The organism is Pelomonas sp. V22 (assembly GCF_030014915.1).
Lineage (GTDB): Bacteria > Pseudomonadota > Gammaproteobacteria > Burkholderiales > Burkholderiaceae_C > JAUASW01.
Genome location: NZ_JAGIXS010000004.1, coordinates 1 through 55489 on the forward strand (window position 1 = coordinate 1; position 55489 = coordinate 55489).

The following is a 55489-nucleotide window of genomic DNA, read 5'->3' on the forward strand; positions in this document are numbered from 1 at the left end:
CTCCACCGCCCGAACTTGCGCTTCGTCTTGAAGCGCCGCTCTCAGCAGCGAAGCCCACGACTGTAGCACAAGATTTTGGGGTGCCGAAGAAGTTCTCAGTGAAAAGTTCTTCCAGCTCCAGCCGAGCCAACACCGAGCGCCAGCCGCGCGGTCTCTTGCGGGTCCTCGCTAGCGAGGATGGCGGGCAGGACACCGGCCAGCTTGGCACTGTCCGCTCGCAGGACGCGCTGCTTCACGGATGGGATCTGCGCGGGGTGCATGGAGAAGCTGCGCAAGCCCATGGCCAACAGCAGATCGGTAAACGCCGGGTCGCCGGCCATCTCGCCGCAGACGCTGACCGACTTGCCAGCAGCGCGCGCCTGCGCAATCGAAGAGGCAATCAGCTGCAACACCGCAGGATGCCAGGGGTCATACAGATGAGCCACCGCCTCGTCAGCTCGGTCAATGGCCAAGGTGTATTGGATCAGGTCGTTCGTGCCTATGGAGACGAAGTCCACATGCTTCAGCAGTAGCGGCAGCATCACGGCCGCCGCCGGGATCTCGATCATCACGCCCAGGTCCACCTTGGTATACGCATGGCCTGATTCATTGAGCTGCTGCTGGACCCGCTTGATCGCTTCCAGGATCTGCCGGACCTCGCCGAGGTGGGCCACCATGGGTATCAGCAGCCGGATCTTGCCGAAGGCACTGGCGCGGTAGATGGCGCGCAGCTGCTGACGGAACATGCTGGGCTCGGCCAGGCTCCAGCGGATGGCGCGCAGGCCCATGGCCGGGTTGAGCACATGCTCATGGCGCAGCTCATTGGCGCTCATGCGGTCCAGCGGCTTGTCGGCGCCTATATCTACGGTGCGAATGGTCACCGGCATGCCGCGCATCGCCTCGACGGCGGCCTTGTAGGCCTCGAATTGTTCGTCTTCGCTGGGCAGTTCGCCGTCCCGGTTCATGAACAGGAACTCGCTGCGGAACAGGCCGACGCCAGTGGCGCCAGCCGTCACAGCAGCCTCAGCATCGGCAGGCAGCTCGATATTGGCATGCAGCTCGATGCGCTCGCCATCCATGGTCACAGCCGGCGTGTGCCGCAGCCGCGCCAGCCTGGCCCGTTCGAGTTCGCTCTGGCGCTGACGGAAGCGATATTCCTCCAGCACGATAGGCGAGGGATCCACGATGACCAGGCCCGAATCACCATCGATGATGACCCAGTCGTCCTGGCGTATCAGCCGGCTGGCTTCGCGGGTGCCGACGACCGCCGGGATGTCCAGGCTGCGGGCCACGATGGCCGTGTGCGAAGTCTTGCCGCCGATATCGGTGATGAAGCCGTGGAAGACGCTACGCTTGAACTGCAGCATGTCGGCCGGCGCGATGTCGGCAGCCACCAGCAGCAGCGGATCTTCACCGGCGAAGTCGCGCTGGGTCACGCTGGCGGCGCCGCGCGGCGCATCGCCCTGCTCCGCCGCCAGCGCATCGAGGATGCGTTCGACCACCTGTTCCAGGTCGGCCTTGCGCTCACGCAGGTAGTCGTCCTCCATCTCGTCGAACTGGCGGGCCAGCACCTCGAGTTGGGCCGAAAGCGCCCATTCGGCGTTGTAGTGGCGCTCGACGATCCACTGCTTGGTGGCGCCGGTCAGCGCTTCGTCGTGCAGCAGCATCAGATGGACGTCCAGCAGGGCCGCCAACTCATGGGGTGCGTCCTCGGGCAGGTCCGTCTTCAGTGCAGACAGTTCGCGTGCCACCTCGTCGCGGGCGCGCAGGCAGCGGGCGATCTCGGCTTCTACGCCGGCTTCATCGATGAAGTAATGCGCCACATCGAGGCGGCTGGACGCCACGAGCACGGCCCGGCCGATGGCCACGCCGCGAGAAACCGGAATGCCGAAGACCTGAAAGCTCATGCGGCGAATGTAGCAGCGCGGGGCGTCACCGCCGCGTCACTGGCTGGTCACAAGCTCGTCACTGCGCACACCGAGCATGACGCCATCTCAGCCACCAACAGGCCTGCCATGCGAGATCTGCCCCTGCCCACCCTGCCCTTTGCCGAGCTGAACAGCGCGGACCGGAGGTCACTTCCAGCAGCGATGCCGCAAACTGCTGCAGCGCCTCGGCTTGATGTGGCCTGGGCCCGTACCCAGGAAGACCTGAGCCAGGCGCAGGCGCTGCGCTACCAGGTCTTCGTCGGCGAGATGGGGGCCCAGCTGTCGCCGCCGCCTGGCACGCCGGCCGGCTTCGACGTGGACCGCTTCGACGCCTTCTGCGAGCACCTGCTGGTCCGCACGGTAGAGGCCAACGGCCGCCCGGGCATGGTGATTGGCACCTACCGCGTGCTGACACCCGATGCGGCCCGCCGGGCTGGCGGGCTCTACAGCGAGACCGAATTCGATTTGTCGCCGCTGGCGCCGCTGCGCTCGCGCATGGTCGAGCTGGGCCGCTCCTGCGTGCATCCGGATCACCGGGCGGGCGGCGTCATCATGACCTTGTGGGCCGCGCTGGGTGAATTCATGCAGCGCAATGACCTGGACACCATGATCGGCTGCGCCAGCGTCAGCATGCGCGATGGCGGCCACTACGCGGCGAGCCTGTGGAAGCGCTTGTCGCAAAGCCACCTGGCCGCGCCCGAATGGCAGGTCCTGCCTCGCCTGGCCCTGCCGGTGAACGAGCTGGACCAGAGCCTGGATGCCGATCCGCCGCCGCTGATCAAGGGCTATCTGCGCTGCGGCGCGCGGGTGCTGGGCGCACCGGCCTGGGATCCGGACTTCAACACGGCCGACCTGCCGCTGATGATGCGCATCTCCGAGCTGCCGGCCCGCTATCGCCGGCACTTCCTCGGCGAGTGATTCGAGGAGGAGGGCTTGCTACCCTTCGCCAAGGGTCAGATCACTGACTTTCACAAAGGGCGGTTTACTGACCTTCGCCGAACTTGTCGTTCACCAAGGCCGTGATCTGGTCCTGCGCGGCCTGCTCGTCCGGGCCTTCGGTTTCCAGCTCGACCTGGGAGCCGAGGCCGGCGGCCAGCATCATCACGCCCATGATGCTCTTGGCATTGACGCGGCGCGTGCCGCGGCTCATGAAAACTTCGCACTGAAAACTGCTGGCCAGCTTGGTCAGCTTGGCCGAGGCGCGGGCATGCAGGCCCAGCTTGTTGCTGATGGTGAGCGTGGTTTTGATCATCGGCAGTCAGGCTTCCTCAGTGACTTCAGGGGGTTTCCGGAACGATGGGCGCCACCGGGGCGATGCCGCGGCCGCCGCCCTCGATGGCGCGCTGGGCCAGCGCCTCCAGCGGCTCGGCCGCATAGCAAAGCGTGCGCCACAGCATGGGCACGTTGACGCCGCTGACCATGCGTACATGCTCGCCGAGCAGGCGCTGGGCGGCATTGCTGGGTGTGGCGCCGAAGACGTCGGTCAGCACCAGCACGTCCTCGGCCCCAGCAACGGCCAGCAGGGCCCGGGCGCTGCGCTCCACGTCGTCGGCCGACATCTGCGGCTCGACGTCCAGCACGGTCAGCTGCGGCGCGCAGCTCGGGAAGGTGTGCTGGGCCACATCCCGCAGGGCCGAGGCCAGCGGTGCATGGGCGATCAGGAGCAGGTGGGTCATGCGCCGGATTATCGAGCCTGGCGTTCGACCAACTGCAGCGAGCCCAGAAAACCCTCCCAGGCCGGGCGGTCCTCGCGCGGCCCCAGCATCATCAGCTGGTAGACCCGCAAGCCCCGCGCGAACACCGCGACGCGGCCGTGCGAACCCTTGGCTCCGGGCTGACCGAGGGCCAGAACCAGCGCCTCGGGGCTGGGCGTCATGCCTGCCAGTTGCAGGGCTTCAGACTCGGCCACCGGCAGCTTCAACCCGGCCACCACGGCTTCGCGCATCTGCTTGAGCGAGGGCGTCAGCTGGGCCGGGGCCGGCACGTCGGACCATGACAGGCTGAAGCCCAGTTCCGCCGCCTCGCAGCGGGCCAGGCCCATGCGAGCCGTGGTGGGCGCACCGGGCGCCTCCAGGGCGCGGGTCTGCTGCTCGGGCTTGCAGGGAAACATCAGCACCAGGTCCGTGCCCTCGGGCCGCACCTCCCGCCAGTTGAGGCTGGGCGAGCAGGCGGCCAGAGAAAGGAACGCGAGGGCCGCGAGGGCCACAAGGGGCGGGGGCAGGCGCAGGGCAATCGGCATCGCCCGATTATCGAGGGCCGCTGCCGCACAATCGCCGCCATGACGATCTCTCCCCTCCCGCCCCAAGCCTTGGCCGGCGTGCGCATCCTCGATCTCTCCCGCGTGTTGGCCGGCCCCTGGTGCACCCAGACCCTGGCCGACCTGGGCGCCGACGTGATCAAGGTCGAGCGCCCCGGCGGCGGCGACGACACCCGCAGCTGGGGCCCGCCTTATCTGAAGGATGCCGACGGCCAGGACACCAGCGAGGCCGCCTACTACCTGGGCGCCAACCGCAACAAGCGCTCCATCGCCATCGACATCGCCAGCACCGAGGGTCAGGTCTTGATCAAGCGACTGGCGGCGCAATGCGACGTGCTGGTCGAGAACTTCAAAGTCGGCGACCTGGCCCGCTACGGCCTCGATGCCGAAACGCTGCGGGCCCAGAATCCGGGCCTGGTCGTGTGCTCCATCACCGGCTTCGGCCAGACCGGCCCCTACCGCGAGCGCGCCGGCTACGACTATGCGATCCAGGGCATGGGCGGCCTGATGAGCGTAACCGGCGAGCGCGACGATCTGCCCGGCGGCGGCCCTCAGAAAGTGGGGGTGGCCGTGGCCGACCTGTTCACCGGCCTCTATGCCACCGTGGCCATCCTGGCCGCGCTGCGCCACCGCGACGCCACCGGCCAGGGCCAGGTGATCGACATGGCCCTCTTGGACACCCAGCTGGCCATGCTGGCCAACCTGGGCAGCAACTACCTCTGCACCGGCAAGGCGCCGGGCCGCATAGGCAATGCCCACCAGAACATCGTGCCCTACCAGGTGTTCGAGTGCAGCGACGGCCACCTGATCCTGGCCGTGGGCAACGACGGCCAGTTCGCCAAGTTCGGCGAGATCGCCGGCCGGCCCGACTGGGCGCAAGACCCGCGCTTCGCCCGCAATGCCGACCGCGTGCGCAACCGCGAGCTGCTGGTGCCCGAGATCGCCGCCGCCATCAAGACCCGGCCGCGCGCCGACTGGCTGGCCGCGCTGGAGGCTGCCAAGGTGCCCTGCGGCGCGATCAACAACCTGGCCGAAGCCTTTGCCGATCCGCAGGTCCAGGCCCGCGAGATGACGGTGGCGATGGACCACCCCTTGAGCGACCGACTGCGTCTGGTCGCCAGCCCCATCAAGCTCTCGGCCACGCCGGTGCAGTACCGGCATGCGCCGCCGCTGCTGGGCCAGCACACGGCCGAGTTGCTGGCGGAATTCGGCTTGTCGGACGACGAGGTCCAGGCCCTGCGGGCGCGGAAGGTCGTGTCATGAGCGATTTCGTCCTGGTTCATGGTGCCTGGCATGGCGCCTGGTGCTGGAAGCGCGTGCTGCCCGCGCTGTGGGCGGCCGGCCATCGCGCCTTTGCGGTGAGCCTCAGTGGCGTCGGCGAGCGGGCCCATCAGCTGAGCCCGGACATCCGGCTCGCCACCCACATTGCCGACGTGCGCGCCGTGATCGTGGCCGAGGAGCTGCACGAGGCCATCCTGGTCGGCCACAGCTATGCCGGCATGGTGATCACCGGCGTGGCCGACCAGGTGCACGAGCGCCTCGCGGCCCTGGTCTATCTGGACGCAGTCGTGCCGCTGAGCGGCGAGTCCTGGTCCAGCCGCCATGCGCCCGAGACCCAGGCGCAGCGCCGGGCCGCCATCGCCGAGCAGGGCTGCATCCCGGCCGCGCCGCCCAGCCTCTTCGGGCTGGAGGCCGAGGACGCGGACTGGGTGGAGCGCCGCCAGACGCCGCACCCGGGTGGCGTCTACGACGACCCGCTGCATTTCGACGAAGCACGTTGGGCCCGCCTGCCGCGCCACTTCATAGACTGCAACCAACCCGCCCTCGCCACCATCGCCGTGGCCCGCCAGCGGGTGCGTGAGCAGCCCGGCTGGCAGGTCCGCGAGATCGCCACGGGCCACGACGCCATGGTCAGCGCCCCCCTTCATTTGAGTGCCGCCCTGCTGGAGATCGCCGCAAAAGCGTGACCGATTGCGCAGGCTGAAGACCACTTCGGTGCGCTCTGTGAATCGCCCCCGGGGACGGGGGATGGACGCTCCCGGGGGCAACCGGGACCATGCGGCCCAAAACCGATCCTTGTTACAAATTCAGCCCTTCGAGGGTCGCTGACCCAATTCATGCCCAGCCAACCGCCGACACCGCCGCTCGCTCCGCCGGCTGCAGCCAATGATGTGCTGCAGGGGCCGAGCCATGCCCAGTGGGCGGACATCGTGCAGCAGCTCGGGGCAGAGATCGCCGGCCCGCTGAGCAGCGCGCTGGAGCGCATCCACAACCTGATCAGTACCGGCCAGATCGACCGCCAGAGCCTGCGGGCGCTGCGCGAAAGCGTGGCCCAGGCGCGCGAATCCGGCATGGTGGGCCAGCAGCTGGCCCGCCTGGCCTCGGGGCGGCTGCGCCTGTCACGCGAGCGCCTGCATCTCACGCAAGTGCTGCGCAGCGTGCTGGCCCATCGCAGCCGTGAGACCCAGGCGCGCGGCATCCAGGTGCGCCAGGCGCTGAAGCCCATCGAGATCATGGGCGATGGCGCCCTCTTGTTCTCCCTGCTCAATGCGCTGATGGACTGGGCCCTATCCAGCACGCATTCCTCCATCGACCTGCGCCTGGAGCTGAGCTCCTGGCCGGCCAAGGCGCGGCTGAGCTGCCGCTTTGCCCACCGCTCGCTGGAGCTCATCAATGACGCCCGCGCCGCCGCCGAGCAGCCGAGCCGGCTCGACTCGCTGGCCTGGCGCCTGGTCGAGCAGACCGCGCTGACCATGGGCATCCTGCCGCTGCGCGAGGACGAGGCCGGCATCACGGTCTTGACGCTGGAATTCCCGCACACCGTGGGCGACGAGCCAGGCCTCGCTTCCGCTGAAGCGCCGCTGGCGCCAGCCGAGCCCAGCTCGCGCGACTTCCATCCTTCGGCCAATTCCAAGCCGCTGGCCGGCAGCCACTTGCTCGTGATCACGCCGCGCCGCGAGCTGCGCAACCAGCTGCAGGACGCCGTGCGCCACATGGGCCTGATCATCGACATGGTCGGCACCGTCGACGAGGCCGCCCAGTTCTGCCAGGAAGGCCTGCCTCACGGCATCGTCTACGAGGCGGCCACGCGCGGTGAGGCGCTGGACGAGCTGCGCAGCGAGATCCTGCGCGAGGTGCCGCCGTTCAGCTTCATCGAGGTGCTGGACGAAGAGCACATCACCCAGCTCTCCACCGCCACCGCCGACGGCATCGCTCGGGTGTCGCGCAAGCACCTGGTCGATGCCCTGCCGTCCATCCTGCTGTTCGAGTTCTCCAAATCCCTCTGAACACGCTTTGCGCGCGCAGCGCATAGACTTGGCGCCCATGAAGCTGCCCCGATTCCTCGCTCCCCTGCTGCTGATCGCCGTGCTGGCCGTGGGCAGCCTGCTCGCCTACCGCAGCCTGCTCGTGAAGGAGCGCGCACCGCAGGTCGACTATGTGCTGCTGGACGGCAGCAAGGTCAACACCGCGCAATGGGCGGGCAAGGTGATGCTGGTGAACTTCTGGGCCACCAGCTGCACGACCTGCGTGCATGAGATGCCGCAAGTCATCGCCACGCACGAGAAGTTCAAGGCCCGTGGCTTCGACACCGTGGCCGTGGCCATGAGCTACGACCCGCCGGCCTTCGTGGCCAGCTTTGCCGAGAGCCGCAAGCTGCCCTTCGGCGTGGCCATCGACAACACCGGAGCCGTGGCGCAAGCCTTCGGCAAGGTGCAGCTGACGCCCACCACCTTCCTGATCAACAAGCGCGGCGAGATCGTCAAGAAGTACGTGGGCGAGCCCGACTTCGCGGCGCTGCACGGCCTGGTCGAGCAGTTGCTGGCCGAGAGCTGATCCTCGGCCTGACCTCCCGGTTATGGCCGGGCCATGAGTTCTCATGGCCGGCACTCGCGGCTTGCATGACACTGCCGCGATGAAAACCACCGCCCTCGCCGCAGCCCTCGGCCTGCTGATACTTGCAGGCTGCGCCCACCAGACGCCGCCCGCAACACCCGCCGCGCCCCGCGTGGAGCCCACGGCGGCGCAGCTCGAGGCCGCCCGCCGCGTGGCCCTGCCGCCCGCGCAGCTGGGTGAGATGCTGAACAAGCCCTGGCACCGCATGCAGCCGGCCGAGCTGGGCCGCTTCCTGGCCTGGCAGCAGCTGGACCAGCCCCTGCTTCGCCAGCGCGTGGCGGCCCTGGCGCGCAAGAACATCGGCCAGCCCTACGAGCTCTACCTGCTGGGTGAGTTCCCCTACGAGACCTACGACGCCCAGCCGCTGTTCGACCTGACCAAGAGCGATTGCGTGGTCTTCGTCGAGCATGTCTATGCGATGGCGCTCTCCGCCTCCTGGGAAGAATTCTTCTGGGTGCTGCAGCGCATCCGCTACCGCGACGGCGTGATCGGCGCGGCCACGCGCAACCACTACACCGAAGCCGACTGGAATCCGGCCAACAGCTGGCTGGTGACCGACATCACCAAGGAGCTGGCCGGCGAGCACGCCCAGGCCTACCGCCAGCGCATCGACCGCAAGGCCTTCCTGAAGAAGCAGTTCAAGATCGAGCGCGAGATCCCGGTCCAGCAGTTCGACGATGTCTTCGTGCCCAAGGAGGCCGTGGCCCAGGTCGAGGCCGGCCTGCAGGAGGGCGACTTCGTCAACGTGATCTCGGGCAAGGACGGCGGCTACTGGGCCTCGCACGTGGGCCTGATCGTGCTGGGCAGCGATGGCAGCCGCCACATCCTGCACTCGGCCGAGCCTCAGGTGCGCGAGGAGTCGCTGCAGGGCTTCATCGCCCGCATGGCCGAACGCGATGCCCGCAATGCCGGGCAGAACAAGGCCAGCCTCGCCGGCTTCAAGTTCCTGCGCCTGAACGAAGCACCGCAAGCGCCGCCGATGGCGCCCCAGCCCCGGCCGACCCGCGCTGCGCTGATCGACTGACGCCCGGCGCGCGCAGATCGCCCGGCACGCCCGGGAAACGCCCCTGAGCGCCTCCCGGCGGCCCATGGGGCACCCAGCTTTGCGCTACTTTTCATAGCAGCCAAGCTCCGGCGGCTCTGCCCCAGGTAGAGTCGCCCACATCCGCTTACAGCTTTGCCGCCCGCCTCCTAGCGAGAGCGGGCCCATATGGCATTGCCCAGAACAATTCATCCAACGCCCATGCCATACGTCATGCCCACTCCGATTGCCCGCCCCCGCTCCGCCGCCCGCAGCCAGTCCGGCGCTATCCGCGGCTGGACCCTCGTTGCCGTATTGGCCGCAGCCGCAGCCGGCGCCGCCGGCGGCTGGTGGGGCGCGAAGTCACAGGCGGGCGGCAGCGGCGCCGCAGCGCCCGGTGCGCCGGCCTCCGGCGCCAGCGCGGCAAGCGGCCCTGGCGGCCCGGGTGGTCCCGGCGGCGCAGGCGCACGCCGCTTCGGTGGCGCCAACCGCGTGCAGCCGGTTTCGGTGCAGACCGTGCGCAAGCAGGACATCCGCGTGATGGTCAGCGCCGTGGGCACGATGACCGCCGCCAACACCACCATCGTGCGTCCGCAGGTCAGCGGCGTGCTGCAGTCTTTGCAATTCACCGAAGGCCAGCAGGTCAAGGCCGGCCAGCAGCTGGCGCAGATCGACCCGCGTGCGCTGCAGGCCACGCTGGCCCAGGTCGAGGGCACGCTGGCCCGCGACAAGGCCAACCTCGACAACGCCCGCATCGACCTCGCCCGCTACAAGGACCTGCTAGCCAAGGACGCCATCGCCAAGCAGCAGCTCGACACGCAGGAAGCCCTGGTGCGCCAGCTCGAAGGCACGGTCAAGGCCGATCAGGCCAATGTGGACAGTGCGCGGCTGCAGCTCTCCTACACCAAGGTCAGCGCGCCCATCCCAGGCCGCGTGGGCCTGAAGCAAGCCGACCTCGGCAACATCGTGAGCCCGGGCGACGCGGCCGGCATCGTCACCATCACGCAGACGCGGCCGATTGCCCTGGTGTTCTCGGTGCCCTCGTCGCAGCTGCCACAGATCAATGCCAAGCTGCGCGCCAAGCAGCCGATGTTCGTCGAGGCGCTGGACCGCAATGGCAACAAGTTCCTGGCCAAGGGCCAGGTGGCCACGGCCGACAACGCGATCGATGTGTCGACCGACACCATCAAGCTCAAGGCCCTGTTCCCGAACAACGACGACAGCCTCTACCCGAACCAGGCCGTCAGCGTGCGCCTGCAGCTGGACACGCAGTCCGAGGCCATCGCCGTGCCGCAGGCCGCCGTGCTGCGCGGCGCGCAGGGCTTCTATGTCTACGTGGTCAGTGCCGAGAACGTGGTCAGCACCCGCGTGGTGAAGCCGGGCGCCACCGATGGCGACTGGATCGCCGTCGAGGGCCAGCTGGAAGCCGGTGAGAAGGTGGTGATCGACGGCGTGGACCGCCTGCGCGACGGCGCCAAGGTCGAGGTGATCGCGGCCGATCCGCGCCAGCGCCAGGGTGCCAGCGGCGGTGGCCGCCGCCGTGGTGGCGGCGCCCCAGGCGCGGCCAGCGGTGCGGCCTCTGGTGCCATGCCCGGCATGCCCGGCGCCTCGGCCCCGCGTGGTGAGCGTTCGGGCAAGCCGACAGCTGGCGGTGCCAGCGCGCCCAAGACCGCCGCCGCCGGTGGCGAGGAGCGTCCGGCCTGGCTGGACCGCCTGCCGCCCGATGTGCAGGAAAAGTTCATGAAGATGAGCCCGGCCGAGCGCGAGGCCTGGATTGCCCAGCGACGCGCCGAGCGCGCCAAGCGCGAAGCCGCAGGCAACTGACGCGGTAGCCTGACGATGAACCCCTCACGTCCCTTCATCGAGCGCCCGGTCGCGACGTCGCTCTTGATGCTGGCCATCCTGCTGGCCGGCATGCTCGCCTACCGCCTGCTGCCGCTCTCCGCCCTGCCCGAGGTGGACTACCCGACCATCCAGGTCGTGACCCTCTACCCCGGCGCCAGCCCCGATGTGATCTCGACCACGGTGACGGCACCACTCGAGCGCCAGTTCGGCCAGATGCCCGGCTTGAACCAGATGACGTCCAGCAGCTCGGGCGGCGCCTCGGTGATCACGCTGCGCTTCTCACTGGGCCTGTCGCTCGACGTGGCCGAACAGGAAGTGCAAGCGGCGATCAATGCCGGCAGCAACCTGCTGCCGAACGACCTGCCGATGCCGCCGGTCTACAGCAAGGTCAATCCGGCCGACGCGCCGGTGCTGACGATTGCCGTCACCTCGCCCTCGCTGCAGGTCGTGAAGGTGCACGACCTGGCCGAGAACCGCCTCGCGCCCAAGCTCTCGCAGGTCGAGGGCGTGGGCCTCGTCAGCATTGCCGGCGGCCGCCGCCCGGCCGTGCGCATCCAGGCCAATCCGCAGGCCCTGGCCACGCTCGGCCTGTCGATGGACGACCTGCGCTCGGCCATTGCCGCTGCCAACGTCAACCAGGCCAAGGGCAGCTTCGACGGCTCGCAGCGCGCGTCCACCATCGACGCCAACGACCAGCTGAAGTCCGCCGCCGAATACCAGAACCTGGTGATCGCCTGGAAGAACGGCAACCCGCTGCGCCTGAAGGACGTGGCCGAGATCGTCGACGACGCCGAGAACCTGCGCCTCGCCGCCTGGGCCGACAACACGCCCGGCGTCATCCTGAACGTGCAGCGCCAGCCCGGTGCCAACGTGATCCAGACGGTGGACCGCGTGAAGGCCCTGCTGCCCAAGCTGCAGTCCACGCTCCCCGCCTCGATCGATGTGCAGGTGATCTCCGACCGCACGACCACGATCCGCGCCTCGGTGGACGACACGCAGTTCGAGCTGCTGCTGGCCATCGCCCTCGTGGTGATGGTGATCTTCGTCTTCCTGCGCAGCGGCGCCGCGACGCTGATTCCGAGCGTGGCCGTGCCGCTGTCCCTGGTGGGCACCTTCGGCGTGATGTACATGGCCGGTTTCTCGATCAACAACCTGACGCTGATGGCCCTGACCATCTCGACCGGTTTCGTGGTCGACGACGCCATCGTGATGATCGAGAACATCGCCCGCTTCGTCGAAGAAGGCGACTCGCCGATGGAAGCGGCGCTGAAGGGCTCCAAGCAGATCGGCTTCACCATCATCTCGCTGACCGTCTCGCTGATCGCCGTGCTGATCCCGCTGCTCTTCATGGGCGACGTGGTGGGCCGGCTGTTCCACGAATTCGCGATCACGATGGCGGTGGCCATCCTGATCTCGGCCTTCGTCTCGCTGACCCTGACGCCGATGATGAGCGCGCGGCTGCTGCGCCCCGAGAGTCAGCACAAGCACACCAAGCTCGGCGACTGGTTCGGCCGCTGGTTCGAGAACCTGATCGCCTCCTACGGCCGTGCACTGGACTGGGTGCTGGACCGCCCGCGCGCCACCTTGCTGGTGTTCGCGGCGACCATGGGTCTCACGGCCCTGCTCTACATGGTCGTTCCCAAGGGCTTCTTCCCGCTGCAGGACACCGGCCTGATCCAGGTCATCACCGAGGCCACGCAGAGCAGTTCCTTCGAGGCCATGTCGACGCGCCAGCAAAAGCTCGCTGAGATCATCCTGAAGGACGCCGACGTCGACCACGTGGCCTCCTTCATCGGCGTGGACGGCGCCAACGCGACGCTCAGCACCGGCCGCATGCAGATCACGCTGAAGCCCTTCGAAGAGCGCAAGGCTTCGGCCACCGAGATCATCCGGCGCCTCGGCGAAGCCACCGCCAAGCTGCCCGGCATCACCGCCTACATGCAGCCGGTGCAGGACCTGACGATCGAGGACCGCGTGTCCAAGACGCAGTACCAGTTCCTGCTCAGCTCGCCCGACACCAAGGACCTGAGCGACTCGACCGAGGCCCTGCTGGCGCGCCTGAAGGCCCTGCCGCAGTTGGCTGATGTGGCCAGCGACCTACAGGACCAGGGCCTGCAGGCCTACCTGCAGATCGACCGCGAGGCTGCCGGCCGCATGGGCGTGAGCGTGGCGGCCATCGACACGGCGCTCTACAACGCCTTCGGTCAGCGCCTGATCTCGACCATCTACACGCAGAGCAGCCAGTACCGCGTGGTGCTGGAGGCGGCGCCCGAGTTCCGCCAGGGCCCGCGCTCCATCGAAGGGCTCTATGTGCCGGGCAGCCGTGCCACCGCCAGTGGCGGCACGCAGACGGTGCAGGTGCCGCTGAACTCGGTGGCCCGCATCGTCGAGCGGCCTGCCGCACTGGCCATCAACCATGTGGCCCAGTTCCCGGCCGCGACCATCTCCTTCAACCTGGCGCCGGGCGCCTCGCTGGGCGACGCGGTCACGGCGATCAAGGCCGCACAGGCCGAGCTCGACTTCCCGCCGAGCGTGGAGACCAGCTTCCAGGGCGCGGCCGAGGCCTTCCAGTCCTCGCTGACCAGCACCTTGCTGCTGATCCTGGCGGCCGTGGTGACCATGTACATCGTGCTGGGCGTGCTCTATGAGAGCTACGTGCACCCGATCACCATCCTCTCCACCCTGCCCTCGGCCGGCGTGGGGGCGCTGCTCGCGCTGCTGGCGGCGCGGCTGGACCTGGGCATCGTGGCCATCATCGGCATCGTGCTCTTGATCGGCATCGTCAAGAAGAACGCGATCATGATGATCGACTTCGCGCTCGAGGCCGAACGCGACATGGGCATGGAGCCACGTGCGGCCATCCACCAGGCCTGCCTCCTGCGCTTCCGCCCCATCCTGATGACGACGATGGCGGCCTTGCTCGGCGCCCTGCCGCTGATGCTGGGCACCGGCGTGGGCCATGAGCTGCGCCATCCGCTCGGCGTGACCATGGTCGGTGGCCTGATCGTCAGTCAATTGCTGACGCTGTTCACCACGCCAGTGATCTATCTCGGCTTTGCCAACCAGTTGAACCGCTGGAAGGCCTGGCGCGCCAGCCGTGCGGAGCCAGTGGCCCCATGAACATTTCCGCCCCGTTCATCGCCAGGCCGGTCGCGACCTCGCTGATCACGGCCGGCATCGCCATGGCCGGCATCCTCGCGTTTCAGCTGCTGCCGATCGCGCCGCTGCCGCAGGTGGACTTCCCGACCATCTCGGTCAGCGCCGGCCTGCCCGGCGCCAGCCCCGACACCATGGCCGCCACGGTGGCCACGCCGCTTGAGCGGGCGCTCGGCAGCATTGCCGGCGTCACCGAAATCACCTCGCGCTCCTCGCTGGGCTCGGCCAACGTCACTTTGCAGTTCGACCTCAGCCGCGACATCAATGGCGCGGCCCGCGACGTGCAGGCCGCCATCAATGCGGCCCGCACCCTGCTGCCCACCGGCATGCCGGGCAATCCGACCTACCGCAAGGTGAACCCGTCGGACGCGCCCATCATGATTCTGTCGTTGACGTCTGCCACGTTGACGCGCGGCCAGATGTACGACGCCGCCTCCACCGTGCTCGCGCAGCGGCTCTCCCAGGTCAAGGGCGTGGGCCAGGTGAACGTGGGCGGCGGCGCGCTGCCGGCCGTGCGCGTGGAGCTCAACCCCGACAAGCTGGCCTCGGCCGGCATCTCGCTGGATGCCGTTCGCCAGGCCATCACCAACACCAATGCCAACCGGCCCAAGGGCTCGGTCGAGGAAGACGGCCGCTACTGGCAGGTCGGCGCCAACGACCAGGCGCGCACGGCGGCTGACTACGCTCCCGTGGTGCTGAGCTACCGCAATGGCGCCTCGATCCGCCTGCGCGACGTGGCCGACGTGAGCGACTCGGTGCAGGACATCCGCAACTACGGCGCCGCCAACGGCAAGCCCTCGGTCCTGCTGTTCGTGCAGAAGGAACCGGGCGCCAACATCATCGAGACCGTTGAGCGCGTGCGCGAGATCCTGCCGCGCCTGCAGGCCTCCATCCCGCCGGCGATCGATATGAAGATCGTCAGCGACCGCACGCCCACCATCCGCGCCTCGCTGCAGGAGGTGGAGCGCGCGATGGCCATCTCGGTGGGCCTCGTGATCCTGGTCGTGCTGCTGTTCCTGCGCAACTGGCGCGCCACGCTCCTGCCGGCCGTGGCCGTGCCGGTGTCGCTGTGCGGCACCTTCGGCGTGATGTACCTGTGCGGCTACAGCCTCGACAACCTCTCGGCGATGGCGCTGACGGTGGCCACGGGCTTCGTTGTCGACGACGCCATCGTGGTGCTGGAGAACATCAGCCGCTACATCGAGCAGGGCATGAAGCCGCGGGAGGCGGCGCTCAAGGGCGCGCGCGAGATCGGCTTCACCGTGGTTTCGATCAGCCTCTCGCTGATTGCCGTCTTCATCCCCATCCTGATGATGGGTGGCGTGGTGGGCCGGCTGTTCCGCGAGTTCGCCGTCGTGCTGTCCTCGGCCATCCTCGTGTCGATGCTGGTCTCGCTGACCGCGACGCCGATGATGGCCGCCACGCTGCTGAAAGCCCGCGACGAAACCCGCAAGGCCCCGGGTCGCCTGGCCCGCATCGCCAACCGTTTCAACAAGGCCGTGCTGCGCGGCTACCACCGCTCGCTCGTCTGGACGCTGCGCCACCAGCCGGTGGCCCTGCTCTCGCTCGCCGGCGTGATCGGCCTGAACATCTACCTGTACGGCGCCATCCCCAAGACCTTCTTCCCGCAGCAGGACACCGGCGTGGTGATGGGCTTCGTCCAGGCCGACCAGGGCAGCTCGTTCCAGATGATGCGCCAGCGGGTCGACAAGTTCATGGCCATCATCATGGCCGACCCGGCCGTGGCCAACGTGAACGGCTTCACCGGCGGCGGCCAGCGCAACTCGGCCAACTTCTACATCGCGCTCAAGCCCCTGTCCGAGCGTGACGTCTCGGCCGACAAGGTGGTGGACCGGCTGCGCAACCAGCTTTCGCACGAGCCCGGCGCCAACCTCTTCATGGTGCCGGTGCAGGACATCCGCATCGGTGGCCGCCAGGCCAATGCGCAGTACCAGTTCACGCTGCAGGCCGATGACCTGAACGACCTGCGCACCTGGGAGCCGCGCGTGCGCAACGCGCTGTCGCGCCTGAACGAGCTCACCGACGTCAACACCGACCAGCAGGACAAGGGCCTGCAGACCTCGATCATCATCGACCGTGAAGCCGCCGCCCGCCTGGGCGTGACGGTCAGCAACCTGGACATCACGCTGAACAACGCCTTCGGCCAGCGCCAGGTCGGCGTGATCTACAACCCGCTGAACCAGTACCGCGTGGTGATGGAGCTGGCGCCCGAGTACCTGCAAGGGCCCGAGACCCTGAAGCAGCTCTATGTGCTGAGCCGCACCGGTGCCCAGGTGCCGCTGGCCGCCTTCACCAAGGTGGAGACGACCAACACGCCACTGTCGGTCAATCACCAGGGCGGCGCGCCGGCCTCGACGATCAGCTTCAACCTGCCGCCCAATGTCTCGCTGTCGGATGCCACGGCGGCCGTCAACAACGCGATGGCCGAGCTGGGCGTGCCGGTTTCTGTGCGCGGCACCTTCGCGGGCACGGCCAATGCGTTCCAGCAGTCCATGTCCTCGCAGCCCATCCTGATACTGGCGGCCGTGATCAGCATCTACCTGGTGCTGGGCATGCTGTACGAGAGCCTGGTGCATCCGGTGACCATCCTCTCGACCCTGCCCTCGGCCGGCGTCGGCGCGTTGCTGGCGCTGCAGCTGTTCAACACCGAGTTCAGCATCATTGCCTTCATCGGCGTGATCCTCCTGATCGGCATCGTCAAGAAGAACGCGATCATGATGATCGACTTCGCCATCGAGCGGCAAAAGCGCGGCAGCGTGGGCGCCGGTGCGGCCATCTTCCGTGCCGCCTCGCTGCGTGTGCGGCCCATCCTGATGACCACCTTCGCCGCCATCTTCGGCGCCCTGCCACTGGCCCTGGGCACGGGCGACGGCGCCGAGTTGCGCCAGCCGCTGGGCATCGCCATCGTCGGCGGCCTGATCCTCAGCCAGGTCCTGACGCTCTACACCACGCCGGTCGTCTATGTGGTGATGGACAAGCTGCGCTGGCGCCAGCGCCGCAAGGCCAAGTCCGCTGCTGCTGCTTCTGCTGCTTCTGCTGCTACGGAAGCCACCGCACCCCAAGTTTCAACCGCCTGAGGTTAGAGAAAAATCATGTTGCTTCGTTTGACTCTGCTGGCCTCCGCTCTCGCCTTGGGTGGCTGCGCCATTACCAAGGTCGATCCACCGGCTGCGGCGCCGGCCCCGACCCAGTTCAAGGAAACCGGCCTCTGGCAGCGTGGCACGGCCTCGCCCGAGGCCGTACCCGATGCCTGGTGGACGCTCTTCAAGGACCCCGTGCTGGAAGACCTGCAGCAGCGCCTGGTGCTCGGCAACGAGAACCTGAAGGCCTCCGCGGCCCAGGTGGCCAGTGCCCGCGCCGTGCTGGAAGCGAGCCGCAGCGCCATGCTGCCCACGTTGTCGGCCGGCCTCTCCGGCACGCGCAGCGAGGCGGCCGGCAACAACTCGAGCCCGTCCAACAGCATCTCGCTGTCGACCACGGCCAGCTGGGAGATCGACCTGTGGGGCCGGCTTGCCCAGGGTACGAACGTCGCGCAATCGAACTACCAGGCCAGCAGCAATGATCTGGCGGCGGCACGGCTGTCTGCGCAGGCACTGCTCACGCAAAGCTACTTCTCCATGCGCGCTGCCGAGATGCAGCAGGCCCTGCTGGAGCGCAGCGTGGCGGCCTACCAGCGCTCGCTGGAGCTGACCGAGACCCGCTACAAGGGCGGCGTGGCCTCGCGCAGCGACGTGCTGCAGGCCCAGACCCAGTTGCGCAGCGCCCAGGCCCAGACCCTCGATGCCACCACGCAGCGCGGCCAGTTCGAACATGCCATCGCCGTGCTGCTGGGCCTGCCGCCCTCGGGCTTCACACTGGCCCGCAGCGCTGCCCTTCCCACGCCGCCGGCCGTGCCCGAGCTGCTGCCGGCCACGCTCTTGCAGCGCCGCCCCGACATCGCCGCCTCGCAGCGCCGCGTGGCCTCGGCCTATGCGCAGATCGGCATTGCCGATGCGGCCTTCTTCCCCTCGCTGAGCCTGTCGGCCAATGCCGGCTACCGCAACAGCTCGCTGTCCGACCTGGTCAGCGCGCCCAACCTGTTCTGGTCGCTGGGCTCCTCGGTCGCCGCATCGATCTTCGACGGCGGCCAGCGCAAGCTGGCGAGCGCCCAGGCGCGCGCCAGTGCGGACGTCGTGTCGGCCAACTACCGCCAGCTCGTGCTGACGGCCTTGCAGGAGGTGGAGGACAACCTGCTGCTGGCCGACCAGTTGCAGCAGCAGACCAAGCTGCAGGAAGAGGCGCTGACGGCGGCCAAGCGCAACCTCGAGATCGTCAACGACCAATACCGCGCCGGCACCGTCAGCTACCTGAACGTGGTGACGGCGCAGAACGCGGCCTTGACGAGCGAGATCAGCCTGCTGAGCTCGCGCAACCGCCAGCTGGCGGCCGTCAATCAGCTCTTGAAGAACATCGCCGGCCGCTGGACGCCGGCGAGCTGAGCCGGCTCAGGCAGCTTCCTTCGGCGGCATCGCCGACGCGTCCATCCAAAACACGGCCCAAAGGTTGCCATCCGGGTCGGCGATGTCACGGGTGAACATGAAGCCGTAGTCCTCGGGCGGGTTGGCGTCGGCCTGCCCGCCATGAGCCGCTGCGGCGGCGTTGATCGCATCGACGGCCGCACGGCTCTCCATGGAGAGCGAAAGCATGTGGCCGGCCGAGCCCGCAGCCGGGAAGGGGCGCTGCGTGAAGGTCCGCCACTTGGCATGGCTGAGCAGCATCACGTAAATGGCCTCGCTCCACACCATGCAGGCGGAGTTCTCGTCGCTGAACTGCGGGTTCTGCGTGAAGCCTATGCCCTGGTAGAAGGCCGTGGCGGCCTTGAGGTCGGCGACGGGCAGGCTGACGAAGATCATCTTGCTCATGGGATTCATCCTTGGCTTGTGTTGGCGTTGACGAAGCCTCATTGCCAGGCTCCACCCTCACGACGGACCGGCCTCACCAGAATCGACAAGGCCCCGCAGAATTTCTTCGGCGGGGCCTTGCTTGCTGTTGCTGGCTTTGCTTCTCAGCCTGCTTCTCTCAGCCGGCCGCCAGCACGTCGTGGGCCTGCTGGTCCGCGTGGTAGCTGGAGCGCACCATGGCGCCCACGGCGGCATGCGAGAAGCCCATCTTGTAGGCCTCTTCCTCGAACATCTTGAAGGTGTCGGGGTGCACGTAGCGGCGCACCGGCAGGTGGTGGCCCGACGGCGCCAGGTACTGGCCGATGGTCAGCATGTCGATGTTGTGCTCGCGCATATCGCGCATCACCTGCAGGATTTCCTCGTCGGTCTCGCCGAGGCCCACCATGATGCCGCTCTTGGTCGGCACGCCGGGCACTTCTTCCTTGAAGCGCTTCAGCAGGTTGAGGCTGAACTCGTAATCCGAACCCGGGCGCGCTTCCTTGTACAGGCGCGGCGCGGTCTCGAGGTTGTGGTTCATCACGTCGGGCGGCGCGGCCTTGAGGATGTCCAGCGCGCGGTCCATGCGGCCTCGGAAGTCGGGCACCAGGACCTCGATCTGAGTCGTCGGGCTCAGCTCGCGCACCTTGGTGATGCACTCGGCGAAGTGGCCGGCACCGCCGTCGCGCAGGTCGTCGCGGTCCACGCTGGTGATCACCACGTACTTGAGCTTCAGCGCGGCTATGGTCTTGGCGAGGTTGACCGGCTCGTCCACGTCCAGCGGATCGGGGCGGCCATGGCCCACGTCGCAGAAGGGGCAGCGGCGGGTGCACTTGTCACCCATGATCATGAAGGTGGCCGTGCCCTTGCCGAAGCATTCGCCGATGTTGGGGCAGGAGGCTTCCTCGCAGACCGTGTGCAGCTTGTGCTCGCGCAGGATCTGCTTGATCTCGTAGAAGCGGGTGCTGGGCGAGCCGGCCTTGACGCGGATCCAGTCGGGCTTCTTCAGCATCTCGCCGGCCGGCACGATCTTGATCGGGATGCGGGCGGTCTTGGCTTGCGCCTTCTGCTTGGCGCTGGCGTCGTAGTCGGCTGCGCTCTTGGCTTCGTGGGTGATGTTTTCTGTGGCCATGGTCAGGGTGTCAGTTGCGCGCTGAGGCGCTCGCCGAAGATCTCGGCCACCGTGGCCCAGTCCGTCCGTTGGCCCAATTTTACGAGGTCCACCGTTTCCAGCCCTGCGTAGCCGCAAGGGTTGATGCCGAGGTAGGGTTGCAGGTCCATGGCCACGTTCAGCGCCACGCCGTGGTAGGTGCAATGCCGGCTGACCTTGATGCCGAGCGCCGCCACCTTGCCGAGGCCCTTGAACGGGTCCAGAGGGTCGGTCGGCCCGGTCAATGCACCATGGGCGCCAGGATCATTGAGCCGCACATAGATGCCGGGCGCGCCCGCCACGCGGTGGCCGGTGACGCCGAAGCGGTCCAGCGTCTGGATCACGGCCGTTTCCAGCCGGAACACGTATTCCTTGACGTAGATGCCCAGGCGCTTGAGGTCTACGAGCGGGTAGGCCACGACCTGCCCTGGGCCGTGATACGTGACCTGGCCCCCCCGATTGGTCTGCACCACGGGAATGCCATGCGGGTTCAAGACATGGTCGGCTTGGCCTGCCAGGCCCTGCGTGTAGGTAGGCGGGTGTTCGCAGAGCCAGAGCTCGTCCGGTGTGTCGGCTGTGCGCGCCTCGGTGAAGGCGCGCATGGCTGCTTCGGTGGGCACGTAGTCGACGCGGCCCAGGACCTTGACCCGCATGGCGCTCAGAGCACCACTTTGACCATCGGGTGCGTGGTCAAGGTACGGTACAGCTCGTCCAGCTGCTCGCGGCTGGTGGCCGTGACCGTGATGGTCAGGCCCAGGTAGTTGCCGCCCTTGCTGGGGCGCTGCTCGATGGTGGCGGCGTCGAACTCGGGGTCGAACTGCACGGCCACCATGGCGATGGCCTCGACGAAGCCCTCGACTTGGGCGCCCATCACCTTGATGGGGAAGCGCGAGGGGTATTCGATCAGCGACTGCTCGGGGGGGATGTAGTGGTTCATGGCTAGATACTTTGGGTCGCTTTGGCGGTTTGGTAGGCCTCGTAGAGGCGCCCGTACACCGGCCCCGGTTTGCCCCGCAGCGCGCCATGGCCGACCGGCTCGTGGTCCAGCGTGGTGACCGCCAGGACTTCCTTGGTGGCCGAGCTGAGGATGATCTCGTCGGCCGCAAACACCTCGGCCTCCGAGATGGGGCGCAGGTTGTAGCCAATGCCGCAGTCCTCGCAAAGCTCCTTCAAGAGCTCCACGCGGATGCCCTCCAGCACCTGCTCGCTCTTCGGAACACCGAGCAGCGCACCTTCCTTGACGATCCAGACATTGGAAGCCGAGGCCTCGGTCAGATGGCCGTCGCGGAACATGATGGTTTCGACCGCGCCTTCGTCGGCCGAGATCTGCCGGGCCAGCACATTGCCCAAGAGCGAAGTGCTCTTGATGTCGCCACGCTCCCAGCGGAAGTCGCGTGCGCTGACGCAGGCCACGCCATGGTGGCGAATCTCGGCCGAGACCGGGCGCGAAGGCGCGCTGTAGGAGAACACCGTGGGCGTGATGCCCGCGGGCATCACATGGTCGCGCGGCGCGACGCCGCGTGTGACTTGGAGGTACCACCACTGGTCACCGGCACCGACTTCCTGGACCAGGCGCCGGCCCACGTCCAGCCATTCAGCCCGACTCAAGGGGTTGTCGATGCGCAGCTTGGCAAGGCTGCGGTCCAGCCGCTCCATGTGCTCCTCGAAGCGGAACAGCCGGCCCGCATAGACCGGCACCATCTCGTAGGCGCCGTCGCCGAAGATGAAGCCCCGGTCCATCGGCGAGATGCGCGCGGCCGCCAGCGGCTGGTATTCGCCATTCAGGTAGCAGGGCACGGCGGGCAGCGCGGTCATGGGCGGACTCCTTGTCTACAGACGCTTGAGCTTACGGGGTCGTGGTCACTTGATCCAGAGGCGGATGGCGTCCCAGGCACGGCCGAAGATGCCGGCCAGCGGCACGGCTTCCTGCACGACCAGGGGCACCTCGGCCACGGGCACGCCGGTGGCCGTGGTCACCTTCAGCACGCCGACCTTCTGGCCCTTGGCCAGCGGTGCGATCAGCGGATCGGTGCGTTCGACCTGGGTCTTCAGATTGGCGCCTTCGCCACGCGGCACGGCCACGTAGACGGCCGCCGCAGCGCCGAGCTTGGCCTCGGGCGCCGTGCCCTTCCAGACTTGCGCCTTGGCAATGGCGGCGTCCTTGTCGAAGAGGCGCAGCGCGTCGAAGGCCGAGTAGCCCCAGTTCAGCAGCTTCTGGCTCTCGGCGGCGCGGGCTTCCTTGGAGGCCGTGCCCATCACCACGCTAAGCAAACGGCGCTTGCCGTTCGGGAACTCGCGCTGGCTGCTGGCGATCAGGCAGTAGCCGGCGTCCTTGGTGTAGCCGGTCTTCATGCCGTCCACGCTCGGGTCGCGGCCCAGCAGCAGGTTGCGGTTGCCCTGCTTGATCTTGTTGTAGGTGTACTCGCGGATCGAGTAGTACGGGTAGTACTCGGGGAAGTCGCGGATCAGGTTGGCCGCGATGGTGGCCATGTCGCGGGCGCTGCTCTTGTGGCCGGGCTCGGTCATGCCGGTCACATTGGTGAACTTGGTGTTCTTCAGGCCCCAGGCCTGGGCTTGCTTGTTCATCATCGCGACGAACTGCTCCACCGAGCCGCCCACGCCCTCAGCCAGCGCCACTGAGGCGTCGTTGCCGCTTTGCACGATCATGCCGCGCAGCAGCTCGTCGACCTTGGGCGTCATCGTGGTGTCGATGAACATCAGCGAGGCGTCTTCCTTGCGCTCGTCCCAGGCCCGCTTGGAGACGGTCAGCGTCTGCTCCAGCATCAGGCGCTTTTCCTTCAGCGCGTTGAACACCAGGTAGGCGGTCATCAGCTTGGTCAGCGAGGCGGGGTCGTTGGACACATCGGCTTCGCGCTCAGCCAGCACCTGATTGGCGGTCAGGTCGATCAGGAAATAGCCCTTGGCCGCGATCTCCGGCGGTTGCGGCACCTGCGCCTGGGCAGAGAACGCGCTGGCGGCTGCCAGTACAAATGCGATCAGTCGTTTCATCGAGAAAGGCTCAGGGCGAGGTGGCGCTACCGGCTTCATGCCAGCCCCGCAGGATGATGCTCTTGAGCAGCGGCAGCTGCCCATGGAAGAAATGGCCCACACCCGGCACCACGGTGACCGGCAGCGACTGCGGGCGCGCCCAGTCCAGCACGCTGGCGAGCGGCACCACGTCGTCGGACTCGCCATGGATCACCAGGGTGTCGGCCGGCACGCCGGTCATGTCGAAACGGCTGGCGGCCGGGCCCACGAGGCACAGGCGCTCGGCCTTGTCCTCGAGGCGCTGGGCCGCATGCGAGGCCACATAGCCACCGAACGAGAAGCCGCCCAAGGCCAGCGGCAGGCCCGCCTCGCGGGCATGAGCTATCACGGCCAGCGCGTCGTCAACCTCGCCCCGGCCCTCGTCCCAGCCACCTTCGGACTTGCCGATGCCGCGGAAGTTGAAGCGCACCGCGCGGTAGCCCATCTGCACGAAGGCACGGGCCAGGGTCTGCACGACCTTGTTGTCCAGCGTGCCGCCCTGCGTGGGGTTGGGGTGGCAGAGCACGGCGATGCCGCGCAGCGGCGCCGTCGGCTGGTCGATGGCGATTTCCAGCGCGCCCGCCGGCCCGGCGATCACGAGTCTCTCGGTTTGGGAATTCATGCCGCGCTCAACGCCCGACGTTGTCCGGCAGCACCAGGCGCTCGACCACCTTGCCGTGCTTCAGATGCTGCTCGACGATCTCGTCGATGTCGGTGTTGTCCACGAAGCTGTACCAGACCGCTTCCGGATAAACCACCGCCACCGGCCCGCCCGCACAGCGGTCCAGGCAACCGGCCTTGTTGACCCGCACGCCGCCCTTGCCGGCCAGGCCCAGGGCCTTGACCTTGGACTTGCAGTGATCAAACGCTGCTTGAGCGCCATGCTGGGCACAGGCGTTCTCGCCATCCCGTTGGTTCAGACAGAAGAAGACGTGATGCTGGTAGTAGGAGGGCTCGCTCATGGGCTGCCATTGTAGGCAGGCCGGGTTTTCACTGACTCATTGCCGAGACTCGTCCCGCTGGGCAATGCGCCACAGCAGCCAGGCCAGCGCCGCGAAGGGCCAGCCCCAGCCTATCCATTGCGCCAGGCCGTAGAGGTTGATGAAGCGGCCCTGCTCCCAGGTCTGCAGGCTCTGGGCCAGGTAGGGGTCGCTGGGGGCTTCGCTGACCAGGGCGATCAGGGCGGTCAGCACCACCAGGCCCCAGGCGGCGCAGGCCCGGCGCGACATCAGGCAGGCCAGCAAGGCCATGCCCGCACCCACCGCGAGGCCGGGCCCGGTGGCCGGCGTCAGCCAGGTCCAGGCATGCTGGGGACCGAAGTTCAGGGCCGTGGACCAGGTCGTGCCGACGACGCCGAGGCCAGCCGCGCCCAGCACCAGAAAGACGCGCCGTTTGCCCGGCCGCGCAATGGACAAGGCGAGCAGGGCCGGCCCCAGCAGGCCCAGCGCGATCGCTATCGCTTCGAGGCCAGGCGGCAGCGGCCGGCCCGGCAGTTCAACGGCCGCGGCCAGTTCCCAGGGCGTGCCAGCCAGGGCGCTCTCGCTCAGCTCACGCAGGCGCGGCAGCAACTGCCCGAGGCCCAGCGGCAGCGGGGCGGGGAACAGCAGGCCCACCGGCCACAGCGCCAGCAGGGCCAGCGCCGCCGCGCTGTGCGGCAGGAACCAGCGCTCGCGCCAGCCGTGCCAGCGCTCCAGGCCACCGAGGCGATGCAAGGCCCAGCCCAGCAGGCCGCCGAGCAGGCCGCCGGCGCTGTTCAAGAGCCAGTCGGCCAGCGAAGGCACGCGGCTGGGCAGGAAGTACTGCAGGCTCTCCATCGCGTAGGACAGGGCCGACAGCCCCACCGTGGCCAGCAGCAGGCCCGCCCGCTCGCGGCCACCGCTGCGCACCACGGCGGCAAAGGCCAGCAGGCCCATCGGCAGATAGCCCAGCACATTCACCCATTGGTCGAACGGCCCCCAATAGCGCGGCCAGGGCAGGCCGCTCAACCAACCGGGGGTCAGGCCCGTGGGCTCACGCCAGGGCCAGAACGGGTAGAGGCTGGCATGCACCACCAGCAGCGCGTAGATCAGGGCCAGCCAGGTGGCGGAGCTGCGCCGGGAGGCCATGTCAGTGCCCGCCCGGCCGCCCGTAGGGCACTGAAGCCCCCTTGGGGGGCAGAGAGCGAAGCGAGCGTGGGGGCAACATCCTAAAAGGGCTTGACCACCGCCAAGACCACGATGGCCATCAAGACCAGCACCGGCGCTTCGTTGAAGACCCGGTACCAGCGATGGCTGCGTCGGTTGGCCATCAGCTCGAAGTCACGCAGCAACTTGCGGCAGTAGTGCTGGTAGCCGATCACGGCGACCACGAGGGCCAGCTTGGCGTGCAGCCAATGGCTGGGCGCGAACCGCCCGGCGCCGAAGCCCAGCCAGAGCACCAGGCCCAGCAGGATGGCAACACCGGACAGCATGTTCGTGAAGCGGTAGAGCTTCAGCGCCATCAGCAGCAGCCTTTCGCGTTCGGCGTGGCTGTCGGCCGGCACCATGGCCAGGTTCACGAAGATGCGCGGCAGGTAGAACAGGCCGGCGAACCAGGACGCCACGAAGACGATGTGGAAGGCTTTGATCCAGAGGTACATCGGGCCATTATCAATGGCCGGTTTTGCCGCAGGTCTGCCGGAATGCGGGCAAAAAAAAGCCCCGGCCAAAAGCCGGGGCGGGAAAGCCTTTTCGCTGTCATCACGTCAAGGCTCCTGCTCAGGGAGGAAAAGCAGGGGACGACGCCTTGCAGCTATCATCCGGGGCCAATATTAACAGAGCCCCCCGGCCGCTTTCTACGGGTAGTTGCGTAGAAGTTTTGATTGAAATCACGACCGGCCGGCACGCCCCCCGCAAACCCGGGGGCCCTCCTGGAGCAGCAAATCTTGGCCCGTTATTCCCACCACCTGGCGCCCTTCCCGGCCAGCCGCCCCCGCCGCCTGCGGCGCGATGCCTTCAGCCGCGACCTGGTGCGCGAGCACAACCTGGCGGCCCGCGACCTGATACTGCCGGTCTTCGTCCACGAGGGCAGCGAAGCCCACCCCATCGCCTCCATGCCGGGCGTGTCGCGCCAGAGCCTGGACCAGCTGCTGCGCACCGCCGAGGAGGCGCTGCAGCTCGGCATCTCGGTGCTGGCCCTGTTCCCCTCGATCGAGCCCCACCTGAAGACGGTGGATGGCGCCGAGGCCTTCAATCCCGAAGGCCTGATTCCACGCGCCGTGCGGGCGCTGAAGTCGCGCTTCCCCGAGCTCGGCCTCTTGACCGATGTCGCGCTGGACCCCTACACCAGCCACGGCCAGGACGGCCTGCCCGACGAAACCGGCTACCTGATCAATGACGCGACCGTCGAGCTGCTGGTCCGCCAGGCCCTCACGCAGGCCGAGGCCGGCGCCGACATGGTGGGCCCCAGCGACATGATGGACGGCCGCATCGGTGCCATCCGCTCGGCCTTCGAGAGCCGGGGCCTGATCCACACCCGCATCATGGCCTACAGCGTCAAGTACGCGAGCGCCTTCTACGGCCCGTTCCGCGATGCGGTCGGTTCCAAGAGCGCCCTGGGCAAGGCCAACAAGAAGACCTACTACGTGGACCCCGGCAATACCGACGAGGCGCTGCGCGAAGTGGCGGCCGACCTGGCCGAGGGCGCCGACATGGTGATGGTCAAGCCCGGCATGCCCTACCTGGACGTGGTGCGCCGCGTGAAGGACGAGTTCGGAGTGCCGACCTTCGCCTACCAGGTGAGCGGCGAGTACGCGATGCTCAAGGCCGCCGCCGCCAATGGTTGGCTGGACCACGACGCCGTGATGATGGAATCGCTGCTCGGCTTCAAGCGCGCTGGCGCCGACGGCGTGCTCAGCTATTTCGCACTGGACGCGGCGCGCCTGCTCAAGGCCGGCTGAGCGCGGTGCGGCTCTTCCACATCCACGGCGACCAGTTCGAGGAGCTGGCCGCCCTGCCCCCGGTGATGCCCGAGCAGGGCTTCCTGTGGCTGGGCCTCGGCCGGCGCGAGTTCGAGGTGGAGCTCAGCAATGTCCAGGCCCATCTGCAGGCCTGGACCGGCGGCCAACTCGTCGACCTGCATGTGTCGGACCTGGTCAACAACCAGCTGCCCTCGCACTTCGATTACACGAGCTGGTACGACCTGATGGTGTTCCGCCGCCTGGCCGCCGCGCCGGGCAGCGAGGCCCTGTTCTTTGACGAGGAGCATGGCACGCTGGCCTCGGCCGAGAAGGCGCTCAAGGCGATCGATACCAGCCCGGTCGGCTTCGCGCTGTTCGACCGGGTGCTCTTGACCGTCCACCCGACCGACTGCCTGGTGCGCGACTTCTTCGCCGACAAGCTCGGCAAGATGAACCCCACCGGCACGCGCGACCTGCGCGGCAGCGGCCGCATGCCGGCCAGCACGGCCGACCTGATGCTGCGCATGCTGAACCACATGGTGGACAGCTACCTGGACCTGCGCCGCCTGCTGAGCCGCCAGCTGGCCACGCTGCAGAAGATGCTGCTGGACCCGCACAGCCAGTTCGACGACTGGGCCATGCTGCTCGCCTCGCGCGATGCCCTTCACCGCCTGGAAGACACCTGCGAGGACCAGCGCAGCGCCATCCAGGAATGGATAGACGCGCTGGACGAATGGCCCAGCACCGACGACCCGCAGGTGCAGCGCGAGCGCGAGCTCCTGCGCGTGCGCTCACGCGACGTGCTGGAGCATGTGGAGCGGGTGCTCAGCCACGTGCGGCGGCTGGAGTCCTCGGCCGAGAGCGCGGTGCAGATGCACTTCTCGGCCCTCGGCCACCGCACCAACAGCATCATGCGCACGCTGACGGTGCTGACCGCCATCTTCCTGCCACTGAACCTGATCACCGGCATCTTCGGCATGAACTTCGACGGCCTGCCGCTGATTCACAGCGGCACCGGCGTCTGGATCGCCTTCGGCCTGATGTCGGCCGTGGGCCTCGGCCTCGGCGCCTTCTTCTGGCGCAAGCGCTACCTGGGGACCCAGTCGCGCTGAGCCTTGCGGGGAATCAGCGGCGCTGATAGGGATCGGCAAAGCCCAGCGCGGCCATGATCTCGGTCTCGCGGGCTTCCATGCAGGCGGCCTCGTCGTCCTCTTCATGGTCGTAGCCCTGCGCATGCAAGGTGCCGTGCACCAGCATGTGGGCGTAGTGGGCCAGCAGGTCCAGGCCCATCTCCTTGGCTTCTTGCTCGACCACCTCAGCGCAGATGACGAGGTCGGCGCCCACCACCGGCTCGTGGCTGTAGTCGAAGGTCAGCACATTGGTGGCGTAGTCCTTGGCGCGGAACTCCTTGTTCAGCGCGCGCCCCTCCTCGGCGCCGACGATGCGCACCGCCATCTCGCCGGGCAGCTCCAGAGCCGCGCGGATGTAGCGGATCACCTTGTGGCGCGGCAGCAGCGCGCGGTGGCGCGGGTCGGCGAATTGCAGGGACAGGTTCAGTTCCGGTCGGCTCATTTCGATGCTCCTGCCAGCTTGGCTTCGGCCTTCAGGCGGGCCTTGGTCTGCGCCTCATAGGCCTCGACGATGCGGGCCACCAGCGGGTGGCGCACCACGTCGGCGGAGGTGAAGTGCGTCATCGCAATGCCCTTGACCTTGGCCAGCACGCGCTCGGCGTCGACGAGGCCGCTGTGCGTGCCCTTGGGCAGGTCGATCTGGCTGGTGTCGCCGGTCACCACGCAGCGGCTGCCGAAGCCGATGCGGGTCAGGAACATCTTCATCTGCTCGGGCGTGGTGTTCTGCGCCTCGTCGAGGATGACGAAGGCATGGTTCAGCGTGCGGCCGCGCATGAAGGCCAGTGGCGCGATCTCCAGCTGGCCCTTCTCGAAGGCCTTGGTCACACGATCAAAGCCCATCAGGTCGTAGAGCGCGTCGTACAGCGGGCGCAAATAGGGGTCGACCTTCTGCGTCAGGTCGCCGGGCAGGAAGCCCAGGCGCTCGCCGGCCTCGACCGCCGGGCGGGTCAGGATGATGCGCTGCACGCTGCTGCGCTCCAGCGCATCGACCGCGCAGGCCACGGCCAGGAAGGTCTTGCCGGTGCCGGCCGGGCCGATGCCGAACGTGATGTCGTGCGCCAGGATCTTGGCCAGGTAGTCGTGCTGGTTGGGCGTGCGGCCCGCCAGGTCGGCGCGGCGCGTGCGCAGCACCAGCTCGCCACCGGCCGGCGCGGCAGAAACCGGCTGGGCGGACACCGGCTTCAGGCCCAGGTCGCTCGCCGCCTCCACCAGGGCCAGTTGCAAGGCCTCGGCGGTGATCGTGCGACGGCCTTTCTCGTACAGCGTCTGCAAGAGCTGCAAGGCCCGCTCGGCCGGCTTCTTGGCACCGTCGATGCGGAAGGCCTCGTTGCGGCGGGTGATGGCCACGCCCAGCGTTGCCTCCACCTCGCGCAAGTTGGCGTCCAGGCTGCCGCAGAGCTGGGCCAGGCGCTGGTTGTCGGCGGGGCTGAATTCGTGGCGAAGAATCATTGTGTGAATTGCTTGGGGCGGAAGCGGCAAACGAGCAGGGCGTGATTGTCGCCCGGCCGCCAAGCCAGGGGGCCGCTCCTGCACAATCGGCGCCCATGCAAACCGCCCTCCCCTGGTCCAGCGCGCTGGCTCCGGAAGCCAGCCAGTTCTGGCTGCACAGCCTGCCGGCCCTGTTCAACGCCATGTTGCTCGGCATGGCGGCCTGGCTCGTCATGCTGGCCTGGCTGCAGCGCAGCGAGCGGCGTCTGGGCTATCTGGCCGGCCTCATGCTGGCCTGGGTCGTGCTCAACACCGGGCTGTGGCCCACACCGCTGGCCCTGGCGCCAGCGCTGGACGCGCTGCTGCGCATCGCCCTGCTGCCGGTGCTCTCGCTTTGCTCGGTGCAATTGCTGCTGAGCCAGGTGGGCGTGCGGGACAGCCGTGTCGACTGGGGTCTGCGCCTGCAATGCCTGCTGGTACCGCTGAGCGCCGTGCTGGCAGGCAGCGCCCAGCATGGCAATGTCTGCCGTTTCTGGGCCATGCTGCTCGGCCTGCAGGTGCTGGCAGCCATGGTCTGGTTTCTGCGCCTGAGCCGGGGCAGCAGCAAGGGTGTTGATGTGGTCGTCGACCCGCCGGCCGGCCTCTTGCCGCGCTGGCTGGTCGGCCTCGGCGGCCTGATGCTGGTGGCCGAGCTGGTGTTCCAGCACCTGCGCCAGAGCGAGCAGTTGCTGATCAGCCCGCTGCTGCTGCCGCCGCTCTTGATGACACTGGCGCTCTATGCCGGCGCACAAATGGTGCGGGCCCGCCTCGCGGCCGAGCACCAGCATCTGGCGCTGCAGGCCGAGGTGCAGGAGAAGATCGCCAACATCGAGCGCAGCTTTGGCCAGATGGCCGAACAAAAGCTGGAGCAGGTGACCGAGCGCGAGCGCAAGCGCATTGCCGCCGACCTGCACGACGACCTGGGCGCCAAGCTCTTGACCATCGTCCACACCAGCGAGTCGGACCGCATCTCCACGCTGGCGCGCGAGGCGCTGGAAGAAATGCGCCTCTCGGTGCGCGGCCTGACCGGCAAGCCGGTGCAACTGCTGGATGCGCTCGGCGACTGGCGGGCCGAAGTGGTCTCGCGCCTCGGGCAGGCCAACATCCTCGCGGAATGGAAGTCGCCGGCCGAGGACATCGTGCACACGCTGCCGGCCCGCGCCTATGTGCAGACCACGCGCATCCTGCGCGAATCGGTCAGCAACATCATCAAGCACAGCGGCGCCACGCATTGCACCGTCACCTGCAATGTGCAGGACGGCGACTTCCAGTTCATCATCCAGGACAACGGCCAGGGCATCTCGACCGAGCCCGATGGCCGTCTGGACAAGGGCCATGGCATGGCCAGCATGAAGTCCCGCGCCAAGCAGATGCATGGCCAGTGCCTGGTCGAGTCGGGCCCCGGCTGGGGAACCGTGATACGCCTCACGATCCCCCTTTGAAAAGTGTTGTTGCTCGTGTTGAGTCCTTCGGCGTATCCAACATACTAGGTCGCCATGAACCATATCCTGCTGCTCGAAGACATCCCCGAGATCCGTGCCTGGCTGAAGGCGCTGATCAAACAGGTGTTTGCCAATGCCCAGATCACCGAATGCTCGCGCGTGCAAGACGCCTTGCAGCAGGTGCAGATGCAGAAGTTCACCCTGGCCCTGCTGGACCTGGGCCTGCCCGATGGCTCGGGCGTGGAGGTCATCGCCGCGCTGCGCGAGAAGCAGCCCGAGGTGCAGTCGGTGATCGTCACCATCCATGACGACGACGAGCACCTTTTCCCCGCCTTGCAGGCCGGCGCCTTCGGCTACCTCTTGAAAGAACAATCGCGCGAGCTGCTGGTCGAGCAGCTGCAGCGCATGAGTGGCGGTGAGCCGCCGCTCTCGCCTTCCATCGCCCGCAAGGTGATCGCCTATTTCGCCGCCCAGCGCCGGCCGCAGGCTACAGCCCTGTTGCACGAGGTCTCGCTGACCGACCGCGAAACCGAGGTGCTGCTGCGCGTGGCCAAGGGCTTCACCCTGCCCGAGATCGGCGTACAGCTCGGCCTGTCGCGCCACACCATCGCGGACTATGTGAAGCAGATCTATCGCAAGCTGAATGTTTCTTCCCGAGCCGAGGCAGCGCTCGAAGCGCAACGCTTGGGTTTGTTCGGTCGGAACTGAGCTGAGCCGGCCCTGATAATCGGGGCATGATCGGTCGACTCACAGGCGTCATCGCGGAGAAATCGCCCCCGCTCGTGCTCATCGATGTGCAAGGCGTCGGCTACGAGGTCGACGTGCCGATGAGCACCTTCTACAACCTCGGCAATCTGGGCGACAAGGTCAGCCTGCTGACCCATTTCGTCGTGCGCGAGGATGCGCAGATCCTGTTCGGCTTTCTCACGGCCGAGGAGCGCGCCACCTTCCGCCAGCTGATCAAGATCAGTGGCGTGGGGCCCAAGATGGCTTTGTCGCTGCTGTCCGGCTTGTCCGTGGCGGAACTCTCGCAAGCCGTGTCCACGCAGGACAGCGGTCGCCTCGTCAAAGTACCGGGCATCGGCAAGAAGACGGCCGAACGCCTGCTGCTGGAACTCAAGGGCAAGCTGGGCCCCGACCTGGCCCTGCCCGCCAGCGTGGCCAACGACAAACAGGCCGACATCCTGCAGGCGCTGATCGCGCTGGGCTATAGCGACAAGGAAGCCGGTGCTGCGCTGAAGGCCTTGCCGCCTGACGTGGGCGTCAGCGAAGGCATCAAGCTTGCGATGAAGAAGCTGACTTGAGCAGGTCGAGATGAGCATTCAAACCGACGACTTCGCCCCGCAGCCTCAGCAGCGCGTCATCAGCGCCGTGGCCACCTCGCCCAATGAGGAGGCGATTGAGCGCGCCCTGCGCCCCAAGCTGCTCGATGAATACGTGGGCCAGGCCAAGGCGCGCGAGCAGCTGGAGATCTTCATAGGCGCGGCGCGCAAGCGCAGCGAGGCGCTGGACCATGTGCTGCTGTTCGGCCCGCCGGGCCTTGGCAAGACCACGCTGTCCCACATCATCGCGGCCGAGCTCGGCGTGAACCTGCGCCAGACCTCGGGCCCGGTGCTCGAGAAGCCCAAGGACCTGGCCGCCATCCTCACCAATCTCGAGAAGAACGACGTGCTCTTCATCGACGAGATCCACCGCCTCTCGCCCGTGGTCGAGGAAATCCTCTACCCGGCGCTGGAGGACTACCAGATCGACATCATGATCGGCGAAGGCCCGGCGGCCCGCTCGATCAAGCTGGACCTGCAGCCCTTCACCCTGGTCGGCGCCACCACCCGCGCCGGCATGCTGACCAACCCGCTGCGCGACCGCTTCGGCATCGTGGCGCGGCTGGAGTTCTACACGGCCGAGGAGCTGCAGCGCATCGTCACCCGTTCGGCCGGCTTGCTCGGCGCGCCCATCGACCCCGAAGGCGCACTCGAAGTGGCCCGCCGCTCTCGCGGAACGCCGCGCATCGCCAATCGGCTTTTGCGCCGGGTGCGCGACTATGCCGAGGTCAAGGCCGATGGCCGCATCAGCAAGAAGATCGCCGACCTGGCGCTGAAGATGCTGGACGTGGACCCACAGGGCTTCGATCTGATGGACCGCAAGCTCTTGGAGGCCGTGGTGCACCGCTTCGATGGGGGGCCGGTAGGCCTCGACAACGTGGCCGCCGCCATCGGCGAGGAGCCCGGCACCATCGAGGACGTGATCGAGCCCTACCTGATACAGCAGGGTTTTCTGCAGCGCACGCCGCGCGGCCGCATTGCCACGCTGGCGGCCTTCCGCCACCTGGGTGTGGCGCCGCCCAAGGCAGCCGGTCAGTTGCTGTTCGACGAGTAGCTGGACACGGCGATCAAGAGACCCAGGATGGCGAGGCCGGCCAGCAGCAGTTGCGGCCAGGCCAGCAGATGGGCGAACCACAGGTAGGCCGTGGTCGCGTTCAACGCCAGCAGGAACAAAGCCACCGCGACCCACAGCCGCCTTGAAGCGGCCGGCGGGTCGTACTTGCGCTGGGCGCGCGGGTCGTAGTCCTTGAGATTCGCCACCTGGCCCGGCATCCAGTGCGCCGGCTCCCACCAGACGCGCAGCTTGTTCACCAAGCCCTCCACGCGGCCCATCTTGCGCCACAGCGCGCGGTAGACGATGGTGTTGGCCGTCCAGGGATTCCAGCTGTGCAGCGCGTCGCGCACGCCGTAGACGCAGGGCTCTTCGTCGAGCTCGGGCTGGAAGCTGCCGAACATGCGGTCCCAGACGATCAGGATGCCGCCGTAGTTGCGGTCCAGGTAGATCTCGTTGACGGCGTGATGCACGCGGTGGTTCGAGGGCGCGCAGAACCAGCGGTCGAACCAGCCGAGGCGGCCGATCTGCTGCGTGTGGACCCAGTACTGGTAGAGCAGGTCGATCAGCGCGACCACGACGAAGACCAGCGGCGGGAAGCCGATCACGGCCATCGGCAAATAGAAGATCCAGCCGGCCATCCAGCCGCTGCTGGTCTGGCGCAGCGCGGTCGAGAGGTTGTAGTCCTCGCTCTGGTGGTGCACCGAATGCGCGGCCCAGAACAGCGCTGTCGTGTGGCCGAGGCGGTGGTGCCAGTAGTAGAGGAAGTCATAGAGCAGCAGGCCGAGGCCCCAGACCCACAGCGACTTCTCGCTCAGGCTGAACAGCGCGGCATGCTCGTAGACCCAGACATAGATGCCCAGCGTGAACAGCTTGGTCAGCGCACCCACGATCTGGCTCAGGATGCCGAGGCTGATGCTGGAGAGCGCGTCATTGAGCCGGTAGGTGTTGCGGCCGCGGCGCCGGCCTATCCAGTACTCCAGCGCGATCAGCGCAAAGAAGACCGGTGTGACAAGAACGATGACCTGGGCACCTTCCATCTTTGCTTCCTCAGCCTTCTGCCTCGTTGTCCAGGCCGTCCAGGTGCAGGTCGTCGTTCCAGCCTATGAGGCTAGGCCCCTCGCTGCTCCACAGCAGGCGATTGACGGCCGCATTGCCGAGCTTCCAGGTGCGCGTGGCCTGCAGCGGCTGGCGCGAGGCGGCACGGTAGAGGCAGTCCATCACGCCGCCATGTGCGATGACGGCCACCGTCTGGCCCGGATGCGCCAGCGCAATGCGCTCGACGGCGGCCACGGCGCGGGCATAGAAGTCCTGCAGGCTTTCGCCGCCTGGCGCGGCGAAGTCCGGTTCACGGCGGCGCCAGCGGGCGCTGTCTTCGGCGTGCTGGGTTTCTATCTCGGCCCAGGTCAGGCCTTCGAAGACGCCGAAGTGGCGCTCGCGCAGCCGGGCGTCCAGATGCAAGACCAGTTCGCGCGATGAAGCAAGCGCTGCGGCCGTCTGCTGCGCACGCTGCAGGTCGCTGGAATACACCGCATCGATCTGCTCGCCGGCCAGCGCCTCGGCCAGCAGCCGGGCTTGGGCCAGGCCGCGCTCGTTCAGAGGGATGTCGATATGGCCCTGGATGCGGGTCTCGGCGTTCCAGGCGGTTTCGCCATGGCGGATCGCCAGCACCGTCGTTACTGCGTCAAGAGTCATTTCGCCGTCCAAAAGCAATCAGCCTTTCCCGCAATGCTGTGCCGCATCAGCTCGATCAGCGGCCAGGCCCGCTGGCGCAGCGTCACGCCTTCGCGTTTGGGTGCGGGCTCACCGGCGGCTTCGGCCTCGGCCTGCGCTTGAGCGAAGCGGGCTTCGTCCTCGGCCACGGCCTGCTCCAGCGCGTTGATGGCGGCCACCAGTTGATCAACAGGCAACAAGCCCTCGGCGGCGGGCTCACGGCCCAGCAGGCGCAGCACCTGCTCGCCATTCGCCCCCATCATGATCACGTCGGCCCCGGCCTTGCTCTTGAATCGGTAAATCACGGCTACGCTTGCTCCTTGCTGCCCCGCATTGTGGGCCAGGAGTGCTGGCTATGAAGTTCGTTCGATTCGGCCTGGCGGGCCGCGAGAAGGTGGGCTGCGTCGACGCCGCCGGCGGCCTGCGCGACCTCAGCAGCGTGCTGCCTCATCTGGACCTGCCCACGCTGGGCTCGGCCGCCCTGCAGCGCTTCGCCCGACTGAAGCCCGAGGACTTCCCACGAGTGAAAGGCAGCCCGCGCCTTGGCGTGCCCTTCACCGGCATCAGCAAGCTGATCGGCATCGGCCTCAACTACCGCGACCATGCGATCGAGGCCGGCATGCCCATCCCGGCCGAGCCCATCGTCTTCATGAAAGCGACGACCTGCATCAGCGGTCCGCAGGATCCGGTGCTTCGCCCCCACGGCTCGGAGAAGCTCGATTGGGAGGTGGAGCTGGGCGTGGTGATCGGCAAGACGGCGCGCTCGGTCAGCCTCGAGAAGGCGCTGGACCACGTGGCCGGCTATTGCGTGGTCAACGACGTGTCGGAGCGCGGCTTCCAGCTGGAGCGCGGCGGCACCTGGGACAAGGGCAAGGGCTGCGACAGCTTCGGCCCCATCGGCCCCTGGCTGGTAACGCGCGACGAGGTGCCGGACCCGCAATCGCTCGCGCTGTGGCTCGATGTGAATGGCGAGCAGCGCCAGCGCGGCAACACGGCGACCATGATTTTCGGCGTGGCCGAGATCGTCAGCTATCTGAGCCGCTTCATGACGCTCTTGCCCGGTGATGTGATCTGTACCGGCACGCCGCCCGGCGTGGGCATGGGCATGAAGCCGGCGCCGCAGTTCCTGCGCGATGGCGATGTGATGACGCTGGGGATTGAAGGGCTGGGCACACAGCGCCAGCAGGTCCGGCCGGCTTGATCTGACCTTCAGGCGCGCGGCTCGCCCTGCGTGCTGCGCCAGACGCGGTCTTCGAAGCTGCGGGCGTCAAGGGCCGGGGCATAGAGATAGCCCTGCATCTCATGGCAGCCGGCGCGGCGCAGGAAGTCCAGCTGGGCTTCGGTCTCCACGCCCTCGGCGATCACCTGCAGGCGCAGCGCGCGGCCCATCTGCACGATGGCGTTGACGATGCCGGCGTCGCTGCCATCGTCCGGCAGGCCTTGCACGAAGCTGCGGTCGATCTTGAGCCGCTGGATCGGGAATCGCTTCAGGTAGCCAAGGCTGGAATAGCCGGTGCCGAAGTCGTCGATGGACATGCAGATGCCGAGCGCGGCCAGGCGCTCCAGACGGCGCAGCGCGTCCTCGGCGTCTCGCAGCAGGATGGATTCGGTCAGCTCCAGCTCCAGCAATTCGGGCGGCAGCTTGGCCTCGGCCAGCGCCTGGGCCACCGTCTCGACGAACTGGGCCTGCTGGAACTGCAGGGCCGAGACGTTGACGGCCACCGGCATGCGCCAGCCCTGGCGCAGCCAGGCGGCGGCCTGCTGCACGGCCTGCTGCAAGACCCATTCGCCGATGGCGACGACAAAACCACTCTCTTCGGCCACCGGGATGAATTCGGCCGGCGAGACGTCGCCGCGCAGCGGATCGCGCCAGCGGATCAGCGCCTCGGCGCCGATCACGCGGCCGGTGCCCAGCTCGATCTGCGGCTGGTAGTGCAGCTGGAACTCGCGCTCGGCCAGGGCCTTGCGCATCGCATGGTCGAGGCGCATGCGCGAGAGCAGGTCCACGTCCTTGCGCGGCTGGTGGAAGTGGTAGGTCGCGCGGCCGCTTTCCTTGACCCAGTGCATGGCGCGCTCGGCGCTGGCGAGCAACTCCTCGCTGCTCCCACCGTCGCTGGGGAACAGGGCGATGCCGGTGCTGGCCGTCACGGTGAAGTTGAGGGTGTCGAAGCTGAAGGGCCGCGACATCGCCTCCTGCACCCGCCGCGCCGCATGCTCGGCGCCGCGCACGTCGGCGTTGTGCACCAGCAGGGCGAACTCGTCGCCGGAGAGGCGGGCCACGGTGTCGACCTCGCGCAGGCAGTCCTTCAAGCGCTCGGCCACTTCCTTGATCACGCGGTCGCCATAGGAATGGCCCAGCGTGTCGTTGATCTGCTTGAAACGGTCCAGGTCCACGTTCAGCACGGCGAACGAGGTGTTGGCGCGCCGGGCCACCGCGAGCGCATGGTCCAGCCGCTCGGTCAGGGCGCGGCGGTTGGGCAGGTCGGTCAGCATGTCGGTGTGCGACAGCTCCTCGATCCGCTGGCGGGCGGCGATCTTCTCGCTCAGGTCGCGGAAGGAATAGACGCGGCCCACGGCCCGTTCGCGGTGCCACTGCGGCAGTGAGACGCGCTCCAGCACCCGGCCGTCGAGCAGCTGGATGATGTCGCTGCTCTGCAAGAGCGGCGCCTCCTGCACGGCCGAGAGGCGCTGCTGGTAGATCGCGCCATCGGCCACGCTGCGGCGCATCCAGGCCTGCACGGCCTCGTCGTTGCGCTCTTTCAGCAGGTCGTCGGGAATGCCCCACAGCGAGGCAAAGCGCTGGTTGAACGAGCGCATGCGGCCGGCCAGGTCGGTGACGAGGATGCCGTCGGCGGTGGACTCCAGCGTGGCACGCAGCTCGGCCACCAGGGTTTCGCGTTCTTCTTCCTGCTGACGCTGGCGGGTCTGGTCGCGCATGGAGACCAGCCAGAACTCGCCGCCCTCGGCCTGCTTCACAGGGTTGATGCAGCGCGTGACCCACAGCATGTGGCCCTGGCCGTGACGCACCAGGGTGTCGGAGCGCAAGCCGGTGCGGCTGCCGGACGCCGCCTCCATCCAGAACATCGCGTCTTCGGGCGTGCTGGCCAGTGACTCGACCGGGCTGCCTATCATCTGATCGGCCGGCATGCCGAGCAGCTCGACCGAGGCCGTGTTGACCGCCACGATGCAGCGCGTGCGGGCATCGACCAACCAGACTGCTTCCTGCAGCGCCTCCAGCAGCGCTGCGTTGCGCTGGGCCAGAAGGGTTTGGTCCGACGCTCGCAGCCTGACGACTGTCACGCGGCTATCTCCCCGAGCGGCGCCGGGCCACTCGACTCGAAGAAGTAGGCCACGCGGGTGCGCGGGCTCAGATAGTCGAGCGAGGCGCGCGGCAGCTGATTGGGCTTGAGGCTGCGGCGGATGCCGAGGTCGGGATGCTCTTCGAGATTGACGATCAGGGCTTCTTCCTTGGCCACCTTGGCGTCATGCACCATCACACGGGGCTTCAGGGGGCGGCTGGAATTGACGGCGACGACCAGGGCATAGCGGTCATCGGTCAGTTGCACCGTGGAACCGGGCGGGTAGACACCCATCATGCGGATGAAGGCATTCAGCATGGTGGCATCGAAACGGTTGCGGCCCTGCGCAAACATCAGCGACAGCGCCTCATGCGGCGTCATCGCCTTGGAGGGCAGCAGCGGATTGCACAGGCCGTCAAAGCGATTGACCAGGGCCACGATGCGGGCCGCTGCACTCATCTTGTCGACATTGATGCGCTGCGGGAAACCCGAGCCATCGGCGTTCTCATGGTGCTGGGCGATCACCAGCATGGGGCCAGGCGGCAGGCCCATGGTCTGCGCGAGGGCCACGCCCTTGATCACGTGCTGCTGGTAGGTCTGCAGCTCGGCGACGCTGAAGCTGTCGTCGCGGTTGCGCAGGCGGGCCGGCAATTCGATCTTGCCGATGTCGTGCAGCAAGGCGCCGACACCGAGGTCGACCATTTCATCGCGCCCGAGGCCAAACGCCCGGCCGAGCAGCAGGGAGATGATCGAGACGTTCAGGGCGTGCGCGGTATTGCGGTCGCCAGCGCCTTCATTGAGCAGGCGGATGTTCAGGTCGCCCTCGACCAGCATCTTGTCCAGCAGCGCATTGGCCAAGGCGAGCGATTGGTCCTTGGCATCGCGCGGATCGCGCGGCACCAACTCCATCACATGGCGGAAACCGGTGGCAGCCTCGTTGTATTGCTTCTCGCAGAGCACCAAGGCCTCGCGCTGCGCGGCCAGCGCGCGGCGGTGAGCCTCCAGGGCAAGCTGTTCAGGGGTCGGTTCGTTGCTGCTGGCCTCGACGGCGGGCGGCGGCGGCATGGGCACGGCTTCGGTCTGCAGATCGCTCTTGCCGGGGCTCCAGCGCACCTGCTTGAGGCCAAGACGGCGCAGCACCTGCAGCTGTTCCTCGGTGCTGAGCTTGAAGCTGCTGAGCGGAAACGGATGCGACATCCAGCCCAGATCCAGGTGGATGAACATGCCCACCTTGAGCTGGCCCACGTCGATCAATGGATCTGTTGCTCTGTCCTTCATCTTGTCCTGTGCCCCGTTGGAAACGGCCACCCCTCGTCACTCTCATTCGGCCGTGACCAGCCTACCTTGAGACAGGCTGACAGCTTGACACAGAGTGAGGGACATGCAGACAAATTGCCGTGCATATTGTCACGTGCAAGCCTTGACCGGGCTCCTTCATTCTCACTACGATGTTCATTAATGGAACCAGTGTTCTTATGGTGAACACAAGCGATTGAAGTCTTGATGATCAACAAGCGGCAGGACTCGGTGGCGGCAGCCCTGGCCGACCTGCCGGACGGCGCCACCGTGATGGTGGGTGGCTTCGGCTCGGCCGGCCAGCCGATGGCCTTGGTCGAGGGCCTGCTGGCCCAGGGCGCGCGCGATCTGACGGTGGTCAGCAACAACGCGGGCAATGGTGATAACGGCCTCGCTGCGCTGCTGGCCGCAGGCCGGGTGCGCAAGATCATCTGCTCGTTCCCGCGCCAGGCCGATTCCCACCATTTCGACCGGCTTTATCGCGCTGGCCGGATCGAGCTGGAGCTGGTGCCACAGGGCAATCTCGCGGAACGGATACGCGCCGCAGGTGCCGGCATCGGCGCCTTCTTCACCCCCACCGGCGCCGGCACCGAGCTGGCGCGCGGCAAGGAGCAGCGCGAGATCGCCGGTCGGCTGCAGGTGCTGGAGTACCCCATCCATGCCGACTACGCGCTGATCCAGGCCCAGCGTGGCGACCGCTGGGGCAATCTCTGCTATCGCAAGACAGCGCGCAACTTCGGGCCGGTGATGGCCACGGCGGCGCGCGTCACGGTGGCGGCGGTGCGCGAGTTTGTCGAGCTGGGTGAGATTGATCCGGAGGCGGTGGTCACACCCGGCATCTATGTGCAGCGCCTCGTGCATCTGCCCCATCTGCCGGAGGCCCAGCCATGAAGCGTTGGAGCCGCCAAGAGATGGCTGCGCGCCTGGCCCACGACATTCCCGAAGGTGCCGTGGTCAATCTGGGCATAGGCCTGCCTACCCTCGTGGCCGCCCACTTGCCGGCCGGGCGCGAGATCATGCTGCACAGCGAGAACGGCGTGCTCGGCATGGGCCCGCCGCCGGCCGCCGGGCAGGAGGACGCAGAGCTGATCAACGCCGGCAAGCAACCTGTGACGCTGCGGCCGGGCGGCAGCTTCTTCCACCAGGCCGACAGCTTCGCGATGATGCGCGGCGGCCACCTCGACCTGTGCGTGCTCGGCGCCTTCCAGGTCTCGGCACGCGGCGACCTGGCCAACTGGCACACCGGCGCGGCAGACGCCATCCCGGCCGTCGGCGGCGCCATGGACCTGGCCCAGGGCGCCAAACAGGTCTACGTGCTGATGGAGTTGCTGGACCGCGATGGCGCGCCCAAGCTGGTGGCCGACTGCAGCTATCCGCTCACCGCCGCCCGCTGCGTGGCCCGCATCTATTCCGACCTGGCCGTCATTGCCATCACCGCTTCCGGCCTGCAGTTGCTCGACAGCTGCGAAGGCCAGGACCACCACACGCTGCAGGCCCTGCTCGGCCTGCCGCTGAATCCACCCTGAACCCTCGAGGAGACACCATGAACCACGCCTTCATTTGCGACGCGCAGCGCACCCCCTTCGGCCGCTACGGCGGCGCGCTCTCCTCGGTCCGCGCCGACGACCTGGGCGCCATCCCGTTGCGCGCCCTGATGGCTCGCAATCCGCAGGTCGACTGGGAGGCGCTCGACGACGTGCTGTTCGGCTGCGCCAACCAGGCCGGCGAAGACAACCGCAACGTGGCCCGCATGTCGGCCCTGCTGGCCGGCCTGCCCATCAGCGCGCCGGGCATGACGATCAACCGCCTGTGCGGCTCCGGCCTTGATGCGGTCGGTTCTGCCGCCCGCGCCATCCGCGCCGGCGAGGCCGGGCTGATGATTGCCGGCGGGGTCGAAAGCATGAGCCGCGCGCCCTTCGTCATGCCCAAGGCCGACAGCGCTTTCTCGCGCAGCAATGCGATCTACGACACCACGATTGGCTGGCGCTTCGTCAACAAGCTGATGAAGGAGCAGTACGGCGTCGACTCCATGCCCGAGACCGCCGAGAACGTGGCCACGGACTTCGGCATCTCGCGCCAAGACCAGGACCGCATGGCCCTGGCCAGCCAGCAGAAAGCCGTAGCAGCCCAGGAGGCCGGCTTCTTCGGCGCCGAGATCACGCCGGTCAGCATCGCCCAAAAGAAGGGCGAACCCCTGGTCGTGGACCGCGACGAGCACCCGCGCGCGACCAGCCTGGAGGCGCTGGCCAAACTCAAGCCCATCGTCCGCCCGGACGGCACGATCACCGCCGGCAATGCCTCGGGCGTCAACGACGGTGCCTGCGCCCTGCTGCTGGCCGATGAAGCCAGCGCCGCCCGCCACGGCCTGACGCCACGCGCTCGCGTGCTCGCCATGGCCACGGCCGGCGTGGCGCCGCGCATCATGGGCATGGGCCCGGCACCCGCCACCCGCAAGGTGCTGGCCCTGGCCGGCCTCAGGCTGGACCAGATCGACCTGATCGAACTGAACGAAGCCTTTGCCGCCCAGGGTCTGGCCGTGCTGCGCGACCTGGGCCTCGCCGATGACGATGCCCGCGTCAATCCGAACGGCGGCGCCATCGCCCTCGGTCATCCGCTGGGCGCCAGCGGGGCTCGCCTGGTCACCACGGCCGTCAACCAGTTGCACCGCAGCGGCGGTCGCTACGCCCTGTGCACCATGTGCATAGGCGTGGGTCAGGGGATCGCCCTGGTGATCGAGCGCGTCTGATCTGCTGTCCAGCGCCATTGGGGGGCGCTGCGCCCTACCGTCCCTTGATCCAGGGACGGACTCCATAAGAAAACTTGCAAATACCTGACAACTTTGTCATGTCATTCGTCAGTTTGGCGTCAGGCCCAACAGCAATTGCGGTGGGATACTGGATCCAGATTGGCCTGAGCAGCGCACAACAAGCGGTGTCAAACTGACGCGCTGCCTTTCGCATTTGCGGTTGCACGCATAACGAAAGCGATCAAAAACCAAACTTTTGGTTTTCTTCGCCCAAAATTCCCCAACATGGTGCAACTTCGTGCGATTGACGATTCCAGGGTGGCGTCAGCCAAAGGACAAATGCTTTGTCCATCCCTATAGTCGCCGGCTGACCTGCTTGCGCCCCGCAGTTACGGGGCGTTAATCGCACATTCAGTTTCCGATGTCAGCAGCCCGCGCCTTTGACGACCTGAGTTCCACGCCCTCACCAGCGCCCGAAACCGAGGCCTCGCAAGGCACCACGCCGCTCAAGCGCGACCTGGTGGCCGGCCTGGAGAAGGGTCTGGCCGTGATCGAAGCCTTCGATCAAGAACGCCCCCGACTCACCATCAGCGAGGTGGCCGCCCGCACGGGCCTGACCCGCGCAGCGGCCCGCCGCTACCTGCTGACACTGACCCACCTCGGCTTTGTCTCGCAGGACCGCAAAATGTTCGCCCTGACCCCGCGCGTGCTGCGCCTGGGCCAGAGCTATATGCACTCGGCCCGGCTGCCGCGCATCGTCGAGCCCGAGCTGCACAAGCTGGCCTATGCGCTGAAGGAAGCCAGCTCGGCCGGCGTGCTGGACGGCAACGACGTGATCTGCATCTCGGCCGCCAGTGCCGGCCGCGTGGTCTCGCCGACGCTGCAGCCCGGCGCCCGCGTGCCGGCCCATTGCTCCGGCATCGGCCGCGTGCTGCTGGCCGCGCTGTCGCAGGTCGAGGTCGACACCTGGATCGCCAAGCAGGACTTCAAGCCGCTGACGCCCCACACCATCGTCCATCCCGAGCGCCTGCGCATCGAGATCGCCCGCGCCCGCTCGCTGGGCTACGCGGTGATCGACCAGGAGCTGGAACTGGGCCTGCGCACGCTGGCCGTGCCGCTGAAGAACTACCGCGGCGACGTGGTGGCCGCCATGACGCTGTGCGTCCATGCCTCGCGCATGAGCGTGGAGCAGATGGTGGAGCTGTGCCTGCCGCCCCTCTTGCAGGCGCAGGCGCATTTGCGCATGCTGCTGTAAGTCCGCAGCATCCCAAAACAGGCGGGCCTCACGACAGGAGACCCGCCTCATGCCAAGCACCCAGGTCGCCATCATCGGCGCGGGGCCCTCGGGCCTGCTGCTGGGTCAGTTGCTGGGCAAGGCCGGCATCCACAACCTCATCCTCGAACAGCGCAGCGCCGAACACGTGTTGGCGCGGGTGCGGGCCGGCATCCTGGAGCACGGCACCGTGCAGTTGCTCGACGAGGCCGGCGTGGCCGAACGCCTGCGTGCCGAGGGTCTGGTGCATGACGGCCTCTACATCGCCTTCGACGGCCAGCGCCAGCATATTGACCTGTCGGGCCTCACCGGCGGCCGCGCCGTCACCGTCTACGGCCAGACCGAGATCACCCGCGACCTGATGGCGGCCCGCGCCGCTGCCGGCATGGCCACCCACTACGAGGCCGCCGGCGTGGCCCTGCATGATTTCGAGAACGGCAGCGGCAAGCCCTGGCTCAGCTACCTGCGCAATGGCAAGCCCGAGGTGCTGCAGTGCGACTACATCGCCGGCTGCGACGGCTTCCATGGCGTGTCGCGCCACAGCGTGCCACCCGAGGCGATGAAGACCTTCGAGCGCACCTACCCCTTCGGCTGGCTCGGGGTGCTGGCCGACACCCCGCCGGTCGCGCCCGAGCTGGTCTATGCCCAGCATCCTCGGGGCTTCGCGCTGTGCAGCATGCGCAGCAAGACGCGCAGCCGCTGCTACATCCAGTGCAAGCTCACCGACTCGCTGGCGCAGTGGAGCGACGAGCTGTTCTGGGCCGAGCTGCGGATGCGGCTGGACCCGGTCTCGGCCGCCGCCCTGCAACCCGCCGCCGCCATCGAGAAAAGCATCGCGCCGCTGCGCAGCTTCGTGGCCGAACCCATGCGCTTCGGCCGCCTCTTCCTGGCCGGCGATGCCGCCCACATCGTGCCGCCCACCGGGGCCAAGGGCCTGAATCTCGCAGCCTCCGACGTGCGCTACCTGGCCCAAGGCCTGATCGAGCACTACCGCGAGCACAGCAGCGCCGGGCTCAACCACTACTCGGCCCGGGCGCTGCGCCGGGTCTGGCGCGCCGAGCGCTTCTCCTTTGCGATGACGCGCTTGCTGCACAGCTTCCCCGACCAGGGCAGCTTCGACCACAAGCTGCAGCAGGCCGAGCTGGACTACCTGTTCAGCTCCAGGGCCGCGCAAACGGCGCTGGCCGAGAACTACGTGGGCCTGGCCTTGGATGCATAAAGAAAGTCGCGCGCTGATCCTGCTGCTGCCACTGGCGCTGGCCGCCTGTGCGTCGCCCATCGCGCCCATTGCGCCCTTCACGCCCGTTAGCCCAGACGCCGCACGCCCGACCTGGCAGCCACTGCAGCTGCAGTCGGGTGAGCAGGCCTTGGCCATCGAGCGCCCTGCCACACGGCTGCGCGCCTATGTGTTCCGCGCCGGCGCGGCCGGCCGGCTGGGCCACAACCATGTGCTGAGCGCTACCGAGTTTGAAGCGCAAGTGCTCTTGAACGAGGCCGACATCGCCGCCTCGCGCCTGCAGCTGGCGCTCCGCCTCGATCAGTTGCAGCTGGACGACCCGGCCCTGCGCGCCGAACTGGGCGGCGCCTTTGCCAAGCCCCTCGATGCCGAGGCCATCGCCGGCACGCGCGCCAACATGCTGGGCGAGCGCGGCCTGCAGGCAGACCGTTACCCGATGCTGCGCCTGTGCTCGCTGAAGCTGGTCGGCGAAGCACCGAGGCTGGCTGCGTTGGTGGAAATCGAGCTGCACGGCCAACGCCGCCAGCAATGGTTGGCGCTGCGCGTGGCCGAGCAGGCTCAGCAGATCCGCATCAGCGGCGCCCTGGTGCTTCGCCAGACCGAGTTCGGCCTGCAGCCCTTCAGCCTGCTGGGCGGCTTGCTGGCTGTGGCCGACGAAATCGTGGTCGAGTTTGAGCTGGTCTTGCTCAAGTCCAACGGCGCAGCTGCAAGAGCGGACTGATGCGGTAACGCTCGCTGCGATAAGCCGCAAACAAGCCATCCAGCGTCTCTGCCACCGTGCTGGCACCCAGCAGCGCCAGCCACTCGAAGGGGCCTGCAGGGTAGTTGACGCCGAGCTTCATCGCCGTGTCCGCCCCGGCTTCGTCGCAGACGCCCTGCCACACGGCATCCGCCCCTTCGTTGACCAGCATGGCCACAGTGCGTGCCACGACAAGGCCCGGCGCATCGCGCAGCACCAGCGGCTGCCAGCCCAGGTGCAAGAGCAGGTCCTCGGCCTGCGCCCGGTGCGCAGCCGACAGCCTGGGCGCGAGCGACAGGGCCAGCGCATCGCAGCGTTCCGGCGCCACCGGCCAGTCGATCACGGCCAGGGCCGGATGCTGACGTTCATGGGCCAACTGGGCGGCGCTGATGCCGCTGCTGAGATGCAGCTGCAGCTCGCCGAGTTGCAGGCCACACCAGTCGGCCGACTCGCCACGCGAGAACACCAGCCCCTTGTGCGCCAGCCAACTGGCCAAGGTATCGACCAGGCCGCCACGCCCGCATAGCGTGAGGCCGTGCGGCGCTTCGCCCTGCGGCGCCGGCACAGGCTCGGCCGCCGCCGGCGTGCCGACGTAGAAGCCCTTGCCCGCCTTGCGGCCCAGCCGACCGCCATCGACCAGGGCGCGCTGCACCAGCGAGGGTTGGAAGCGCTTGTCGCCGAAGTTGGCCTCGAACACCGACTGCGTGACCAGGAAGTTGGTGTCGTGGCCTATCAGGTCCATCAGCTCGCAAGGCCCCATGCGGAAGCCCACGCCGCGCAGCGCGCGGTCCAGCTGCGCCGGCTCGCCGGCCTGCTCCAGCAAGAGGGCCAGGGTCTCGGCGTAGTAGGGCCGCGCGATGCGGTTGACGATGAAGCCGGGCGTGGACTTGGCATGCACCGGCGTCTTGCCCCAGCGCTTGGAGAGATCAACGATCGCCTCGGCGATGGCCGGTGCCGTCTCGGCACCCGACACCACCTCGACCAGCTTCATCAGCGGCACCGGGTTGAAGAAGTGCATGCCCACCAGGCGCTGCGGATTCGCCATGCCATTGGCCAGCGCCGTGACGCTGATCGATGAGGTGTTGGAGGCAATGATGGCGCCCGGCGCCAGCAGGCTGTCGAGCTCGCGCAAGAGCGCCTGCTTGGGCTCCAGCTTCTCGACGATGACCTCGATCACCAGGGCCGCCTCGGCCAGCTCGGACGTGCTGCTCGCCGGCTGTATGCGTGCGATCACCGCGTCGCGTTCCTCGGCCGTCATGCGGCCCTTGGCCACCAGGCCGTCCAGGCCCTTGGCGGTCTGGGTGATGGCCGCTGCGGCTGCGCCTTCGCGCACGTCGAGCAGGCGCACCGCATGGCCGGCCTGGGCCGCCACCTGGGCAATGCCGGCGCCCATCACGCCGGCGCCGACGACGCCGATCAGGGCGCCTTCCTGAATCCTGATGTCACTCACGCCTTGTCTCCTGGAATCCATGCCGCCGGCCGCTTGGCCGTGAAGGCCGCAAAGCCCTCGCGCGCTTCATCACCCATGCGAACGCGGGCAATCGTCTGCGCCGTCAGTTCACGCACCTCGGCCGTCACCGGCCCCACCTCCAGCTGCGCAAACAGCTGCTTGATCTCACCCTGCGCCTGCGGCCCGTTCTGCAGCAACTCATGAATCCAGCGCTCCAGCGCCACGTCGAGCTGGTCGTTGGCAACGACCTCGTGCACCAGGCCCATCTGCAGCGCCACGTCGGCTGCAATGCGGCTGGCGGTGAGTGCCAGGCGGCGCGCTTGGCGCGGCCCGACGGCATTGATCACGTAGGGGCCGATCACCGCCGGCAGGATGCCGAAGCGGGCCTCGCTGACCGCGAACTTGGCGTCCTCGGCCGCGACGGCGATATCGCAGGCCGCCACCAGGCCCACGCCGCCGCCGAGGGCCAGGCCCTGCACGCGGGCCAGCACCGGCTTCGGGCATTCGCCAATGGCGGCCAGCATCTCGGCGAAGCGGCGCGCATCGGCGAGGTTGTCTTCGTGCGAGGCAGCGGCGGCCCGCTTCATCCACTGGATGTCGGCCCCGGCGCTGAAGGCCTTGCCGGCACCGGCCAACACGATCACGCGCACCTTGGGGTCGGCCGTCAGGCGGCCCATGGCCTGGGCCATCTCGCCGATCATGGCTTCGTTGAAGGCGTTGAACACCTCCGGGCGCGTCATCGTCAGATGGGCCACGCCGCGCGCGTCGACGGCGATGTGCAATGTGTCCACGGGCAGGCTCCTGTTGTCTTTGCCGGCAGTATCGCAGTGGCCACCGGCCCTCGCGCTTGACGCAGAATGCGGCCGACCGACAGGCCCTTGCCATGAAAGACGCTCAACCGGGAGCCCACTCATGACCATCCATCTCGACCACGCCATCGTTCCCTCACGCGACAAGGTCGCAGCCGCGAAGCAGCTGGCCGAGCTGCTGGACGTGCCCTGGTCGCCCACCGGCATCGGCCCGTTCGCGCCGGTGTTCGTCAACGAAGGGCTGACGCTGGACTTCATCGACAGCCACGGCGAGGCTTTCGAGATCTATCACTTCTGCTTCCGCGTCGATCAGGCGAAGTTCGACGCCATCCTGGCGCGGTTGCAGGCGGCCGGCATCCCTTACCGCAGCAATGTCCGTGGACCGATGGACAACCAGATCAACCACGACTACGGCGGCAGCATGGTCTATTGGAATGTGCCGGATGGTCATCAGTGGGAAATGCTGACAGTCAGCTACGCGCGACAGCCGCCGCCCTGATGGCCATGGCTGCACCGTTCTTGCACCAGTTGCCCGGCAGCTCGATCCAGGTCGAGCTCAGTGGATCAACGCTGAGCTGCAGCGCCCGCTGATCGTCTTTCTGCACGAGGGCCTGGGTTCGCTGTCGCAGTGGAAGGAATTCCCTCGGCAGCTTTGCGATGCGGCGAACTGCCGCGGCCTCGTGTTCTCGCGCCCCGGCTATGGCAACAGCAGCCCACGCACCGAGCCCTGGCCGCAGGACTATCTGCAAGAGCAGGCGCGGTATCTGCTGCCCGCCTGCTTCGACTCGCTGGGCCTGCAGGACGAGCCCCTGCTGCTGTTCGGACACAGCGATGGCGCGAGCCTCGCCTTGCTGTTCGCCGCCTACTTCCCGCAGCGGGTTCGGGCGCTGGTGGCGATGGCACCGCATCTCTTCGTCGAGCCCATCACCATCACCGGCCTGCGCGCCGCCAAGCGGGCCTACGAGCAGGAACGCAGCCCGTTGCGTGCGGCCCTGGCGCGCCATCACGCCGACACCGATTCCGCCTTCTACGGCTGGAACGACGCCTGGCTGCGGCCCGGCTTCGAAGGCACATGGAACATCGAGGCCGAGCTGCGTGGGCACCTGGCCTGCCCGGTGCTGGCCATTCAGGGCGAGGACGACGAGTACGCCACGTTGGCCCAGATCGAGGCCATCCGCCAGCTGCATCCGGCCACCGAGCTGCTCGCCCTGGCCGACTGCGGCCATGCGCCGCAGCGGGACCAGGCCGAGCAAGTGATCAGCCGCACCGTCGAACATTTCAGCCGTCGGCGCTGATCCACAATCGGCCGCTTTCAAGCCTGCCCTGCGCCGATGAATCTCTTCGTCTCGCTCAAGTACCTGGTAGCCCTGGATGACCACAAGCATTTCGGTCGCGCGGCCCTGGCCTGCCATGTGACGCAGCCGGCGCTGTCCAACGCGCTGCGGGCGCTGGAAGAGAACTTCGGCTGCTCCATCGTCAAGCGCGGCCGCAACTTCGCCGGCTTCACCGATGAGGGCGAGCGCGTGCTGCGCAGTGCACGCCAGATCCTGCACGAGCATGAGTTGCTGCAGCAGGACCTGGCCAGCCGGATCGACGAGCCCAAGGGCCATCTGCTGATGGGCGCCGTGCCGACGGCCATGCCCATCGCCGCGCGCTTCGTGGCCTTGCTGCAGGCCCGCCATCCGGACCTGCGGCCGACGCTGCGCTCGATGAGCTCGGTAGAGATCGAGACCGGCCTAGAAAACCTGGCGCTGGAGCTGGGCCTCGGCTACACCGAGCGCCTGGACCACAGCCGCTCGCCGCTGCGCGTGGTGCCTCAGTACACCGAGCACTACTTTCTTTTGCGCCGCGCGGCGGCGCCGAGCGAGGGTGTGCTGCGCATCGGTCCCAGCATCCGCTGGAGCGAAGCCGCCAGGCTGCCGCTGTGCCTGCTCAGCGCCGAGATGCACCACCGCAGCATCGTGGACCGTGCGTTTGCGGCCGCCGGCACGCCGGTGTGCCCGGTGATCGAGAGCAATTCCACCGTCACCCTGCTGACCAGCGTGCTGGCCGGCGAGGTCTGCAGCGTGTTGCCCGGCGCCCTACTCGGTGCGGCGCGTGGCGAGCGCACGCTGGAAGCCCTGCCCCTCGTCGAGCCGCCGGTGCAGGTGCCGATCTCGCTGCTGGTGCACAGCAGCAACCGCCCCTCGCGCACGCTCGAGGCCGCGCTGGCCTTTGCCGAATCGGCCGAGTGGCTGGCCGAGGCGGCCCGGCACTCGGGGCTGAATCCGGGCTAAATCCGGCCGCCTCCGGCTGAACCCGCAGGCCTGGACTCCCCCCTGGGGCTCACCCGGGGTGGGCAAGCCCTGATTTTTCAAACGTATCGATTCATCACCCGAAGAAATTGGACGGACAAGGTCTCCTTGCCAAACACTCGCGCCGCCATCAAAGCGGCACCGCACGAGTGACCGCATCACAAAGGAGACAAGACAATGTCCATTGCTCTTACCGGCGGCTCGAGGTCGTTGGGCACCGAGGAAGCGCCTGGCTTCCTGTCCAAGGAGCGCATCATCGCGGCGCCCGGCTTCAACCGCTGGCTGGTGCCGCCGGCGGCCCTGGCCATCCACCTCTGCATCGGCATGGCCTATGGCTTCTCGGTGTTCTGGTTGCCGCTGTCCAAGGCGCTGGGCATCAAGGAGGCCCTGAAGTGCGGCCCCGAGATCGGCTTCTGGCAGGAGCTCTTCGTCACCAGCTGCGACTGGAAGGTCTCGACGCTCGGCTGGATGTACACCCTCTTCTTCGTGCTGCTGGGCAGTTCGGCCGCCATCTGGGGCGGCTGGCTCGAGCGCGCCGGCCCCCGCAAGGCCGGCGTCGTGAGTGCGGTCTGCTGGTGTGGCGGCATGCTGATCTCGGCGCTTGGCGTGCACCTGCACCAGTTCTGGCTGATGCTGCTCGGCTCCGGCGTGATCGGCGGCATCGGGCTCGGGCTCGGCTACATCTCGCCGGTGTCCACCCTCATCAAGTGGTTCCCTGACCGCCGCGGCATGGCGACCGGCATGGCCATCATGGGCTTCGGCGGTGGCGCCATGATCGGCTCGCCGCTGGCGGCCGAGCTGATGAAAGCCTTCGCCACCCCGACGGACGTGGGCGTGGCCTCCACCTTCGTCGTGATGGCCCTGGTCTACTTCGTCTTCATGATGGGCGGCGCGCTGTCCTACCGCGTGCCAGCCTCCGGCTGGAAGCCCGCCGGCTGGACCCCGCCGCCCGCGCAGACCAGCAACGCCATGATCACGCAGCGCCATGTGCACGTGAAGAAAGTCTGGGGCATTCCGCAGTTCTGGCTGGTGTGGATGGTGCTGTGCATGAACGTGTCCGCCGGCATCGGCGTGATCGGCATGGCCAGTCCGATGTTGCAGGAGGTCTTCGGCGGCGGCCTGATCGGACTGACGCAGAAATTCGGTGAGCTCGACAAGGCCCAGCTCGCTGCCATCGCCGGCGTCGCGGCCGGCTTCACGGCCCTGCTCTCGCTGTTCAACATCGGCGGGCGCTTCTTCTGGGCCAGCCTGTCCGACAAGCTCGGCCGCAAGCTGACCTACGTGGTCTTCTTCGTGCTCGGCGGCCTGCTGTACGCCAGCGTGCCCGGCAGTGCCGGCGCCGGCAACAAGCTGCTGTTCGTGGTGGCCTTCTGCGTGATCCTGTCGATGTACGGCGGCGGCTTCGCCACGGTGCCGGCCTACCTGGCTGACCTCTTCGGCACGCAGATGGTGGGCGCCATCCACGGCCGCCTGCTGACGGCCTGGGCCACGGCAGGCATCCTCGGCCCGGTGGTCGTGAACTACATGCGCGACTACCAGCTCGGCCTCGGCCTGCCGCGCGAGCAGGTCTACAACCAGACCATGTTCATCCTGGTGGGCATGCTGGTCATTGGCCTGATCTGCAACCTGCTGGTGCGCCCCGTGGCCGACAAGCACTTCATGACCGACGCCGAGCTGGCCGAGGAGAAGCGCCTGGCCCACGAGCGCGCCGCCGCCGCCGAGAGCGGCCCGGGCACCATGAGCTTCCACGGCACCTCGACGCTGTGGGTGGTGCTGGCCTGGGCCGCCGTCGGCATCCCACTGGCCTGGGGTGTCTACAAGACGGTGCTGAGCGTCATGAAGTTCTTCGCCTGATCCGTCGCGAGTCACCATGCGCAATTGCTGGACATTGAACTTCTGGTTCGAACGTCTGCAAGGCGGCCACCTCGCGGTGCCGCCACACCTGCCCCTGCCTGCCCTGCTGAAGGCAGGCATTGGCGGCGTGCTGGCCATCGCCGCCATCGGCATGCTGGCGGCAGTCAGTGGCCAGCCCTGGGTGCTGGGCAGCTTCGGCGCCAGTTGCGTGATGCTGTTCGGCTTCCCGGACCTGCCCTTTAGCCAACCACGCAACGTCATCGGCGGTCACGTGCTGTGCAGCGCCGTCGGCCTCCTGGTGCTGCAGCTGTGCGGCCCGCACTGGTGGTCCATGGGCCTGGCGGCGGGGCTGGCCATCGCCCTGATGCTGGCTTTGCGCATCCCGCATCCGCCGGCGGGCTCGAACCCGGTGATCGTGTTCCTGTCCCAGCCGGGCTGGAGCTTCATGTTGTGGCCAACGCTGGCGGGCGCCCTGCTGCTCGTCAGCATTGCCATCGTCTATAACAATCTCAGCAGGGACAATGCCTACCCTCGCTACTGGTAGCGCCCACCATGCAGTGCCAGCTGTCGGATCTTTCGCCATGGACTCCTCCTTGAATAGCTTGCTGGCCCCCGTGCTGGCCGACCACCCGCCCGCACCGGGCGCCTTGCTGCCACTGCTGCATGCATTGCAGGAACGCGCTGGCCATGTGCCGCCCGAGGCGGTGCAGGCCATTGCCGAGCACCTGAACCTCTCGCGCGCCGAGGTCCATGGCGTGATCAGCTATTACCACTTCTTCCGCAAGGCACCGGCCGGCCGCACGGTGCTGCAGATCTGCCGCGCCGAGGCCTGCCAGGCGCGCGGCGCCGAAAGCCTGCTGGCCCATGCCGAGCAGCGCCTGGCCTGCGCCTCGCACAGCACGCGCGCCGACGGCGCCGTGACGGTGGAGCCGGTTTACTGCCTCGGCCTGTGCGCGTCTTCGCCGGCCCTGATGCTCAACGACAGCGTGCATGCCCGCATGAACGCTGCCAAGCTCGATGCCCTGCTCGAGAAGGAGGGCCTCTGATGTCCGCCGTGAAGCTGTTCGTTCCCCGCGATGCGGCCGCGCTGGCCGTGGGCGCGGATGAAGTCGCCGCCGCGCTGCAGGCCGAATGCCAGCGCCGCAGCCTGGCCATCGAGCTCGTGCGAAACGGCTCGCGCGGCCTCCTGTGGCTCGAAACCCTGGTCGAGGTGCAGACACCGCAGGGCCGTGTGGCCTACGGGCCGGTCGAGCCGTCCGACGTGCCTGGCCTGCTCGATGCCGGCTTGCTGACCGGCGGCGCTCATGCGCTGTGCCAGGGCATCACAGAGCAGATCCCTTACCTCGCACTGCAGGAGCGGCTGAGTTTCCGCCGCGTCGGCGTGACCGATCCGCTGTCGCTCGCCGACTACGAGGCGCACGAGGGCTGGGCGGGCCTGCGCAAGGCGCTGCAGCTCGATGGCGCCGGCATCGTCGCCGAGATCAGCCACTCGGGCCTGCGCGGCCGAGGCGGCGCGGCCTTCCCGGCTGGCATCAAGTGGAAGACCGTGCTGCAGACCGAGGCGGCACAGAAGTACATCGTCTGCAATGCGGACGAAGGCGACTCCGGCACGTTTGCCGACCGCATGGTGATGGAGGGCGACCCCTACATGCTGATCGAGGGCATGGCCATCGCGGGCCTGGCGGTGGGCGCCGACCGCGGCTACCTCTACGTCCGCTCGGAGTATCCCCACGCCATTGCCACGCTGAACGAGGCCATCGCCCGCGCCACGGCCGCCGGCTTCCTCGGCGCGAACCTGCTGGGCTCGGGCCGGGCCTTCCACCTCGAAGTCCGCAAGGGCGCAGGCTCCTACGTCTGCGGCGAGGAGACGGCCCTGCTGGAGAGCCTCGAAGGCCGGCGCGGTGTGGTCCGTGCCAAGCCGCCACTGCCGGCGATCCAGGGGCTTTTTGGCCAGCCCACCGTCATCAACAACGTGCTGACCTTTGCCGCCGCGCCCCTGATCATGGCGCGCGGCGCGCAGTTCTATCGCGACCATGGCGTGGGCCGCTCGCACGGCACCCTACCCTTCCAGCTGGCCGGCAACATCAAGCACGGCGGCCTGGTCGAAAAGGCCTTCGGGCTCACGCTTCGCGAGCTGCTCTACGGCTTCGGCGGTGGCACCGCCAGCGGCCGGCCGATCAAGGCGGTGCAGGTCGGTGGCCCGCTGGGCGCCTATGTGCCCGAGTCGCAATGGGATGTGCCGCTCGACTACGAAGCCTATGCCGCGATGGGCGCGGTGCTGGGCCATGGCGGCATCGTCGTGCATGACGAAACCGCCGACATGGCCAAGCTCGCCCGCTATGCGATGGAGTTCTGCGCGATCGAATCCTGCGGCAAGTGCACGCCCTGCCGCATCGGATCGACGCGCGGCGTCGAGGTGATCGATCGCATCAGCAGCAACGTGAACCGCGCCCAGCAGGTCGTGCTGCTGCGCGATCTCTGCGACACCATGGTCCACGGCTCGCTGTGCGCCATGGGCGGCATGACGCCCTACCCGGTGCTGTCGGCCCTCAATCACTATCCGCAGGACTTCGGTCTCGCGGCACCGGACCAGGCCGCCGCCTGAAGCCGGCCAGGAGCATTGCCATGCTGATGAACCAAGACATCGACCACGGCACGCCGCGCCGTGAATCCGCCGAGACCGTGAAGCTGGAGATCGACGGCTTCGAGATCAGCGTGCCCAAGGGCACCTCGCTGATGCGCGCGGCGGTGGAGGCCGGCATCCAGGTGCCCAAGCTCTGCGCGACCGACAGCCTGGAACCCTTCGGCTCCTGCCGGCTGTGCCTGGTCGAGATCGAGGGCCGCAAGGGCTACCCGGCCTCCTGCACCACGCCGGCCGAGGCCGGCATGAAGGTCAAGACCCAGTCGCCCAAGCTGCAGGACCTGCGCAAGGGGGTGATGGAGCTCTACATCTCCGACCATCCGCTGGACTGCCTCACCTGCTCGGCCAATGGCGACTGCGAGTTGCAGACCCAGGCCGGTGTGGTGGGCCTGCGCAATGTGCGCTACGGCGTCGGGGCTGAGGCCGGAGCGCACCACTGCGATGCCAAGAAGGACGAGTCCAACCCCTACTTCACCTACGACCCCAGCAAGTGCATCGTCTGCAACCGCTGCGTGCGCGCCTGTGAAGAGACGCAAGGCACCTTTGCGCTGACGATCTCGGGCCGCGGCTTCGAGAGCCGCGTGTTGCCAGGCCAGGACCAGCCGTTCATGGAATC

The 55489-nt window shown here is 67.8% G+C and carries 54 protein-coding genes (1 of these 54 cut by a window edge); 31 read left to right on the forward strand and 23 right to left on the reverse strand.

Annotation, left to right across the window (positions count from 1 at the left end; translation table 11 throughout):
• Positions 1–95: 95 nt before the first annotated feature.
• Positions 96–1886 carry a phosphoenolpyruvate--protein phosphotransferase gene (gene ptsP / locus J7U46_RS14255; protein WP_282826926.1) on the reverse strand — a complete coding sequence of 597 codons (1791 nt, stop codon included), beginning with the start codon at positions 1884–1886 and terminating at the stop codon, positions 96–98.
• 108 nt (positions 1887–1994) lie between these two features.
• On the opposite strand from ptsP, the gene J7U46_RS14260 reads away from it, so the two are divergent.
• Positions 1995–2825 (forward strand): GNAT family N-acyltransferase, encoded by an 831-nt coding sequence (locus tag J7U46_RS14260; RefSeq protein ID WP_282826928.1) that lies wholly within the window; start codon positions 1995–1997, stop codon positions 2823–2825.
• A 64-nt stretch (positions 2826–2889) separates the two neighbouring features.
• Here J7U46_RS14260 and J7U46_RS14265 read toward each other — a convergent pair whose 3' ends face one another.
• The 3 genes from J7U46_RS14265 to J7U46_RS14275 are packed head-to-tail and all read right to left on the reverse strand — an operon-like array spanning position 2890 to position 4146.
• The gene (locus J7U46_RS14265) at positions 2890–3159 is read right to left on the reverse strand and encodes an HPr family phosphocarrier protein (RefSeq protein WP_282826930.1); all 270 of its coding nucleotides are present in this window, start codon (positions 3157–3159) and stop codon (positions 2890–2892) included.
• A gap of 25 nt (positions 3160–3184) precedes the next feature.
• Positions 3185–3583: a PTS fructose transporter subunit IIA gene (locus J7U46_RS14270; protein WP_282826932.1), complete on the reverse strand. Its 399-nt coding sequence runs from the start codon at positions 3581–3583 to the stop codon at positions 3185–3187.
• An 8-nt stretch (positions 3584–3591) separates the two neighbouring features.
• Entirely contained in the window at positions 3592–4146 is a 555-nt protein-coding gene (locus J7U46_RS14275; protein ID WP_282826934.1) for a hypothetical protein, read from the reverse strand.
• A gap of 39 nt (positions 4147–4185) precedes the next feature.
• Here J7U46_RS14275 and J7U46_RS14280 point away from each other — a divergent pair, with 39 nt between their 5' ends.
• From J7U46_RS14280 to J7U46_RS14320, 9 genes are all read left to right on the forward strand, one after another.
• Positions 4186–5427, forward strand: coding sequence for a CaiB/BaiF CoA-transferase family protein (locus tag J7U46_RS14280; RefSeq protein WP_282826937.1), 1242 nt, complete (start codon positions 4186–4188; stop codon positions 5425–5427).
• Entirely contained in the window at positions 5424–6131 is a 708-nt protein-coding gene (locus J7U46_RS14285) for an alpha/beta hydrolase family protein (protein ID WP_282826940.1), read from the forward strand. Before J7U46_RS14280 ends, J7U46_RS14285 begins: the two co-directional genes overlap by 4 nt.
• A 150-nt stretch (positions 6132–6281) precedes the next feature.
• A complete protein-coding gene (locus tag J7U46_RS14290; protein ID WP_282826943.1) occupies positions 6282–7451 on the forward strand; it encodes a hypothetical protein in 1170 nt (389 codons plus the stop codon).
• A gap of 37 nt (positions 7452–7488) precedes the next feature.
• Positions 7489–7998 carry a TlpA disulfide reductase family protein gene (locus tag J7U46_RS14295; RefSeq protein WP_282826945.1) on the forward strand — a complete coding sequence of 170 codons (510 nt, stop codon included), beginning with the start codon at positions 7489–7491 and terminating at the stop codon, positions 7996–7998.
• Between the two features lie 79 nt (positions 7999–8077).
• Positions 8078–9082: an N-acetylmuramoyl-L-alanine amidase-like domain-containing protein gene (locus tag J7U46_RS14300; protein ID WP_282826947.1), complete on the forward strand. Its 1005-nt coding sequence runs from the start codon at positions 8078–8080 to the stop codon at positions 9080–9082.
• 231 nt (positions 9083–9313) lie between these two features.
• Positions 9314–10903, forward strand: a complete 1590-nt coding sequence (locus J7U46_RS14305) for an MdtA/MuxA family multidrug efflux RND transporter periplasmic adaptor subunit (protein WP_282826949.1) — start codon at positions 9314–9316, stop codon at positions 10901–10903.
• 15 nt (positions 10904–10918) lie between these two features.
• Positions 10919–14044: an MdtB/MuxB family multidrug efflux RND transporter permease subunit gene (locus J7U46_RS14310; RefSeq protein WP_282826951.1), complete on the forward strand. Its 3126-nt coding sequence runs from the start codon at positions 10919–10921 to the stop codon at positions 14042–14044.
• Entirely contained in the window at positions 14041–17178 is a 3138-nt protein-coding gene (locus J7U46_RS14315) for a multidrug efflux RND transporter permease subunit (RefSeq protein WP_282826953.1), read from the forward strand. The genes J7U46_RS14310 and J7U46_RS14315 overlap by 4 nt, the downstream gene beginning before the upstream one ends.
• A gap of 15 nt (positions 17179–17193) precedes the next feature.
• Positions 17194–18579 (forward strand): efflux transporter outer membrane subunit, encoded by a 1386-nt coding sequence (locus J7U46_RS14320; RefSeq protein ID WP_282826955.1) that lies wholly within the window; start codon positions 17194–17196, stop codon positions 18577–18579.
• A gap of 6 nt (positions 18580–18585) precedes the next feature.
• Here the strand turns inward: J7U46_RS14320 and J7U46_RS14325 are convergent, their stop codons facing one another.
• The 10 genes from J7U46_RS14325 to J7U46_RS14370 form a co-directional block, all read right to left on the reverse strand.
• Positions 18586–19002: a VOC family protein gene (locus J7U46_RS14325; protein WP_282826956.1), complete on the reverse strand. Its 417-nt coding sequence runs from the start codon at positions 19000–19002 to the stop codon at positions 18586–18588.
• 157 nt (positions 19003–19159) lie between these two features.
• Positions 19160–20149, reverse strand: coding sequence for a lipoyl synthase (gene lipA / locus J7U46_RS14330; RefSeq protein ID WP_282826958.1), 990 nt, complete (start codon positions 20147–20149; stop codon positions 19160–19162).
• 2 nt (positions 20150–20151) lie between these two features.
• Positions 20152–20820, reverse strand: a complete 669-nt coding sequence (lipB, locus tag J7U46_RS14335) for a lipoyl(octanoyl) transferase LipB (protein ID WP_282826960.1) — start codon at positions 20818–20820, stop codon at positions 20152–20154.
• Positions 20821–20825: 5 nt separating this feature from the next.
• A complete protein-coding gene (locus J7U46_RS14340; protein ID WP_282826962.1) occupies positions 20826–21104 on the reverse strand; it encodes a DUF493 family protein in 279 nt (92 codons plus the stop codon).
• A 2-nt stretch (positions 21105–21106) separates the two neighbouring features.
• A complete protein-coding gene (locus J7U46_RS14345; RefSeq protein WP_282826964.1) occupies positions 21107–21982 on the reverse strand; it encodes an aminotransferase class IV in 876 nt (291 codons plus the stop codon).
• 45 nt (positions 21983–22027) lie between these two features.
• Positions 22028–23176 (reverse strand): D-alanyl-D-alanine carboxypeptidase family protein, encoded by a 1149-nt coding sequence (locus J7U46_RS14350; RefSeq protein WP_282826965.1) that lies wholly within the window; start codon positions 23174–23176, stop codon positions 22028–22030.
• A gap of 10 nt (positions 23177–23186) precedes the next feature.
• Positions 23187–23816, reverse strand: a complete 630-nt coding sequence (locus J7U46_RS14355) for an alpha/beta fold hydrolase (RefSeq protein ID WP_282826966.1) — start codon at positions 23814–23816, stop codon at positions 23187–23189.
• Positions 23817–23823: 7 nt separating this feature from the next.
• Positions 23824–24156: a (2Fe-2S) ferredoxin domain-containing protein gene (locus tag J7U46_RS14360; RefSeq protein ID WP_282826968.1), complete on the reverse strand. Its 333-nt coding sequence runs from the start codon at positions 24154–24156 to the stop codon at positions 23824–23826.
• A 36-nt stretch (positions 24157–24192) separates the two neighbouring features.
• The gene (locus tag J7U46_RS14365) at positions 24193–25299 is read right to left on the reverse strand and encodes a VanZ family protein (RefSeq protein WP_282826970.1); all 1107 of its coding nucleotides are present in this window, start codon (positions 25297–25299) and stop codon (positions 24193–24195) included.
• A gap of 80 nt (positions 25300–25379) precedes the next feature.
• Positions 25380–25811, reverse strand: a complete 432-nt coding sequence (locus tag J7U46_RS14370; protein WP_282826971.1) for a CopD family protein — start codon at positions 25809–25811, stop codon at positions 25380–25382.
• Positions 25812–26096: 285 nt separating this feature from the next.
• Here J7U46_RS14370 and hemB point away from each other — a divergent pair, with 285 nt between their 5' ends.
• Both hemB and J7U46_RS14380 read left to right on the forward strand, forming a co-directional pair.
• Positions 26097–27110, forward strand: coding sequence for a porphobilinogen synthase (hemB, locus tag J7U46_RS14375; RefSeq protein WP_282826972.1), 1014 nt, complete (start codon positions 26097–26099; stop codon positions 27108–27110).
• 5 nt (positions 27111–27115) lie between these two features.
• Positions 27116–28222, forward strand: coding sequence for a magnesium transporter CorA family protein (locus J7U46_RS14380; protein ID WP_282826974.1), 1107 nt, complete (start codon positions 27116–27118; stop codon positions 28220–28222).
• A gap of 13 nt (positions 28223–28235) precedes the next feature.
• On the opposite strand, the gene ybeY is transcribed toward J7U46_RS14380, so the two are convergent.
• Positions 28236–28682 (reverse strand): rRNA maturation RNase YbeY, encoded by a 447-nt coding sequence (gene ybeY / locus J7U46_RS14385; RefSeq protein ID WP_282826976.1) that lies wholly within the window; start codon positions 28680–28682, stop codon positions 28236–28238.
• Positions 28679–29689, reverse strand: a complete 1011-nt coding sequence (locus J7U46_RS14390) for a PhoH family protein (RefSeq protein WP_282826977.1) — start codon at positions 29687–29689, stop codon at positions 28679–28681. Before J7U46_RS14390 ends, ybeY begins: the two co-directional genes overlap by 4 nt.
• Positions 29690–29784: 95 nt before the next feature.
• Between J7U46_RS14390 and J7U46_RS14395 the strand changes: the two genes are divergently transcribed.
• Genes J7U46_RS14395 through ruvB form a run of 4 tightly spaced genes read left to right on the forward strand, consistent with a single transcriptional unit; the run spans position 29785 to position 33525 of the window.
• Positions 29785–31149: an ATP-binding protein gene (locus tag J7U46_RS14395; RefSeq protein WP_282826978.1), complete on the forward strand. Its 1365-nt coding sequence runs from the start codon at positions 29785–29787 to the stop codon at positions 31147–31149.
• Between the two features lie 54 nt (positions 31150–31203).
• Positions 31204–31857, forward strand: a complete 654-nt coding sequence (locus tag J7U46_RS14400) for a response regulator transcription factor (protein WP_282826981.1) — start codon at positions 31204–31206, stop codon at positions 31855–31857.
• Between the two features lie 26 nt (positions 31858–31883).
• The gene (gene ruvA / locus J7U46_RS14405) at positions 31884–32453 is read left to right on the forward strand and encodes a Holliday junction branch migration protein RuvA (RefSeq protein WP_282826983.1); all 570 of its coding nucleotides are present in this window, start codon (positions 31884–31886) and stop codon (positions 32451–32453) included.
• 10 nt (positions 32454–32463) lie between these two features.
• Entirely contained in the window at positions 32464–33525 is a 1062-nt protein-coding gene (gene ruvB, locus J7U46_RS14410) for a Holliday junction branch migration DNA helicase RuvB (protein ID WP_282826985.1), read from the forward strand.
• On the opposite strand, the gene J7U46_RS14415 is transcribed toward ruvB, so the two are convergent.
• The 3 genes from J7U46_RS14415 to J7U46_RS14425 are packed head-to-tail and all read right to left on the reverse strand — an operon-like array spanning position 33504 to position 35540.
• Positions 33504–34562 (reverse strand): sterol desaturase family protein, encoded by a 1059-nt coding sequence (locus tag J7U46_RS14415; RefSeq protein ID WP_349239494.1) that lies wholly within the window; start codon positions 34560–34562, stop codon positions 33504–33506. The two genes, ruvB and J7U46_RS14415, sit on opposite strands and share 22 nt — an antisense overlap.
• Positions 34563–34572: 10 nt before the next feature.
• A complete protein-coding gene (locus J7U46_RS14420; RefSeq protein ID WP_282826986.1) occupies positions 34573–35217 on the reverse strand; it encodes a histidine phosphatase family protein in 645 nt (214 codons plus the stop codon).
• Positions 35214–35540 (reverse strand): DUF1840 domain-containing protein, encoded by a 327-nt coding sequence (locus J7U46_RS14425; protein WP_282826989.1) that lies wholly within the window; start codon positions 35538–35540, stop codon positions 35214–35216. The genes J7U46_RS14420 and J7U46_RS14425 overlap by 4 nt, the downstream gene beginning before the upstream one ends.
• 50 nt (positions 35541–35590) lie before the next feature.
• On the opposite strand from J7U46_RS14425, the gene J7U46_RS14430 reads away from it, so the two are divergent.
• The gene (locus J7U46_RS14430; RefSeq protein ID WP_282826991.1) at positions 35591–36436 is read left to right on the forward strand and encodes a fumarylacetoacetate hydrolase family protein; all 846 of its coding nucleotides are present in this window, start codon (positions 35591–35593) and stop codon (positions 36434–36436) included.
• 8 nt (positions 36437–36444) lie between these two features.
• Here the strand turns inward: J7U46_RS14430 and J7U46_RS14435 are convergent, their stop codons facing one another.
• Positions 36445–38535 (reverse strand): bifunctional diguanylate cyclase/phosphodiesterase, encoded by a 2091-nt coding sequence (locus J7U46_RS14435; RefSeq protein WP_282826993.1) that lies wholly within the window; start codon positions 38533–38535, stop codon positions 36445–36447.
• Complete coding sequence (locus J7U46_RS14440; RefSeq protein ID WP_282826996.1) at positions 38532–39812, reverse strand: HD-GYP domain-containing protein; 1281 nt, start codon at positions 39810–39812, stop codon at positions 38532–38534. Before J7U46_RS14440 ends, J7U46_RS14435 begins: the two co-directional genes overlap by 4 nt.
• Positions 39813–40037: 225 nt before the next feature.
• Here J7U46_RS14440 and J7U46_RS14445 point away from each other — a divergent pair, with 225 nt between their 5' ends.
• The 6 genes from J7U46_RS14445 to J7U46_RS14470 all read left to right on the forward strand — a co-directional run bounded on the left by J7U46_RS14445 (position 40038) and on the right by J7U46_RS14470 (position 45807).
• Positions 40038–40721, forward strand: coding sequence for a 3-oxoacid CoA-transferase subunit A (locus J7U46_RS14445; RefSeq protein WP_282826998.1), 684 nt, complete (start codon positions 40038–40040; stop codon positions 40719–40721).
• Positions 40718–41356, forward strand: coding sequence for a 3-oxoacid CoA-transferase subunit B (locus tag J7U46_RS14450; RefSeq protein ID WP_282827000.1), 639 nt, complete (start codon positions 40718–40720; stop codon positions 41354–41356). Before J7U46_RS14445 ends, J7U46_RS14450 begins: the two co-directional genes overlap by 4 nt.
• A 17-nt stretch (positions 41357–41373) precedes the next feature.
• Positions 41374–42576 (forward strand): 3-oxoadipyl-CoA thiolase, encoded by a 1203-nt coding sequence (gene pcaF, locus J7U46_RS14455; RefSeq protein ID WP_282827002.1) that lies wholly within the window; start codon positions 41374–41376, stop codon positions 42574–42576.
• Positions 42577–42997: 421 nt separating this feature from the next.
• On the forward strand, positions 42998–43831 hold the full coding sequence (locus J7U46_RS14460) for an IclR family transcriptional regulator C-terminal domain-containing protein (protein ID WP_282827004.1): 834 nt from the start codon (positions 42998–43000) through the stop codon (positions 43829–43831).
• Between the two features lie 49 nt (positions 43832–43880).
• Complete coding sequence (gene pobA, locus J7U46_RS14465; RefSeq protein ID WP_282827006.1) at positions 43881–45068, forward strand: 4-hydroxybenzoate 3-monooxygenase; 1188 nt, start codon at positions 43881–43883, stop codon at positions 45066–45068.
• The gene (locus J7U46_RS14470) at positions 45061–45807 is read left to right on the forward strand and encodes a YceI family protein (protein WP_282827007.1); all 747 of its coding nucleotides are present in this window, start codon (positions 45061–45063) and stop codon (positions 45805–45807) included. The genes pobA and J7U46_RS14470 overlap by 8 nt, the downstream gene beginning before the upstream one ends.
• On the opposite strand, the gene J7U46_RS14475 is transcribed toward J7U46_RS14470, so the two are convergent.
• Both J7U46_RS14475 and J7U46_RS14480 read right to left on the reverse strand, forming a co-directional pair.
• Positions 45773–47275 carry a 3-hydroxyacyl-CoA dehydrogenase gene (locus J7U46_RS14475; RefSeq protein ID WP_282827009.1) on the reverse strand — a complete coding sequence of 501 codons (1503 nt, stop codon included), beginning with the start codon at positions 47273–47275 and terminating at the stop codon, positions 45773–45775. The genes J7U46_RS14470 and J7U46_RS14475 overlap by 35 nt on opposite strands.
• Complete coding sequence (locus tag J7U46_RS14480; RefSeq protein WP_282827011.1) at positions 47272–48066, reverse strand: enoyl-CoA hydratase-related protein; 795 nt, start codon at positions 48064–48066, stop codon at positions 47272–47274. Before J7U46_RS14480 ends, J7U46_RS14475 begins: the two co-directional genes overlap by 4 nt.
• Positions 48067–48187: 121 nt before the next feature.
• Here J7U46_RS14480 and J7U46_RS14485 point away from each other — a divergent pair, with 121 nt between their 5' ends.
• From J7U46_RS14485 to fdhF, 8 genes are all read left to right on the forward strand, one after another.
• Positions 48188–48583, forward strand: coding sequence for a VOC family protein (locus J7U46_RS14485; RefSeq protein ID WP_282827013.1), 396 nt, complete (start codon positions 48188–48190; stop codon positions 48581–48583).
• A gap of 91 nt (positions 48584–48674) precedes the next feature.
• A complete protein-coding gene (locus tag J7U46_RS14490) occupies positions 48675–49379 on the forward strand; it encodes an alpha/beta fold hydrolase (protein ID WP_282827610.1) in 705 nt (234 codons plus the stop codon).
• Between the two features lie 36 nt (positions 49380–49415).
• The gene (locus tag J7U46_RS14495) at positions 49416–50360 is read left to right on the forward strand and encodes a LysR family transcriptional regulator (RefSeq protein WP_282827014.1); all 945 of its coding nucleotides are present in this window, start codon (positions 49416–49418) and stop codon (positions 50358–50360) included.
• Positions 50361–50555: 195 nt separating this feature from the next.
• Positions 50556–52232 (forward strand): OFA family MFS transporter, encoded by a 1677-nt coding sequence (locus J7U46_RS14500; protein ID WP_282827016.1) that lies wholly within the window; start codon positions 50556–50558, stop codon positions 52230–52232.
• A 16-nt stretch (positions 52233–52248) separates the two neighbouring features.
• Entirely contained in the window at positions 52249–52776 is a 528-nt protein-coding gene (locus J7U46_RS14505) for an HPP family protein (RefSeq protein ID WP_282827018.1), read from the forward strand.
• Positions 52777–52813: 37 nt separating this feature from the next.
• Positions 52814–53278, forward strand: a complete 465-nt coding sequence (locus J7U46_RS14510; protein ID WP_282827020.1) for a formate dehydrogenase subunit gamma — start codon at positions 52814–52816, stop codon at positions 53276–53278.
• Positions 53278–54837: a formate dehydrogenase beta subunit gene (locus J7U46_RS14515; RefSeq protein ID WP_282827022.1), complete on the forward strand. Its 1560-nt coding sequence runs from the start codon at positions 53278–53280 to the stop codon at positions 54835–54837. Before J7U46_RS14510 ends, J7U46_RS14515 begins: the two co-directional genes overlap by 1 nt.
• Before the next feature lie 20 nt (positions 54838–54857).
• A protein-coding gene (fdhF, locus tag J7U46_RS14520) for a formate dehydrogenase subunit alpha (protein WP_282827024.1) crosses the window boundary here: on the forward strand, positions 54858–55489 show its 5' portion. 2239 nt of this gene lie beyond the right edge of the window; only the first 632 of its 2871 coding nucleotides appear in the window; its start codon is at positions 54858–54860; the stop codon falls past the right edge of the window.

What these genes read in the sequence shown, in the direction of transcription:
- J7U46_RS14340 (WP_282826962.1), bottom strand. Translation starts at nt 21,104, where the DNA reads ATGAACCACTACATCCCCCCCGAGCAGTCGCTGATCGAATACCCCTCG.
- ruvA (WP_282826983.1), top strand. Translation starts at nt 31,884, where the DNA reads ATGATCGGTCGACTCACAGGCGTCATCGCGGAGAAATCGCCCCCGCTC.
- J7U46_RS14365 (WP_282826970.1), bottom strand. Translation starts at nt 25,299, where the DNA reads ATGGCCTCCCGGCGCAGCTCCGCCACCTGGCTGGCCCTGATCTACGCG.
- ybeY (WP_282826976.1), bottom strand. Translation starts at nt 28,682, where the DNA reads ATGAGCCGACCGGAACTGAACCTGTCCCTGCAATTCGCCGACCCGCGC.
- J7U46_RS14360 (WP_282826968.1), bottom strand. Translation starts at nt 24,156, where the DNA reads ATGAGCGAGCCCTCCTACTACCAGCATCACGTCTTCTTCTGTCTGAAC.
- J7U46_RS14485 (WP_282827013.1), top strand. Translation starts at nt 48,188, where the DNA reads ATGACCATCCATCTCGACCACGCCATCGTTCCCTCACGCGACAAGGTC.
- J7U46_RS14285 (WP_282826940.1), top strand. Translation starts at nt 5,424, where the DNA reads ATGAGCGATTTCGTCCTGGTTCATGGTGCCTGGCATGGCGCCTGGTGC.
- J7U46_RS14445 (WP_282826998.1), top strand. Translation starts at nt 40,038, where the DNA reads ATGATCAACAAGCGGCAGGACTCGGTGGCGGCAGCCCTGGCCGACCTG.
- J7U46_RS14390 (WP_282826977.1), bottom strand. Translation starts at nt 29,689, where the DNA reads ATGATTCTTCGCCACGAATTCAGCCCCGCCGACAACCAGCGCCTGGCC.
- J7U46_RS14395 (WP_282826978.1), top strand. Translation starts at nt 29,785, where the DNA reads ATGCAAACCGCCCTCCCCTGGTCCAGCGCGCTGGCTCCGGAAGCCAGC.
- J7U46_RS14415 (WP_349239494.1), bottom strand. Translation starts at nt 34,562, where the DNA reads ATGGAAGGTGCCCAGGTCATCGTTCTTGTCACACCGGTCTTCTTTGCG.
- J7U46_RS14350 (WP_282826965.1), bottom strand. Translation starts at nt 23,176, where the DNA reads ATGAAACGACTGATCGCATTTGTACTGGCAGCCGCCAGCGCGTTCTCT.
- J7U46_RS14275 (WP_282826934.1), bottom strand. Translation starts at nt 4,146, where the DNA reads ATGCCGATTGCCCTGCGCCTGCCCCCGCCCCTTGTGGCCCTCGCGGCC.
- J7U46_RS14315 (WP_282826953.1), top strand. Translation starts at nt 14,041, where the DNA reads ATGAACATTTCCGCCCCGTTCATCGCCAGGCCGGTCGCGACCTCGCTG.
- J7U46_RS14320 (WP_282826955.1), top strand. Translation starts at nt 17,194, where the DNA reads ATGTTGCTTCGTTTGACTCTGCTGGCCTCCGCTCTCGCCTTGGGTGGC.
- J7U46_RS14510 (WP_282827020.1), top strand. Translation starts at nt 52,814, where the DNA reads ATGGACTCCTCCTTGAATAGCTTGCTGGCCCCCGTGCTGGCCGACCAC.
- J7U46_RS14260 (WP_282826928.1), top strand. Translation starts at nt 1,995, where the DNA reads ATGCGAGATCTGCCCCTGCCCACCCTGCCCTTTGCCGAGCTGAACAGC.
- J7U46_RS14430 (WP_282826991.1), top strand. Translation starts at nt 35,591, where the DNA reads ATGAAGTTCGTTCGATTCGGCCTGGCGGGCCGCGAGAAGGTGGGCTGC.
- J7U46_RS14295 (WP_282826945.1), top strand. Translation starts at nt 7,489, where the DNA reads ATGAAGCTGCCCCGATTCCTCGCTCCCCTGCTGCTGATCGCCGTGCTG.
- J7U46_RS14370 (WP_282826971.1), bottom strand. Translation starts at nt 25,811, where the DNA reads ATGTACCTCTGGATCAAAGCCTTCCACATCGTCTTCGTGGCGTCCTGG.
- ruvB (WP_282826985.1), top strand. Translation starts at nt 32,464, where the DNA reads ATGAGCATTCAAACCGACGACTTCGCCCCGCAGCCTCAGCAGCGCGTC.
- J7U46_RS14505 (WP_282827018.1), top strand. Translation starts at nt 52,249, where the DNA reads ATGCGCAATTGCTGGACATTGAACTTCTGGTTCGAACGTCTGCAAGGC.
- J7U46_RS14355 (WP_282826966.1), bottom strand. Translation starts at nt 23,816, where the DNA reads ATGAATTCCCAAACCGAGAGACTCGTGATCGCCGGGCCGGCGGGCGCG.
- J7U46_RS14400 (WP_282826981.1), top strand. Translation starts at nt 31,204, where the DNA reads ATGAACCATATCCTGCTGCTCGAAGACATCCCCGAGATCCGTGCCTGG.
- J7U46_RS14515 (WP_282827022.1), top strand. Translation starts at nt 53,278, where the DNA reads ATGTCCGCCGTGAAGCTGTTCGTTCCCCGCGATGCGGCCGCGCTGGCC.
- J7U46_RS14345 (WP_282826964.1), bottom strand. Translation starts at nt 21,982, where the DNA reads ATGACCGCGCTGCCCGCCGTGCCCTGCTACCTGAATGGCGAATACCAG.
- J7U46_RS14280 (WP_282826937.1), top strand. Translation starts at nt 4,186, where the DNA reads ATGACGATCTCTCCCCTCCCGCCCCAAGCCTTGGCCGGCGTGCGCATC.
- J7U46_RS14470 (WP_282827007.1), top strand. Translation starts at nt 45,061, where the DNA reads ATGCATAAAGAAAGTCGCGCGCTGATCCTGCTGCTGCCACTGGCGCTG.
- J7U46_RS14300 (WP_282826947.1), top strand. Translation starts at nt 8,078, where the DNA reads ATGAAAACCACCGCCCTCGCCGCAGCCCTCGGCCTGCTGATACTTGCA.
- lipB (WP_282826960.1), bottom strand. Translation starts at nt 20,820, where the DNA reads ATGCGGGTCAAGGTCCTGGGCCGCGTCGACTACGTGCCCACCGAAGCA.
- pobA (WP_282827006.1), top strand. Translation starts at nt 43,881, where the DNA reads ATGCCAAGCACCCAGGTCGCCATCATCGGCGCGGGGCCCTCGGGCCTG.
- J7U46_RS14500 (WP_282827016.1), top strand. Translation starts at nt 50,556, where the DNA reads ATGTCCATTGCTCTTACCGGCGGCTCGAGGTCGTTGGGCACCGAGGAA.
- lipA (WP_282826958.1), bottom strand. Translation starts at nt 20,149, where the DNA reads ATGGCCACAGAAAACATCACCCACGAAGCCAAGAGCGCAGCCGACTAC.
- J7U46_RS14305 (WP_282826949.1), top strand. Translation starts at nt 9,314, where the DNA reads ATGCCCACTCCGATTGCCCGCCCCCGCTCCGCCGCCCGCAGCCAGTCC.
- J7U46_RS14325 (WP_282826956.1), bottom strand. Translation starts at nt 19,002, where the DNA reads ATGAGCAAGATGATCTTCGTCAGCCTGCCCGTCGCCGACCTCAAGGCC.
- J7U46_RS14310 (WP_282826951.1), top strand. Translation starts at nt 10,919, where the DNA reads ATGAACCCCTCACGTCCCTTCATCGAGCGCCCGGTCGCGACGTCGCTC.
- J7U46_RS14495 (WP_282827014.1), top strand. Translation starts at nt 49,416, where the DNA reads ATGAATCTCTTCGTCTCGCTCAAGTACCTGGTAGCCCTGGATGACCAC.
- J7U46_RS14265 (WP_282826930.1), bottom strand. Translation starts at nt 3,159, where the DNA reads ATGATCAAAACCACGCTCACCATCAGCAACAAGCTGGGCCTGCATGCC.
- J7U46_RS14460 (WP_282827004.1), top strand. Translation starts at nt 42,998, where the DNA reads ATGTCAGCAGCCCGCGCCTTTGACGACCTGAGTTCCACGCCCTCACCA.
- J7U46_RS14290 (WP_282826943.1), top strand. Translation starts at nt 6,282, where the DNA reads ATGCCCAGCCAACCGCCGACACCGCCGCTCGCTCCGCCGGCTGCAGCC.
- J7U46_RS14270 (WP_282826932.1), bottom strand. Translation starts at nt 3,583, where the DNA reads ATGACCCACCTGCTCCTGATCGCCCATGCACCGCTGGCCTCGGCCCTG.
- J7U46_RS14450 (WP_282827000.1), top strand. Translation starts at nt 40,718, where the DNA reads ATGAAGCGTTGGAGCCGCCAAGAGATGGCTGCGCGCCTGGCCCACGAC.
- J7U46_RS14420 (WP_282826986.1), bottom strand. Translation starts at nt 35,217, where the DNA reads ATGACTCTTGACGCAGTAACGACGGTGCTGGCGATCCGCCATGGCGAA.
- J7U46_RS14440 (WP_282826996.1), bottom strand. Translation starts at nt 39,812, where the DNA reads ATGAAGGACAGAGCAACAGATCCATTGATCGACGTGGGCCAGCTCAAG.
- ptsP (WP_282826926.1), bottom strand. Translation starts at nt 1,886, where the DNA reads ATGAGCTTTCAGGTCTTCGGCATTCCGGTTTCTCGCGGCGTGGCCATC.
- pcaF (WP_282827002.1), top strand. Translation starts at nt 41,374, where the DNA reads ATGAACCACGCCTTCATTTGCGACGCGCAGCGCACCCCCTTCGGCCGC.